Here is a 53,770-nt window from a genome sequence, read left to right as displayed (position 1 = left end):
AGCAATGGCCCAGCGCGTGCCCCGTCAGCGCGGACAGGCGCTCGGCCAGTTCCACAGCCGGGGCATGCGTGCAGCCCGCGAGCATCACGTGCGACAGCTTGTCGAGCTGGTCTTTCAGCGCGGCATTGAGCGCGGGGTGTGCGTGGCCGAAAAGGTTGACCCACCACGAGCTGGTGGCGTCGAGGTAGCGGCGGTCTTCATGGTCGAAAAGCCAGACCCCCTCGCCTCGCGCGATGGGCAACGGCGGCATCGCTTCGAGGCGAATGCTCTGCGTGCACGGATGCCAGACATGGCGCCGGCTGCGTTGCTGCAAAGCGGCATTGGGAGATGAGGAAGAAGCAGTCGTAGAAGGCACCCGCGCATTCCTTTCGTGAGGGCAAGGCGCGGGATCGTATCGATGGGTTCACCGTGCGGCAAACCGCTGGACGGCTTGCGAAATGACGGACGAATCAGCGACGTTTGCAGGCGTAGAAGCCGCGTTCGGAGCAACGTCGCAGAACAAGCCGGCTTCTCGCGCCCGGGCCGCCATGGCGGGAAAACGCAAGTTGTCCGGCTGCCGCCAGAAACATGTCACGAATGTCCGGTTTTAGCGACTTCACGGCCTGAGACCCGGATATCGGACAGCATATTGGCGGGTTTCAGCGGTCCGGACTCTTCTTCACCAGCGCGGAGATGTACTCACCCAATGAAATCGCGCCGCGCTCCGGCTTGTCGGGCGGTTCGTAGTGCTGGTCCAGCGTGACGCGCGTCATGGCCGCGTACGACCTGGCGGCAGCGTCGGAAAAGCCCAGCGACTTGAACGCCTGCTCCCACTGCTCGCGCGGCGTCTCGACCACCTCCACCGGTCGCCCCAGCGCTTGCGAGAAAGCCCTCGCCACGTCGCCCGCCGAATAGTGCTCCGGCCCCTCGACGTGATGCGGCCCCGAGGACTCGGGCGGGCCCAGCATCAGCCTGGCGGCGAACTGCCCGAGATCGTGCGGCGCCACCATCGGCAACCTGAAGTCGGCGGGGTACATGCTGTACACCTTGCCTTCCTCACGCGCGGTCTTCAGCGAAGCGTCCCAGTTGCTCATGTAGTACGCGGCGCGAATGGCGCTGAACGGCGTCGGGCCGGCGCGCAACGCCTGCTCCATGTCGTACAGCACGCCCAGGTCGCCCAGGCCCTCACCGGGCTGCGCGCCGTAGGTCGACTCGGCGACTATCTTCTCGAGCCTGCAGCCTTCGAGCGCCGAGAGAATGGCGCGCAGGCTCCTGTGCTCTTCGGCCACCGTGTCGGTCGAGGGCGCTGCCGGCGGGTTCAACACGAATAACCGATGGCCGCCCTTGAACACACGGTGCAGCGCATGCGTGTCGAACACGTCGACCACGGCCACGTGCGCGCCCTTGGTTCGCAGGGCTTCGGCCTTGTGCGCATCGCGCGTCACCACTGTCACCGGCTCGCTGCGCGCGAGCAGGTCTTGCGCCAGGGCCGAGCCGACGTGGCCCGTCGCTCCCAGAATGATGTGCATCGTCGGCTCCGTGTCAGCCGCGCTTTTCGGCGTTGCGCCTGCGCGTGGCGGCGGCCTTCATCGCGGAAGCCGAGCGTGCGGCCGCTGGGCGATGCGCGGCGGCAGCGCCACCCATGCGCCCACCCTTGCGTGCCGGCGCATGGTTCTCGGCCTTGCCGCGCCCGGAGCCCGACTTCTTGCCGCCGCCGGTCTCGGCATTCACCGTGGCCCAGGCGCGGCGCTCGGCTTCGGCCTTGCCCACGCCGCGGTGTTCGTAGCCTTCCTCGATGTGCTCGGCCTGTCGCTTCTGCTTGTCCGTGTAGGACGACTTGTCGCCTCTTGGCATGGCATTGCTCCTGCTCGATGAGAAGCCTCCATGCTGGGCGCGCGAGGCGCGCCGTGGGTCGGAAGACGCGCGGGCTGCGCGTCAGCCTTGTCTGTCGTGCGTGTCAGGAGCCCGGCTTCATGCGGCGCAGGTGCGCCAGCATCTCTTCTCGGACCACGCCGGTGATGTGGCTGCGCCGCCCGTTCTCCAGCATGCCCAGCCGCCGCGCGATCGGCCGGCCGGGCAGCTGCAACACGCATAGCGCGGGGTCGCTTTCCCAGTCGAAATTTTTCAGCAGCGGCGCCATGGTGAAGCCCACGTTCTTGCGCACGAGCTCCGCAATGGCCAGCAGCGAGTTGAGCTCCAGGAACTCTTTCGGCACCAGCTGCAGCCGCCGCAGGATGCGGTCGATGCGCGCGCCGGTCGGTGTGCGCCGGTCGAAGCGAATGAAAGGCTGGCTGGCGAACAGGCTCGCAATGCTCGTGTCGGGCGCGGCGATGCCCGAGTTGGCGATGACGGTGAGCGTCTCGTCGTAGCACGGCGTCCACAGCAGGCCCGGCACCTCGGGCCATTGCCGCTCGACGACCACGGCCGCGTCGAGCTCGCCGCTCACCACGTCCTGCATCAGCTGAGTCTGCTCGCGCACGCGCAGTTCGACTTCGAGGTTCGGATGCAGCGACTTGAGCTGCGCCAGCGTGCTCGACAGCAAGCCCATGGCCGAGATCAGCGAGCCGAGCTTGATGGTGCCGGCGATCTGCCGCTGGTCTTGCAGGTCGCGCCGCATCGATTCGTATTGCGCCAGCAGCTCTTCGGCGCGCGGCAGCAGCAGATGGCCTGCGGGGCTCAGCACCATGGTGCGGCCGGTCTTGTCGAACAGCGTCTTCTTCATTTCCGCTTCGAGCGCGCGCATCTGCTGGCCCACGGCGGCCTGCGTCAGCGCGACCTGGTCGGCAGCCGCGGCAAAGGAGCCGCCACGGGCGGCGGCCACGAAGGTGCGAAGAAAGCGGATGCTGCTCATGGCGTGTTGCGTGCCGCGGCGAAAGGAAAAGAATTTATTTACTAATTCTAAATAATTTTTAAATTTATTTTTTCCTGTACCTGCCAAAGAATGCGGGCCATGGTCATTGCCCTAGCGCCTTCAAGCGGCAGGCCGATGACAGGAACACCCCAGCCCCTTTCACCTCATGACCACCCCTGAATACTTTCCCCTCGTCGATGTTTCCGGCACGCCGCATGCGCGCGGCCTGCAGCACGGCCGCGCCGTGCCCGAGCGCGTGGCCGGCGGCGTGGCGCTCTACCGCGCCCAACTCGGCCGCCGCGGCCTGGACGACGCCACCATCCGCCACCTGGCGCATTCGATGCTGCCGCTGATCGAGGCCTACGACGCGAGCTATCTCGAGGAGATGCGCGGCATCGCCGAAGGCGCGGGCGTGCCGCTCGAAGACATCGTGATGCTCAACTGCCGCACCGAGATGCTCTTCGGCTATGCCGACATGAAGCGCCCCGCCGAAGCTTCTGTCGACGCGGCCCCCTCCGAAGACGGCGACTGCACCGGCCTCGTCGTGCTGCCCGCGCGCTCGGCCACCGGCCGCCTGATGCACGCCCACAACTGGGACTGGCGCCAGGAATGCGTGGACACCGGCATCGTGCTGCGCATCCGCAATGCAGGTGGCCCCGACATGCTCACCTTCACCGAAGCCGGCGCGCTGGCCCGGCACGGCTTCAACAGCAACGGCGTGTCGCTCACCGGTAATTCGCTGACCTGCCATGAAGACTTCCAGAAAGGCGCCGGCGTGCCGCTGGTGCTGCTGCGCCGACGTGTACTGGAGGCCACCAACCTCGCGCAGGCAATGAAGACCATCTGGGCCTCGAAGCGCTACTGCGCCAACAACATGATCCTGGCGCAGTCCACCGGCAACGATGGCTCGGGCATCAGCCTGGAGACCTCGCCCGGCGAAATCTTCTGGACGCTGCCCGAAAACGACCTGCTCGTGCATGCCAACCACTGGATGTCGCCCTCGGCCGTCATCAAGCTGCGCGACCCGGGCCTGCCGCAGCGCCCTGACAGCATCTACCGCCAGCACCGCGTGGAGAACGCCCTGTGCCGCGTGGAGGGCCGCATCGACTGGACCGACGTGAAGGCCGCGCTCGCCGACGAATTCGGCAAGCCCGACGGCGTGCTGCGCACCCCGAAGCCGGCCGACTTCAGCAGCATCTCGGCCACCGTCGCCACCACGCTCATGGACGCGGCCAACCGCGTGATGTGGGTCGCGCGCAAGCCTTACGAGGCCCGCAATTTCCAGGAATACACGCTTTGATCGCCCCGCTCCCATGACCCAGAACACTTCCACCGAAGCCCCCACGGCGCTGGCCGACCAGCGCGCCCGCTCCATCTACGACCTGGGCCCCAGCACCATCTACGCCTCGCGCAGCGACCCGCGCTTTTCTTACTGCACCTACGTGCCCGAGCACATCGGCAAGCCCGGCGCGCGGCCGATGCAGCTGGTGGTGGTGATGCACGGCACCGGCCGCGGCTTCGTCAACTACCGCGAGGCCTTCAGCGGCTTCGCCAAGTGGAACGACTGCATCGTGCTGTGCCCGCTGTTCCCGGCCGGCGTGCGCGGCGACGGCAATCGCGACGGCTTCAAGCACCTGATCGAGGCCGACATCCACTACGACCGCATCCTGCTCGACATGGTGGCCGAGGTGGGCGAGAAGTTCGGCTGCGACTTCAGCCAGTTCGCGCTCTTCGGCTACTCGGGCGGCGGCCAGTTCGCCAATCGCTTCGCAATGCTGCACCCCGAGCGGCTGTGGGCCGTGTCCATCGGCGCGCCCGGCTCGGTCACGCTGATCGACCCCGAGCAAGGCTGGTGGGTGGGCACGAAAGATTTTGCCGGCCGCTTCGGCAAGCCGATGAACCTCGAAGCCCTGCGCCGCGTGCCGGTCCACATGATCGCCGGCAAGGCCGACATCGAGACCTGGGAGATCACGCACCGCGAAGGGGGCAAGTACTACATGCCCGGCGCCAACGATGCCGGCCGCACCCGGCCCGAGCGGCTGGAAACGCTGCGCCGCTCCTTCGAGGCGGCGGGTGTGAAGGTCACTTTCGACCTGCTCGACAACGTGCCGCACAACGGCCTGGCCTGCGTGGGCCACGTGCAGGACTTCTTCGCCGACGCACTGCATGCGCTGCGCGAGCCGCGCGCCGCATAACAAGGAAGACGGCCCATGTTCCGTTTCGCAGCGTCCCGCATCGCCATGGCGATACCCACACTTCTCATCGTGGCGGTGTCGGTGTTCGTGCTGATACGGCTGATTCCCGGGGACCCCGCGCAGTTGCTGCTGGGCGACCTCGCCACGCCGGCCAGCCTGGCCGAGCTGCGTGCCCGCCTCGGGCTCGACCGCTCGCTGCCGGCGCAGTTCGGCATCTGGTTCGGCCACGTGCTGCAGGGCGACTTGGGCACCTCGATCAACAGCGGGCAGGACGTGCTCTCGCTGGTGACCGACCGCTTTCTCATCAGCGGCCGCATCGTGCTGGTGGCCGTGGCGCTGGCCGCAATGGTGGCGGTGCCCGCCGGCATGATCGCCGCGTGGAAACAGAACCGCGCGCCCGACCTGCTGCTGGTCGGCACGGCCACGCTGCTGGTCTCCATTCCGACCTTCTGGCTGGGCCTGCTGTTGCTGCTGCTGTTCGGCCTGAAGCTGGGCTGGCTGCCGGTGGTGGGCTACGTGGGCATCGCCGAAGACTGGAAGAACGGCCTGCTCTACCTGGTGCTGCCGGTGCTCACGCTGTTCCTGCACGAGATCGGCGTGCTGATGCGCATGGCGCGCGCCAGCACGCTCGAAGTGCTGCGGCTGGACTACATCACGCATGCGCGCGCCAAGGGCCTGTCGGAGCGCGCGGTGTTGATGCGTCATGCCTTCAAGAACGCCTTCGGGCCTACGTGGACGCTCATCGGCCTGGTGCTGGGCAACCTGCTCGGCGGCATCGCGGTGGTGGAAACAGTGTTCACCATTCCCGGGCTGGGCCGGCTGCTGGTCGATGCGATCTTCGCGCGCGACTACCCGGTGATACAGGGCTGCCTGCTGTTCGTGGCGGTTATCTACGTGGTGGTGAACCTCGTCATCGACCTTTGCTACCCCTTCTTCGACCCGAGAGTCGCCGTCGAATGAGCACGATGAAACGCAAGAAGCGCATTCCCCTCAACGCCTTGATCGGCATCGTCATCGTCGGTTTGATCGCGGCCGCGGCGCTCGTCAGCCTCGTGTGGACGCCGCACGATCCGCTGCGCATCAACTTCGGCTCGCGCCTGAAGCTGCCGGGCGGCGCCTTCCTGCTGGGCACCGACGAATTCGGCCGCGACGAGCTCTCCCGCCTCATGGCCGGCGCCGCCACCAGCGTGTGGATTGCAGTGCTGACTGTCGGCTTCTCGATCGTGGTGGGCAGCATCGTCGGCGTGCTGACGGGCTTCCTGCGTGGCTGGACCGACCGCATCGTGATGGCCTTCAACAACGCACTGCTGGCCTTCCCCGGCCTGCTGCTGGCGCTGGGCCTGCTCGCGGTGGTGGGCGCGAACCAGTACGGCATCATCCTGGCGCTCGGGCTGGCCTACACGCCATCGGTGACGCGCATCGTGCGCGGCACGGTGCTGTCGCTGCGCGAAAAGGAATTCATCGAATCCTCGCGCGTGCTGGGCAACTCCGAGCTCTACACCATGGTGCGCCACGTGCTGCCCAACTGCACCGCGCCGCTGACGGTGCTGGCCACTTCGATGTTCGGCTGGGTCATATTGGCCGAGAGCGCGCTATCGTTCCTTGGCCTCGGCGTGCCGCCGCCGGCGCCCACCTGGGGCAACATGCTCGCCTCGGCCCGCCCGTTCATGGCGCAGGCCAGCTACCTCTCGATTCTTCCGGGCCTGTGCATCGCACTGACGCTGCTGGGCATCAACCTGCTGGGCGACGCGGTGCGCGACTGGCTCGATCCGCGCATGAAGGGCGTGCAATGACGACCACAACAAACGGCCCGCTGGTCAGCGTGGAAGGGCTGACGCTCGCCGTCGGCATGGGCGGGCGCGAGATCGTGCGCAACGTGTCCTTCGACATCGCCCCGGGCGAGATGGTCGGCATCGTGGGCGAATCGGGCAGCGGCAAGACTCAGGCAGCGCGCGCCATCATGGGCCTCACGCCTCCGCCGCTGGTGCGCACGGCCGGGCGCATCCTGTTCGAGGGCGAAGACCTGGCGCTGGCCAAGCCGGCGCGGCTGCGCGAGCTGCGCGGCGCGCGCGTGGGCATGGTGTTCCAGGAGCCGATGACTTCGCTGAACCCGTCGATGACTATCGGCAAGCAGCTCGGAGAGGCGCTGGCGCTGCACCGACGCGAGCTGCCTGCGGCCGCGCGACAGGCGCGCATCCTCGACATGCTGGCGCGCGTCGGCATCCGCGACCCCAAGGGCGCCCTCGATGCATGGCCGCACGAGTTCTCGGGCGGCATGCGCCAGCGGATGATGCTGGCCTCGGTGATGCTGCTGGAGCCCGCGCTGCTGATCGCCGACGAGCCGACCACCGCGCTCGACGCCGTGGTGCAGCGCGACGTGCTGGAACTCATGGTGGGCCTCACGCGCGAACACAACACGGCCGTGCTGATGATCAGCCACGACCTGCCGATGGTGGCGCGCTTCACGCAACGCATGGTCGTGATGCGGCACGGCGAGGTGAAGGAAACCGGCCGCACCGACGACATGCTCGAACAGCCGAAGCACGAATACACGCGCGAGCTGCTGCAGGCCATGCCGCGCCGCCTGCCCGCGCGGCAGGTGGCCGACGAGGCTCCGGTCGTCGAGGTGCGCAACCTGGTGGTCGACTACGCAGGCCACCGCCGCCTGTTCACCAAGGCTGTACCCAAGCGCGCGCTGCACGGCATCGACCTGGTGGTGCGCCCGCGCGAGGTGGTCGCGGTGGTCGGCGGCTCGGGCTCGGGCAAGACCACGCTGGGCCGCACCATCGCCGGGCTGCTCAAGCCCAGCGGTGGCGACATCCTGTTCCGCGGCCGGCCCATCCTGCGTTCCGATGCGGGGTGGTCCGACTACCGGCTGCAGTGCCAGATGGTGTTCCAGGACCCGTATGCCTCGCTCGATCCGCGCATGACCATCGACCAGCTGGTGGGCGAAGGCCTGCGGCTCATCAAGGGCATGTCAGCGGCCGACAAGGCGCGCCGCGTGCAGGAGGTGCTAGACGAGGTCGGGCTCGGCGCGTCCTTCGCGTCGCGGTATGCGCACGAGCTGTCGGGCGGCCAGCGCCAGCGCGTGGCGATCGCGCGCGCCATCGTGCGCCGGCCGGCTTTCGTGATTGCCGACGAACCGGTGTCGGCACTCGACGTGACGGTGCGCGCGCACGTGCTGGAGCTGTTCGCCGAGCTGCAGAAGCGCCACGGCTTCTCGTGTCTTTTCATCAGCCACGACCTCGGCGTGGTCGAGCAGGTTGCCGACCGCGTGATCGTGATGCAGGACGGCCGCATCGTCGAACAAGGCCCGCGCGATGCAGTGTTCGACGCGCCGCAGCAGGACTACACGCGCAAGCTGCTGTCGGCCATTCCAGCGCTGGAGCCGACCGCCGGCGGCGGTGTGCGGCTGCGCTGGCGCTTCGGCGCCGAAACGCCGGCCTTCGCCTGATTTTTCTTTTTGCAATCGCACCGGAGGAGTCCTTCATGCACCGCTTCACTTTCCGCCATGCTGCCATCGCCGCTGCCTGCCTGGCCGCCTCGGGCGCCTTCGCCCAGACCACCGTCACCGTGGCCCAGCCCGCGGACATCCGCTCCACCAACCCCGGCGTGAACCGCGACAACACCACCGACGGCGTGGTGCTCAACATCGTCGAAGGACTGGTCGGCTACCGCATGGACGGCAGCGTGGGCCCGCTGCTGGCGCAGTCGGTCGACGTGTCGAAGGATGGCCTGACCTACACCTTCAAGCTGCGCAAGGGCGTGAAGTTCCACAACGACGCACTAATGACCTCGGCCGATGTGGCGTGGAACTGGAAGCGCTACATGGACCCGAAGACCGACTGGCGCTGCACCAGCGAGTACGACGGCCGCAACGGCCTGAAGGTGGTCGACACCGCCACGCCCGACGACAGCACCTTCGTGATGAAGATCAACAAGCCCTCGGCCGTGTTCCTCGACACGCTCGCGCGCACCGACTGCGGCATGACGGCCATCCTGCACAAGAGCTCGGTGAAGGCCGACGGCAGCTGGGACAAGCCCGTGGGCACCGGCCCCTTCAAGTTCGGCGAGTGGAAGCGCGGCGAATACGTCACGGTCACGGCCTTCAAGGGCTACACCTCGCCGGCCGGCGCCACCAAGTCAGACGGCTACACCGGCCTGAAGGCGCCGCTGGTGGACACGGTGAAGTTCCTCGTCGTGCCCGACGCGGCCACCGCGGCCGCTGGCCTGAAGTCGGGCGCCATCGATGCGGGCCAGATCACGTCGAGCGATGCGCAGGAGCTGAAGAACGATCGCAACCTTACGGTGCAGGCACCACCCGAGGCCATCAAGAACGTGCTGCTGATCCAGACGCGCGACCCGCAGTTGAAGAACCAGAAACTGCGCCAGGCCATCGCGGCCTCGCTCGACATCGAGCAGATCGTGGCGGCCGCCTCCGAAGGGCTTGGCTCGGTCAACAACTCCGCGATCCACAAGGGCTCGGCCTTCTACAGCGCCGCGCAGAAAAAGGGCTGGCACTACGACCCGGCGCAGGCCGCCAAGCTGCTGCGCGAAGCCGGCTACAAGGGCGAGAAGATCACCATCCAGACCAACAAGCGCGCCCATGTGCCCAGCTATACGGTGGCGGTGCTGGCGCAGGCCATGATGCAGGCGGTGGGCATCAACGCGCAGATCGAGGTGCTCGAATGGGCCACGCAGCTCGACCGCTACAACAGCGGCAACTACCAGATGAGCTCGTTCAGCTACTCCTCCCGCCTCGACCCGGCGCTGAGCTACGAGCAGTTCTCGGGCCCGAAGGACAAGCAGGCGCGCAAGGTGTGGGAAGACCCGCAGGCGCTGAAGCTGATCGACGACAGCTTCGCCGAGTCTGACCCGAAGAAGCGCCAGGCCCTGTTCGACCAGATCCACGCGCTGATGATCCAGCAGGTGCCGATGGTGATGCTGTTCAACGGCCTCGACGCCTGGGCGGTGCGCAAGCGCATCAGCGGCTTTGCGGTGTGGGAAGGCAAGCCGCGCATGTGGGGCGTTTCAGCTGCTGCTGCGCGCAGCTAGCCGAGCGCTAGGCCGTCAGGACCTTCGCGAGGTCCGCCTTCAAGGACGTGGCCCGTTCCGGCGCGCGCGCCAGCCCGGCATCGACCAGGGCCTGCGCTCGTGCCCGATCGCCCAGGTGCACTGCGATCCGCGCGAGATGCAAAGCCGTTCGCGCGTGGATCTGGTTCGGGTCGGTCTCGCGCAGCATCTGCTCGAAGCTTTGCGGGTAGCTGCCATGCCGTGCAAAGAAAGCCCGCCCCGGGCCCGCCCATTCGCTCACGATGAACTCGACGTTCTCTTCCGCCTGCTCTTTCGTCGCGCCATAGGCCCATCCGAAAGCGGCGCCGGGCGGCGGCTCCATCCGGTCGCGAAACACGCAATGCGATTCCTCCAGCGCATCGGGCGCCACCTGGGCACCGCCTTCGGTCGGAAGGAAGTCGAGATGCGCGCCGAGGTTCAGGTAGCACGCCTTCCCCCCGCTCGCGCCCTGCACGTTGAACACATGGATCAGCGGCCCGTCGATGCGCCGCAGCGTCTGGCCCGAACCCTCGAAGCCTTCGGTCTTCAGGACAGGAAAGAGTTTTTGCGTGAGCAGCTTGAGGAAGGTGGTGCGGTTCATGGGGCGCGAATTCTCCGTGTGCGCAAGGTGATGGAATAGCGCAAGGCCTCGGTCGGTGCAATGGCATGTTGCCATGCCCAGCGCGCCGGGCCGCGCAGCAGGTACACGGAGCGCGGCTCGATCAGGAATTCGAGCATGGCGGGGCCTGAGGCCGGTGTGCCGGGCACGTACGGCCTGAACTGCATCACCGCGTCGCTGCGCAGCGAGACGCCGATGATGTCCTCGAAGTCCGGCACGTCGCGGTGCCAGCCCAGCGGCGTGCCGGGCCGGTACTCGGCAATCAGCATGTGAGTTAGCTCTTCGGGCGCGAAGCCGGCCCATGCGGCCGCCTCCGCGCGCAGCGGATGCAGCGCTTCGGGCAGCGGCGCGCCGGGCTTGAGGCGGTTGTTCTCGAAGTCGTAGCTGCCGCCGAAGCTGGTGCCGCGCCGCCGTGCCGTGTATTCCTTGTAGCGCATCTCCTTGAGCGGCAGGCCCTGCACGATGTGCAGCAGGTCGGCTTCTTCCTCGGCGGACAGGAAGTCGCGCTCGTAGCGCAGGCCTTCGATGGCGGCCACGGGCGCTTCGCCGAACAGGTCGGGCTGGCCGGCGTGTTCGATGCGTCTAGCGGACCGCATCTTCGTTGCCCCCGGCCAGTTGCACATGCCACCAGCGCGGCAGCAGTTCGCGGATCTCGGCGCGCGCGAAGCGGTCGTCGAGCAGGTGCAGCACGCCGCGGTCTTCCTCGGTGCGGATCACGCGGCCGGCCGCCTGCACCACCTTCTGCAGGCCGGGGTAGAGATAGGTGTACTCGTAGCCCTTGCCGAAGCGCGTCTGCATGCGCTCGCGCGTGATCTCGTTGAGTTCGTTGTATTGCGGCAGGCCCAGGCTGGCGACGAAGGCGCCGATCAGCCGGCTGCCCGGCAGGTCGATGCCCTCGCCGAACGCGCCGCCGAGCACCGCGAAGCCGATGCCCTGCCCGCCCTCCTCGAATCGTGCGATGAAGCCGTGGCGGTCGGCCTCGCGCATGCCGCGCGTCTGCGTCCACACGGGTACGCCGGGGTGTCGCTGCGAGAACGCAGCGCAGGCTTTTTCGAGGTAGTCGAAGCTGCTGAAGAAGGCCAGGTAGTTGCCCGGCAGGCGCTCGAACTGCGCGCCGATGATGTCGGCCACGTTGCGCAGCGACCCCGCGCGGTCGCGAAAGCGCGTCGACACATGCATCGCCACTTCGACGCGCAATTGATGGCTGTCGAAGGGCGAGGCCACATCGAGCAGCGCGGTGTCTTCCGGCAGCCCCAGCGCATCGCGGTAGAAAGCGAAAGGCGACAGCGTGCCCGAGAAGCACGTGACCGACACCGCATCGCCGAAGCGCGCTTCGAGGAACGGCGCGGGCACGAGGTTGCGGATGGCCAGGCTGCGATCCTGCTGCGTGGCCCCCAGTGTTCGCTCGAACACCGAGTGGTCACCGAAGGCCTCGGCCAGCCGGGCGAAGTGCAGCGCGTCGAAGAAGAAGCGCTGCAGCGGCCCCTGCGAGGCATCGGGCGTGGCCGCGAAATACTCGGCCATGGCAGTGTTGGCTGCCTGCAGGGTTCGCAGGAAGCGTTCCGGAATTTCGTCGGCGGTTTCGTAGTCGGCCACCTGCGACTGCTGCACCGTGTCCCACTCGCGAAACAACCGGGCCAGCGGGCCGCGCAATGCAGCGGGCGCCACGCGGTGCGCCTCTTCGAGCGCCGCGCCTTCGAGTTGTGCGGTGTACATGCCTCGCGAGCGCTCCAGCAGGTTGTGGGCCTCGTCCACCAGCACAGCCACGCGCCAGTCGGCGTCGCGCATGGTGGCGTAGAGGAAGGCGCTGCTGTCGAAGTAGTAGTTGTAGTCGCCGACGATGGCATCGGCCCAGTGCGCCATTTCCTGCGCGAGGAAATAGGGACACACCTCGTGCGCAAGCGCGATGTTGCGCAGCGCTTCGCGGTCGAGCCACGCCACCTGCGCGGCCTGCTCGCGCGCGGCGGGCAGGCGGTCGTAGAAGCCCCTGGCGAGCGGGCAGGCGTCGCCGTGACAGGCGCGATCGGGGTATTCGCAGACCTTCTCGCGGGCCGCGAGTTCGAGCACGCGCAGGCGACCCTGTCCCCTGCCCTTGTCGAGCACGCGAAGCGCGTCGAGCGCCACCGGCCGGCCTGAGGTCTTGGCGGTGAGGAAGAAAAGCTTGTCGATCTTGCGCGCCGCGCGGGCCTTGAGCAGCGGGAAGATGGTGGCCAGCGTCTTGCCGATGCCCGTGGGCGCCTGCGTCATCAGGCAGCGTCCGCCCACGGCCGCGCGGTAGACGGCTTCGGCCAGTTCGCGCTGGCCGGTGCGAAAGGCGCGGTGCGGAAACTCGAGCTGGCCTAGCGTGGCGTCGAGCGCGGCGCGGTGGCCGGCTTCGCTGTGCGCCCAGGCGCTGTAGCGGCCACACAGCTGCTCGAAGTGCTCCCGCAGCGCTTCGCGGGTGTGGTGCTCTTCGAGCACGGTTTCGTCCCCGGTGGCCAGGTCGAGGTACACCAGCGCCACGGTCATCTCTTCGTGGCCGTTGAGTTCGCACAGCATCCAGCCGTAGGTGCGGGCCTGCGCCCAGTGCAGTGCGCGGTGGTTGCCGCGGATGGCGTCGAGATCGCCGCGGAAGGTCTTGATTTCTTCGACGCGGGATGCGCGTGCCTCGTAGCCGTCGGCCCGGCCGCGCACGCGGACCGCGCCGCAGGTGGCTTCGAGCCCGACCTCGCAGGCGTAGTGCTCGGGATCACGCCGGTGCTGCACCATCGCGTGCCCGGCCATGCCTTCGAGCGCGCTGGGCGCGGGCACGAAGCGCAGGTCGAGGTCGCCCGCCTTCGCGCCGAAGGCGCACAGGGCCTTGACGGAAACTACATGCGCGATCATGGAGGCCGCATCCTGCGGGTTGGAGGGTTCGGGGCCCATCTGGGAATGCTGTATGAATTTACAGTATAGCCACGCCAATACGCCGCTTGCGGTTTCCCTATCCGCATCAAGACCGTGACGGGGCCTTCTCCGACAGGGCGTCTTCGATTTATCGACAAAACTTGACAAGTTTTGCCTACAACTGCGACCGATGAACACTCCCACCGCGATCGACCCCGACGACTTCGAGCGCCTGCTCAGCCGGAACATCAAGCTGCCCCTGATCGGCGGCGTGTTCGGCGCCGTGGTGTTCGTGGGGTTGATCCTGTTCCTGCTCAACACCATCGGCTGGGTCGAGCACACCGACCGTGTCACCCGCGCCGCCAGCGAGTTGCAGCGCCGCACCATCGACATGGAAACCGGCGTGCGCGGCTTCCTGATCACCGGTGAGCGGAGCTTTCTGGAGCCCTATCAAAGCGCCCTGACCCGCCTCAAGGGCGATACGGTCGGGCTGCGCAACCTGGTGTCGGACAACCCCCAGCAGGTGGAGCGCATCGATCGCCTCGCCACGCTGCAGACAGCCTGGCTCGAATTTGCCAACGGCATGATTGCCGCGCGCGACGCCAGCAGCGGCACGCAGACCGCCGTGCGCCTCGGCGACGAAAAGCGGCTGATGGACGACATGCGCGCCGAGTTCACCGCCTTCATGGAGACCGAGCAGGCCCTGCGCTTCCAGCGCAACAACGCGGCCAACAGCACTGCCTGGTGGGTCGTCGGGCTGTTCCTGCTGTTCACCTTGAGCTTCACCGGGTTGATGGCCTACTTCGGGCGGCGCCAGCTGGTGCTGCTGTCCGACAGCTACGACGTGGTGCTGAAGGAACAAGCTGCGCACGCCGAACGGCTCGCTCACGAGGCCTGGTTGCGCAACGCGCAGACCGGGCTGGTGGGCGAGCTGGTCGGCGAACTCAGCGCGCCGGACATGGGCCGCAAGGTGCTCGCGTTCTTCTCACGCTACCTGGGCGCCTCGGTTGGCGCCATGTACGTGCGCGAGCGCCACGGCCCGCTGCGCCGGGCGGCGAGCTACGGCTTTTCGAGCGCGGCCGAGGCCACGCCGCAGGTTTTCTCCCCTACCGAAAGCCTGGTGGGCCAGGCGGCTGCCGAGCGCCGGCGCATGCTGGTCGACCCGGTCGATGCCGACTACCTGAAGGTCAACTCGGGCCTTGGCGAGATGGCGCCCAAGGCCGTGCTGCTGGTACCCGTTGCAAGCAGCGGCATGGTCAACGGCGTGGTCGAGCTCGGCCTGCCAGGCGCGCTGGACGACCGCGGCAGCCAGTTGATCGACCTGGTGGCCGACGACATCGGCACCTCGCTGGCGGCGGCTCGCTACCGCGAGCAGTTGCAGGAGGTGCTCGGCGAAACCCAGCAGCTCAACGAGGAACTGCAGGTGCAGCAGGAAGAGCTGCGCACCGCCAATGAAGAACTGGAAGAACAGTCGCGCGCCCTGCGCGCCTCGCAGGCCATGCTGGAGAACCAGCAGGCCGAACTGGAGCAGACCAACAGCCAGCTCTCCGAACGCACCGAGGCACTGGACCAGCGCAACACCGCGCTGCGCCGCGTGCAGCGCGACCTCGAAGACCGCGCCGACGAACTGCAGCGCGCAAGCCGCTACAAGTCGGAATTTCTCGCCAACATGTCGCACGAGCTGCGCACGCCGCTCAACAGCGCGCTCATCCTCGCCAAGCTGCTGGGCGACAACCCGCAGGGCAATCTCTCGCCGGAGCAGGTGAAGTTCGCGGAGTCGATCTACTCGTCGGGCAACGATCTGCTGGTGCTGATCAACGACATCCTCGACATCGCGAAGGTCGAGGCCGGCAAGCTCGAGGTGGTGCCCGAAGACGTCACGCTCGCCAAGCTGGGCCGCAGCCTGGAGAGCACGTTCAGTCCGCTTGCGATTCAGAAGAACCTGAGCTTCAAGCTCGAAGTGCGGCCCGATGCACCGGTCTCGCTGGTCACCGACCGGCAGCGCGTCGAGCAGATCCTGAAGAACCTGCTGTCGAACGCGATCAAGTTCACCGAGCGCGGCGAAGTGGCGCTGACCGTCTCGCCGACCGCGGACGGTGGCGCCGCTTTTGCGGTGTCCGACTCGGGTATCGGCATCGATCCGCAGCAGCACGAGCTGATCTTCGAAGCCTTCCGCCAGGCCGACGGCACCACCAGCCGGCGCTACGGCGGCACCGGGCTGGGCCTGTCGATCTCGCGCGACCTCACGCAGCTGCTGGGCGGCACGCTCACGGTGCAGAGCGAGCCGGGCCAGGGCAGCACCTTCGTCCTGCAACTTCCGGCAAAGGCACCACAGGCTTCGCCGGCAGCGCTTCAGCCATCGGCGGTCTACACGCCCCGGCCCGCGCAGGCGCCATCCGTTGCCTCGCTGGCGCCGAAGCCCCCTGCCCCGGTGCCCGCACCGCAGTTCGCCGACGACCGCTCCATCCCGCGCGACCAGGTGCGCCGCGTGCTCGTGATCGAGGACGAGCCGCAGTTCGCGCACATCCTCTACGACCTGGCGCACGAGCTGGGCTACCGCTGCCTGGTGGCGCACGGCGCGGCCGATGGCTTCGAACTGGCCACGCAGTTCCTGCCCGACGCGATCCTGCTCGACATGCGCCTGCCCGACAGCACCGGCCTCGACGTGCTGCAGCGGCTGAAGGATTCGCCGCACACGCGCCACATTCCGATCCACGTGGTGTCCGCCGCCGAAGGCGTACAGGGCGCGGCGCTGCAGATGGGCGCCATCGGCTATGCGCTGAAGCCGGCCACGCGCGACGAACTGATGAAGGTGTTCGGCCGGCTGGAAGAAAAGCTCACGCAGAAGGTCAAGGTCGTGCTGCTGGTGGAAGACGACGAGCTGCAGCGCGAGAGCGTCATCAGGCTGATCGGCGACGACGACATCGAGATTGTTGCCGTCGGCTCCGGCGAAGAAGCGCTGGAGCTGCTGCGCACCCGCGTGTTCGACTGCATGATCACCGACCTGAAGCTGCCCGACATGCAGGGCAGCGAGCTGCTCAAGGCCATGGCGGCGGAAGAAATCGTGTCGTTCCCGCCGGTCATCGTCTACACCGGGCGCAACCTCACGCGCGACGAAGAAGCCGAGCTGCAGCGCTACTCGCGCTCGATCATCATCAAGGGCGCGCGCTCCCCAGAGCGCCTGCTCGACGAAGTGACGCTGTTCCTGCACAAGGTGGAGGCCGAGCTTTCCAGCGAGCGCCGGGGCATGCTGAAGACGGCGCGCGGGCGCGACCGCATCTTCGAGGGCCGCACCATCCTGCTGGTGGACGACGACGTGCGCAACATCTTCGCGCTGACCAGCGCGCTGGAGCAGCGCGGCGCCATCGTGGAGATCGGCCGCAACGGCCGCGAGGCGCTGGAGCGGCTCGACCAGGTGAGCGAGATCGACCTCGTGCTGATGGACGTGATGATGCCGGAGATGGACGGCCTGGAAGCCACGCGCCGCCTGCGCGGCGACCCGCGCTTCGAGAAGATGCCGGTAATCGCCATCACCGCCAAGGCCACCAAGGACGACCGCGAGCAATGCCTTGCCGCCGGCGCCAACGACTACCTCGCCAAGCCGGTGGACCTGGAGCGCCTGTTCTCGCTGCTGCGCGTGTGGATGCCGAAGATGGAGCGCCTGTGACAACACGCCACGGCACCTCGAAGACCGTCACGCACACGCCGCCGCTGCATCCGCTGAGCGACACGGAGATCGAACTGCGCCTGCTGATGGAGGCGATCTACCTCAAGTACAGCTACGACTTCCGCAACTACACCGTGGCCTCGCAGAAGCGCCGCGTGCTGCACGCGCTCGACCAGCTCGGGCTGCCGAGCATCTCGGCGCTGCAGGAGCGGGTGCTGCGCGACCCGTCGCTGTTCGGCCGGCTGCTGCAGTTCCTGACGATCCCGGTGAGCGAGATGTTCCGCGACCCGGCCTACTTTCTGGCCTTGCGCCAGCACGTGGTGCCGATCCTGCACACCTACCCGTCCGTCAAGGTGTGGGTGGCGGGCTGCAGCACGGGCGAGGAAGTGTTCTCGCTGGCCATCCTGCTGCGCGAAGAGGGCCTGCTCGCGCGCACGCAGATCTACGCCACCGACATCAACCCCGCCTCGCTGGAGAAGGCGCGCCAGGGCATCTTTCCGCTGGAAGCGATCCGCGGCTACACCACCAACTACCAGCGTGCGGGCGGACGCGGCGAGTTCTCCGACTACTACACCGCCGCCTACGACGCCGCGCGCTTCGACCCCTCGCTGTGCGCCGGCGTGATCTTTGCCGACCACAGCCTGGCAACCGACAGCGTGTTCGCGGAAACGCAGCTGGTGTCGTGCCGCAACGTACTGATCTACTTCAACCGGGAGCTGCAGGACCGGGCGCTGGGCCTGTTCCACGAGTCGCTGTCGCACCGCGGTTTTCTCGGTCTGGGCTCGAAGGAGAGCATCGACTTCTCGGGCTACTCCGACCGCTTCGACACGCACGCGCGCGTCGAGCGCATCTACCGCAAGAAGGCCGCATGACGGGCCACATGCAGCGCCACCTTCGCTCCCCCGTTCGCAAGCGCGTCGACGCCGTGGTGCTGGGCGCCTCGGCCGGCGGCATCGATGCGCTCTCCACGCTGCTGCACGACCTGCCCGCAGGCTGGCACATTCCGATGGCCGTGGTGCTGCACCTGCCCGGGGATCACGAGAGCCATCTCGCCGAGATCTTCGCGCAGCGCCTGCCGATTCCGGTGCACGAGGCCAACGACAAGATGCCGTTGGCGGCCGGCAGCCTGTACTTCGCGCCGCCCGGCTACCACCTGTCGATCGAGCGCGAGCGCACCTTCTCGCTGAGCTGCGAGCCGCCGGTGCTGTTCTCGCGCCCGTCCATCGACGTGCTGATGGGCTCCGCCGCCGACGTCTACGGCCCCGCCCTTGCCGGCTTCTTGCTGACCGGCGCGAACGACGACGGCGCAGAAGGCCTGCACCGCATTCATCTGGCCGGCGGACTCACCGCCGTCCAGGAACCGAAAGAAGCTCTCATTCCAACCATGCCCCAAGCCGCCATTGCGCGCCACATTCCCGACTACGTGCTCCCCCTGCGCGAACTGCGCACGCTGCTGCTCCAGTTGGAGGCCGCCCATGAACATTGACATCGAAAGCAAGCTGCTGATCGTCGATGACCTGCCGGAGAACCTGCTGGCACTGGAGGCGCTGATCCGCGCCCCGGGGCGCCTCGTGTACCGGGCCGACTCGGCCGATGCGGCGCTGGCGCTGCTGCTGGAGCATGAATTCGCGCTCGCCATCGTCGACGTGCAGATGCCGGGCATGAACGGCTTCGAGCTGGCCGAGCTGATGCGCGGCACCGAGCGCACGCGGCACATTCCCATCATCTTCGTGAGCGCCGCCGGGCGCGAGCTGAACTACGCCTTCCAGGGCTACGAGAGCGGCGCGGTCGACTTCCTGCACAAGCCACTGGACCCGCACGCGGTGGTCAGCAAGGTGAACGTGTTCGTCGACCTGTACCAGCACCGCAAGGCGCTGCGCCACGAAATGGAATCGCTCGCGGCCGCGCACAAGAAACAGGAAGAGCTGGTGCAGCAGCTGCAGCAGACGCAGCACGAGCTGGAACGCGCCGTGCGCATGCGCGACGACTTCATGTCGATGGTGTCGCACGAGTTGCGCACGCCGCTCAATACGCTCTACCTCGAAGCGCAGCTGCGGCAGCTGCACCTGTCGAAAGGCAACCTCGCCAACTTCACGCCCGAGCGGCTGCCCACGATGATCGAGCGCGACCAGCGGCAGATCCGCAACATGGTGCGGCTGATCGACGACATGCTCGACGTCACCCGCATGCGGCGCGACGCGCTGTCGATCAAGACCACACCGGTGGACCTCGCGACGCTGGCGCAGGCGGTGGTCGAGAGCCTGCGGCACCAGGCCGAGGCCGCGGGCTCGGTCATCACGCTCGCGGCGCCGGCCGAACTGCGCGGCGAATGGGACGAGTTCCGCATCGAACAGGTGCTGACCAACCTGCTGACCAACGCGCTGCGCTACGGCGGCGGCAAGCCGGTCGAGATGGTCGTGCAGCAAGTGGGAAACACCGCGCAGGTGGCCGTACGCGACCAGGGCATAGGCATTGCGCCCGAAGACCAGGGCCGCATCTTCGAGCAGTTCGAGCGCACCGACGACAGCCGCAAGCACGCCGCGGGGCTGGGCCTCGGGCTCTACATCACGCGCAAGATCGTGACCTTGCACGGCGGGCAGATCGGCGTGGAAAGCGCACCGGGCGAAGGCTCGCGCTTCGTGGTCGACCTGCCGCTGCAACCACCGGCACCCCCGGCCGACCCCCAAAAGGAGACACCTCTGTGAACGTGCTGATCGTCGACGACAACAAGGCCGCGGCCGATCTGCTGCAGGAGCTGCTGAGCCTGCACGACCACACCGCCCGCTGCACCTACACCGCGCAGCAGGCGCTCGACGCGGCAGCGGCCGAAAGCTTCGACGCCGCGCTGATCGACCTCACGCTGCCCGACCTTCCGGGCACGGAAGTCGCGCGACGGCTGCGCGCGAGCACGGCGGAAGGCACGCCGAAGCTGCTGGTCGCGATCTCGGGTTTCTCGGCGCAGGATGCGGGCGGCAAGGCGGCCGAGGGGCTGTTCGACCACCATCTGCAGAAGCCGATCGACATCGACGAGCTGGGGCGAATCCTGGCGCAGACCTGAGCCTGGCGAGTCACTTCGCCGGAGCGAGCTCTCCGTACCAGTAGGCCGCGGTGACGCCGCCGTCCATGAGGAAGTCGCTGCCGGTGATGAAGCCGCCGTCTGGCCCCATCAGCAGCGCGCCGACGTTGCCGACCTCGTCCGGTGTGCCGCCGCGCTTGGCGGACGACGCTTCGATCATGCGCCGGTAGCCTTCGCCGCGAGGGCCTGTCAGTTCGTCTCTTGCGAGCGGCGTGAAGATGATGCCGGGGCTGATGGTGTTCACCCGGGCGCCACGCTTGCCCCATCGCACGGCCTCCGCCATGACCCGCAGGGAATTTCCACGCTTGGAAAGTTGGTACGCGTGCAGGGAGTCTTTCACCTGCTCGGGCTGAAGCATCGGCAGCACAAGCAAGTCTTCTGTCGGCGTCGTCGCGAGAGCCGCATTCTGTTCGGGGCTCAACGCTGGCAGGCGGTGTCCGGACTGCGACGCGATGACGACGCCAGCGCCGCCTTCCGCGACAACGTTGCCGAACTCTTCCAGGACGAGCGCGGTGCCGTACAGGTCGACCTTGAGGATCGCGGCCGGCGATGCCTGCGAAGGAGAAACGCCCGCAGCGTGGACCAGGCCGGTGACGCTGCCAAGCGCGGTGGCCGTCTCCACGAGCGCATGGACCGAGGCGCGCGAAGACACGTCCACGACTGCCGTGCTCACTTCGAAGCCGGCATCCGCGAGCACCTTGGCCGCTGCGTCGGCCCCCTCCTGCCGCAAGTCGGCGAGCAGAACGTGCTTGCCCGCGCTGACACGGCGGGCGATGGCCTGGCCGATGGACCCAGCTCCGATGACAACAACTACTTGGGTCATGATCAATTCCTTTTGCTCGGCGTCAGTCGTCATCGCTCAGCGGCCGACGAGCTTTTGTCGATCCGCCGAATAGCGGTCGCCCTGGACCTGGACACCCGAGACGGCCGCCTCGATTTCCTTCAGGTCTTCCGGCAACAACACGACAGAGGCGGCGCCGGCGTTTTCCTCGAGGCGGAGCAACTTCGTCGTGCCGGGAATCGGCACGATCCACGGCTTTTGGGCGAGCAGCCAGGCAAGTGCAAGCTGGGCAGGCGTGACCTGCTTGCGCGCGGCGATCTCCGCCAGAACATCGACCAGGGCGCGATTCGCCTGGCGCGCCTGCGGTGCAAAACGAGGCACTGTGCTGCGGAAATCTGTCGCGCCGAACGATGTCTGCGCGTCGATCGCTCCCGTCAGGAAACCCTTTCCGAGCGGACTGAATGGCACAAAGCCGATGCCCAGCTCCTCCAGCAGCGGAAGAATCTCTTTCTCCGGCTCGCGCCACCACAGGGAATATTCGCTCTGAAGGGCGGCGACCGGCTGAACCGCGTGCGCGCGGCGAATGCTGTCGACGCCGGCCTCGGAAAGACCGAAGTGCTTCACCTTGCCTTCGCGGATCAGGTCTTTCACGGCGCCCGCCACGTCTTCCATCGGAACCTGCGGATCGACACGGTGCTGATAGAACAGATCGATGCGGTCGGTGCGCAGGCGCTTCAGCGCCTCGTCGGCCACCTGCCGGATGCGTTCCGGCCGGCTGTCGAGGCCCTTGCCGGCGTCACCCTCGCGAAACCCGAACTTGGTCGCGATCACGACCTGGTCACGCACAGGTTCCAGCGCTTCCCCGACCACGCTTTCGTTGACGAAGGGCCCATAGACTTCCGCCGTGTCGAAAAACGTGATCCCGCGTTCGAAGCCCGCGCGGATGAGCTTGACCGCTTCGGCCGTGCCGGTCGCCGGCCCATAGCCGAAGCTCAGGCCCATGCAGCCGAGACCGAGGGCCGAAACGGTGAGGCCGCCGCGGCCCAGTTGACGTGTTTTCATGGTGTGTGTCCTTGTCGCTAACCGATCACAAGAACTTTAGGCAGCCTGCTTGCCAATGACTAGACTGCTGGATCGACATGTACCTAGAAGGCAGGCTAATCAATGGCACGCTTCGACGACCTGGCCAGTTTTGCGGCCGTGGTGCGCGCAGGCAGTTTCACGCGCGCGGCGGCCCAGCTTGGGGTGACGCAGTCCGCGCTCAGCCAGACCGTCCGCGCGCTGGAGCGCCGCCTCGACCTGAAGCTGCTCAACCGGACCACGCGCAGCGTCGCGCCCACGGAAGCGGGCGAACGCCTGTACCAAGCCGTCGGCCCGCGTTTCGAGGACATCGAAGCAGAACTCGCCGTTCTGGGCGAGATGCGCGGCAAGCCCGCCGGCATGGTCCGCATCACGGCGACCGAACACTCGATGCGAACCTTGATCTGGCCCAGGCTTCAACCATGGCTGCCCCTGTACCCCGACATCAAGGTGGAGATCAGCGGCGACAACCGCTTCACCGACATCGTTGCCGAGCGCTTCGACATCGGCGTGCGACTGGGCGGCGACGTGGCCAAGGACATGATCGCCGTACGCATCGCGCCCGACATGCGCATGGCCGTGGTGGGCAGCCCCGACTACTTCTCGCGCCACCCCCGGCCGTCTACCCCGCAGGATCTGACCCTGCACGACTGCATCGGATTGCGCCTGGCATCCCACGGCGGCCTTCTGAAATGGGAATTCACGCGGCGCCGGAAAGGCGTCAACGCGCACGTCACGGGCCGGCTCGTCTTCAACTCGAGCGAGCTGATCGTCGCCGCGGCGCTGTCCGGGCACGGGCTGGCATGGCTGCCCTCCGACCTCGTCGAGAAACACATCGAGGCAGGCCGGCTGGTGCCGGTACTCGATGATTGGGCGGCAACCTTTGACGGGTATCACGCCTACTATGCCGGCCGACGCGCTTCGCCAGCCTTGATGCTCGTCGTGGAGGCGTTGCGGCCTCCGGAAGCTCAGCGCCTCTTGCTACGCCCCTTGTAGCTGCGCATGGCCTCGTAGCGATACACGCGGAATCCGTCCTTCTGCAGGAAGCTGACCGGCTCCCAGCCGCGTGCGAGCGCGCAGTCAGTGATCTGCGCCATCTGCACGCCCAGGTAGTCCTGCAGGCTGTCGGCCACCGCGAGCTCGAACTTCTTGAGCTCGCGGTCCAGCGATTCCAGTGCCGCGATGGCGGCCTCGACGCTGGTGAAGGGGCGCACGTGCGTCACGGCCTTGCTGCGCGCCGGTGCGGGCGCCTCGGGAGGGTCCGCGCTGAAGTTCACGCTGGCCCCACCTTCCATGCCGTTGAGGCCGCCGATGGCGGTCATGCTGCTCATTGCGTTCATGTCATGAACCCCATATCGCGCGGATAGCTGATGCCACTCGGCGCAGTCACGTTGTTGAAATTCTTCAGGTTGGGCAGGATGCCGTTGAGGTCCGCGTCAGGCACGCCGAACCACTTGGCCAGCGTGGCCGCGTATTGGTCGACCGAGGTGGTCGGCAGCAGCCGGCCCTGGCCGACATGCCACTGGTCGTCGTCGGCAGCAGTGTTGCCGATGCTCACCGGCGGTGGCGTGCCGTAGAACGCCTTGCCCTTCACGGCATTGACACCGCCGACCACGAAGTGATGGCTGCCCCAGCCGTGGTCGGAACCATTGCCGTTGCTCGAAAGCGTGCGGCCGAAGTCGGAGGCGGTGAAGGCCGTCACCTTGTCGTCGATGTCCAGAGCTTTCATCTGCCGCTGGAAGGCAAACATGGCCTCGGACAGCCGCAGCATCAGGCCGCCCTGCTTCGTGTCGAGGTCGTCGTGCAGGTCGTAGCCGCCCATGGAAACGAAGAACACCTGGCGCTTCACGCCCAGCGAGACGCGCCCTCGAATGAGGCGGGCCACCATCTTGAGCTGGTCGGCCAGGTTGTTGCCGGTAGGAAAGTTGCCGTTCAGGTCGTCGGGCTGAATGGCGGCGGTGATCTTGCCTTCCGCCTCGACCGCGCGCAGCGTGACCTTGTTGTATTCGTTCTCCAGCGTGTGGCTGCGCGCCTGCTGCGCCAGCTGCTGCATGGCCGCCTTGACCGCCGACGAGCCGTAGACGTTGCCCGTGGCGCTGCTCACGCTGTTGATGCGCACCGCGCCGCGCGTGCCGACCTGGTACTGCAGCGCCTCGTCGCCCGACAGGAACACCGCGTTGCCCGCCACCGAGACGCAGGTGAAGAGCGACGCATTGCGCTGCCCGGCCAGCATCAGGTCGCCGAGGTTGCCGCCCCAGCCGATGGTGGAGCCTTCGGGCGAGGACGATTGCCAGATCGACTGCTGGTCGTTGTGCGAGAACAGCTTGGGCGGAATCGGGAAGTCCTTGCGGTTGGAGCTGTTGAACTGCGCGCGCGTGAGTGGCTTGACCAGCGGGCCGACGTTGAGCTGCACCGCCATCCTGCCTTCGTCGAACAGCGTCGCGAGCTTGGTCATCGCCGGGTTCAGCGCGTACTTGCGTCCGTTGGCCAGCGAGACGGCGGGCTTGAGCTCGGTGGCTGCGAGAGCCGCATCGGACGGCAGCGCGATGGCGCCGCGGATGGCGCTGTACTTCGCGTAGCTGTCGGCGTCGTAGTTGACGAGGGTGTTGGCGTAGTCGTTGCCGCCGAACAGGAAGACGCAGACCAGCGCCTTATAGTCGTCACCGGGCGCGGCCTGCGCAGCGGCTTCACCCATGGCGGCGAGGTTGAGCGCGAACGGCAGCGCGGTGCCGGCCATCGCGAGCTGGCCCGTGCGGCGCAGGAAGGCGCGGCGCGAATGCTGGGCAGGATTTATCAGGTGCATGGTCGGTTCGCTCCGGCTTCTTCTTTATTACTTCTGGACGAGGTATTCGGGCGAGCCCATCACCAGCAGCACGCCGGCGCAGATGAGGTCGAGCTTGCGGGCGTCGGTGGTGGGGTTCAGCAGCGGCGCCTTGGTCAGCGCGTCGGTGATCAACGCCACCGTGGCGGCTGACAGCTGGTTGCCCGTGAGCAGCAGGTTGAGCCGCCGCACCAGCGCGGCGGGATCGGTCACCAGCGTCTTCTCGGCCGCGTAGTTCGCCACCACGTCCTTGCTGTTGAAGCCGTTCTGCAGAATGCCCTGCATGAAATTGAGGTAGCCGCCCACGCTAGTCTCGTTGACCAGTTGGAACTCGGGCGCCACCAGCTTGTTGCTGGCGATGGCGGTAGAGGGCGGCACGTAGCCGGGCCGGAAGAAGTTGAACACCGAGGGCGAGCGCAGCGGACACTGGCCCAGGCTCTGGCTCGTGTCGGAGGTGTTGCCGATCGCCCAGGTGTCTTGCGCCGAGCCGATGCCGAAGGTGCGGCCCCATTGCACGAGCCGCAGCATAGGTTCGCGCAGGTGGCCGAAGTTCGGGTCGGAAAGACCGGTGGGGCCGCGTGCCTCGTCGTCGAGCAACACAGCCGCGAACACGCTCTTCATGTCGCCGCGCACGCCCGCGCCGTTGTTGGCGAAGATGTCGGCCACGCGCTTGACGTAGGCCGCGCTGGGGTTGCTGGTAACCAGCCGCTGGATGAGCTGGCGACCGATGAAGGGGCCGACGTTCGGGTGGTTGAAGAGCGTGTCGAGCGCGATCTTCAACGCCGCCGGGCCGGGTGTGCCGGCGGGCACGGTGGCGCCGAGGAAGCGCGCTTCGAGCATCGAGTGGTTGCCCGCCGTGTAGGCCATGGGGCGCGTGGTCCAGGCGTTGGTCTCGATGCGGCTGCTTGCAGCGGGCGGAAGAAAGGCGTTGCGCTCCGCGGAGCGGATGTCGAGGTCGTAGCCGGTGAAGACGCGCGCGAGGTTCGACACGTCGCTCTGCACGTAGGTTTCGAGCGGCTGGCCGTCGGCGCCGGTCTTCACCGTGCCGTCGGCTTCGAGCTGGTACAGGCCGATGGTCATGAGCTGCATGACTTCGCGCGCGTAGTTCTCGTCGGGCTGCCGGCCCGAGGCGTCTTCCTTGCGGTTGCCGCGGGTGTTGAGATAGAAGCCCATCGCGGGATTCAGCGAGACGTCTTCAAGCAGCTGGCGGAAGTTGCCGGTGACGCCGTTGGCCAGCGTGTCCCAGTACTGGGCCATCATGGCTGTGGGCCAGCTCGACCCGATCTCGGTGCCCGAGACCACGAAGATTTCGCTGAGGGCCAGTGCCATGCGCTTGCGCACCGGGTCGGCTGCGACCATGAGCTGGCGCCAGATCATCGCGTCGGTGTCGACGGTGCCGTAGGTCTTGCCGTTGACCCATTCCCAGGCCGTGGGCTCGCGCGCCGCGCTGAACTGCTCGCTGAGCCATGGCATGTAGCCCTTGGCGCGCACTGCGGCGATCTCTGCATCCGAGGCCGAGAACTGGGCGTGCAACAAGAAGCGCGCGGCCTCCGCGTCGTTCTGCGCCTGGGTGTAGTGATAGGGGCCGGTGTCGGGCTGCTCGCCCGGATTGGGGCTGCCGCCGATGGGGAAGCCGAAGCCACCGGAAGAGCCGCCTCCTCCTCCGCCACCACCGCATGCGGCCAGTGCCGCCGCGATGGAGAACGCAGCCGCGGCCTTCAGGGGCCGCGTTGTTTCATCGATTGCCGCCGTCGTTCTTGTTGCTGCATGCGCAGGCGGCGCAGTAACGCGCACCACCTCGTCGACCGGGCTTGCGCAGCCGGCCTCGAACTGTTCCACCATGTTCCTCGCTCCTGCGGCGCATCAACGCCGGTCGAGCAATCAAGGCAAGCGGCATGCCCTGCGGAAAACAGCTGGACGGGTGTCTAAAACTGGCGAAGTCACCACATAAATGTGTGCCAATGTGACTTTTTAGTCACCCCTTGAAACAAAATTGGCATGCCAGCGCACATGCCAATGTTTCAGCAAACATTCAGGTGACAGTGCCAGTCGTCAGTCGCGCTCGTCGTCCCAGCCGCTCGGCGGACGATAGGGATAGCCGGGGCCGTAGTAGATGCGGCCGGGCGGCGGGCTGTAGATGGGCGCCGGGCGGTAGTACACCGGTGGCGGCGGCCGGTAGTAGACCGGCGGAGGTGGCTCGTAATAGATGGGGGCCGGATACGGATAGACCGGCGGGGGTGCGTAGTACGGCGCCGGGTAGCCGCCGGCGACATAGCCGGGCGTGCCGATCTGTACTGACCAGCTTCCGCGCGCGTTGGCGGCACCCGCGGCCAGCAATGCACCGGCAACGACGGCACCGATTGCGGCCCACTTGAAAACAGAAGATTGATGTTTGAAGTTCACTGAGGCTCCAAGGCCAAGGGCGGACAGCGCCCAGGTTGATACGCAACGCCCGACGTGTACCCGTGGTGCACCCGTCACCGCGAAGGCTGGTTGCCAAACGTCACTGCCGCGCGGTACGTTGCAACCAACGCTCAACCCGCGATTTCGCGGCGCGACAACATCACGTCGCCGCTGTTCGTGTTGAAGGCGATGGTCGGCGCGCTGAAGTCGCTGAGCGGCGCGCCCAGGCCGATTTCACCGCGGCCGTGCAGCACGCACTCTTCGCGCCGCAGGGCAATCTCGGTGCTCGGCCCGCCGTTGCCGTGGAAGCGCACCCAGGTGCCATAGGTGCTGACGTCGATCAGCACGCAACTGCCCTGCCGCAACTCGATGCGCGCATGCAGCCGCGAGACGCGGGGGTCGTTGACCACGAACTGCGCGTCGTCGACGCGACCCAGATGAATCGGGAGCTCTTCGGTGCGGAACATCGACCGCACGTCGAGCCAGGCCAGCTCGATCTGGCCGAAAGAAGAATCCGGCATCCGCAGCGGGGCGAGCGCGGCGGGCACGGTGAGGAAGCTCGTCACCTCTTCCTGCCAGTCGATCCGGTGCACGACCGACATCTCGCTTCGACCCCGGATGTTGATGAGGCCCAGGTCGCGGTGCTGCACCGCGCCTTCGCGCAATTGGGAAATGACGGCGTCGGTCACCCAGATCTGGCCGGGGCCGGCCAGGTCGCTCAGGCGCGAGGCCAGGTTGACGGCGTCGCCGTAGCAATCGCCCTCGACCTCGACCACCTCGCCGCTGGCCACGCCGATCTGCAGCGCCATGCGTAGCGGCGCCGGCCATGCGAGCAGGCGCTTCTGGTGATAGCGCTGCAGCTCGACGACCGCGTGCGTGGCGGCGGCGCCGCTGGTGAAGATGGCGAACACACCGTCTCCGAGCGACTTCACCACCCGTCCGCCGTGCGCCTGGCACACGCCGCCGATCCATTGCGTCAGCCGCGTCACGGTCTCGGTGGCTCGAGCATTCCCCATGGCCTCGAAGACCCTGGTGCTCCCCGTCAAGTCCGCGAATACGACTGTGGAATTGACACCCATACTGTTGTGATTCTCGATTTCTATCGCAGGTTGTAAATGCTCAGGGCATACGTTCATTTACGCACGGGAGAAACGGTCTTCGCACCTATCGTGTTGACCATATAGGTATAAGCCGCGGGCAACGGAGCAGATGCAAGAGGGGCATTCTTCAATTTGTAGTACTTTGGATTACAAAATACAACGTCTGTTAAATACGCTAAGTAAAGCGTGTTGTTTACAGACAAGAAACACCGTTTCAGATCTTGTGAAATGGTTAACTGAGGCTTAAGGTAGCGGCCGTTCTGGCTTCCGGCAATACGCTTTTCGTCCCCATGCTCTTCCGCCGCATTCTTCGTCTGCTGAACGTACCCGGCTTCGGATCCCGCCAGGCGACGGAAAGTCAGCTGGGGCGCATTCGCACGGCGATGCTGTCGGTGCTCCAGGGCCATGGCGGCCACTCGGTGCAGCGCGTGAGCCAGCGCGTGCGCTTTGCGGCCGACGTCGAAGCCCTCTGGTACCTGCGGCAGGACGTGATGATGGCGTTGAGCGCCATCGACGGTGAAACCGCCGCACGCCGCCAGATGAAAACCATCAACAGCATGTTCAAGGGCGGATTGCCCGGCTCGATGGGGCCTCGCGCGCATCAGCGCTTTACCAACAACAACGGTTGAAGTTGCGACGGCCCTTCGGGGCCGTTTTCTTTTTCCCGCTTTCTTCCCCCATGGCCGGGTCAGTGGCCGTGATGATGATGGTCATGGCCGTGATGATCGTCATGCGCTGGCGTGTGACGATGACCCCAGACGAGAAAGACATCGCGCCCCTCCGCCGCCATCGACACCTTCGCACCCACGGGCAGTAGCACCTTCGTGGGCACATGGCCGAACGGCAGTCCCGCCAGCACAGGCACCTTGAGCGATGCGCGCAGCCGGTCGATCACCGTGTTCAGGCCAAAGCCCCGGTCGTAGCCCGGCGCCTTGCGAATGCCCGTGAATTGCCCGAACACGATGGCGCGCTGGCGCGCCAGCACACCGGCCATCTTCAACTGGTCGAGCATGCGTTCGATACGGTACGGGTGCTCGTTGATGTCCTCGATGAAGAGCACGCCCTTGTCCACCACGGGAAAGTACGGCGTGCCGATCAGGCTGGCCAGCACGCAAAGGTTGCCGCCCCACAGCACCGCGTCTTGCACGGGCTTGAACTTCAGGTCTGCATCGCGCGCCGGCATGCGCCAGCCGGTGCCTTCGCCCTGCCCCGTAACGAGGTCGTCGAAGCAGGCTTCCATGATGTCGTCAGCGCCGGCCTCGGCACCGAAGTCTTCGCCGACCGCAGGGCCCGACCAGGTCACGGCGCCGGTCTTGACCAGCAGTGCGTTCTGCAGTGCGGTGAAGTCGCTGCAGCCGACGAACTCGGTGCCCTTGTCGATCGCCTTGGCCACGGCCTTGTACGGAATGGCGTCGAGGATGCGCGTGAGGCCATAGCCACCGCGTGAAATGAGCGCCACGTCGGCGCCACTCGCGGCCGCGCGTGAAATCGCGGCGAGCCGCGTGGCGTCGTCACCCGCAAAGCGTTGATGCACCGAGAGTGCCGCATCGTCGACTTCGACTTCATGGCCCAGTGCCTTGAGCCGCTTCACGCCGCGCCGGAAGGCGGCCTTGTCGCGCACCGCGCTGGAGGGGGAATAGATGTAGATGTGTTTGGTCACGTGTTCGAGTATCCCATTGCGTTTCGCGCCTGCAGCACGAACGTTCGGGCTTGCACCAGCGTTGGTCCCGACGATGTGGCGATGGGGCCGAGCGCGCGCAGCGCGGCTTCGTAGCCACGGTCGGGGAAAGGTGCGCGCCATGCGTCTTCGATGTGCTCATCGCCCTCGGGTACGGCGAGCGCCGCCGCGAAGCGTTCAGGTGCCGCGGCCATCAGCAGCGCGGCCAGGTCGGCGGCGGCCGCGCTGTGCGCGAGCACCATGGTCGCCGGTGCGGGCTGCACGCGGGCCAGCCATTCGAGCAGCACGTCGCGGTGCCATTCGAGGCGATGCGGTGCTTCGCGCTTGGGCTTGTCGCTCTTGCCGAAGCCGATCAGGTCGGGCACGAGCGTGCGCAGCCCGGGCAGGCCCGCGAGATGCCGGAAGAAGTAGCCCCATTCGCCGGGGCCGTGCAAGCACAGGCAGCAGGCGGCGTCGCCACCTTCATCGACATAGTGCATGCGCCAGCCCTGCTGGCTCGGCAGGTCCTGCACGTACTGCGGTGCGAAGCTGTAGCCGGCCAATGCGTCGAAGCGTTCCGCTGGCGTGCGCAGCGCATCGTCGCGCAAGGGCTCGGCCTGTGCGCGCGCGGCGCTTCGGCGTTGCTGGAAGAAGGCCTGCAGCACTGCAGCGCATTCCTGCGCCAGCACGCCGCCCTGCACCTGCGTGTGATGGTTCAGCCGCGGCTCGGCGAAGAGATCGAGCACCGAGCCGGCCGCGCCGGTCTTCGGATCGGCCGCGCCATACACGACGCGCGCCAGGCGCGAATGCAGCATGGCACCCGAACACATCGCGCAAGGCTCGAGCGTGACGAACAGCTCGCAGCCGTCGAGCCTGTAGTTGCCAAGCGCAGCGGCGCCAGCGCGCAGCGCGTTGATCTCGGCATGCGCGCTCGGGTCGTGCTGCGCGACCGGCGTGTTGCGCCCCGTCGCGATCAGCTGGCCATCCTTGACCAGCACCGCGCCGACGGGCACCTCGCCCGCCTCGGCGGCAAGCCGCGCCTCGGCGAGCGCGAGCGCCATCCAGTGCTCGTCTTTCGCCGCCAGCGTTGGAAGGGCCTCAGTTGTCATCCGGCATCTGCCGCGCCTTCGCCGCCGCGTCGAGCGCTTCCTTGACTTGCTGCTGCACCTGCTGCGCCTGATCGCGCGCATTCGCAGGCGCTTCGCCGGCGGCCGGTGCGACAACGCCGGGCACGGCCGGCCGCGTGGAAGAAGCCATGCTCGTCATCTGCTTCTTCGCGACCAGCCCGACGATCACCAGCGCCAGCACAAGGCCGATCAGCCCGAACGCGCGCATCTCAGCGTCCTTCCGCCACGGTTGCCGCGGCGTTCATGCCGAGGCGATCCATCCACACGGCAAGCGCCTGCTCGTCCGGCGTGCCTGCGCTGTAGACCGCGTGCATCGCCGCATGCGACTCGCGGCGATGCTGGTTGAGCTTGATCTTGCATTGCAGCGCCGTCACGCGCAGCTCGAAGCCGACGATGCCGGCCAGCATCTTGAGCTGGAATTCCTCGCCCAGGTCGCGCCATTGCTGCGCGTAAGCGGGCTCGTGTTCGCCGATGAGCTTCTTGAGCAGTGCGTCCTTCTCGGACGGCTCCTCGATCAGCCGAGCCTCGACGGTGCAGTGCACGGCCAGGTAGTTCCACGTCGGAACGCGGGCCAGGTCGGGATAGACCGAGGGCGAAAGGTACGAATGCGGACCGAGAAAGGTCACCGCCGCCTTGGGCCGCGCCTGCAAGTAACGCCAGTGTGGATTGGGCTTGGCGCAATGGCCCCACAGCACAAGCTCATCGCCCTCTCGCTGCTCGGCCACCAGTGGCAGGTGCGTGACGTACGGCAGTCCGTCGTCGTCGTTCGAGATCAGGCTCGCGAACGGGTGCAAGCGCATCAGTTCCAGCGCGATGGCCGGGTCCTTGGCATTGAACTGCGGGGGCATGTACATGGGACGGTTTCCTCGTGGAGAAACGCCATTGTCCCCGAGCCGCCTATCTTGCGCGCGGAGCTTCCAGCAGTTTCACCATGGCGATGTAGCCACGCGCCTTCGCCAGCTGCAGCGGCGTGTTGCCCTGGCGGTCGGCCAGCTTGAGATTGGCGCCGGCATCGACCAGCGCGGCAAGCGTGCGCTGATGGCGCGGGCCGCCATCGCCGAGCACGATGGATTCGATCACTGCCGTCCAGTGCAGGTTGTTGACGTGGTCGAGCGGCGCGCCGGCGGCGATCAGCCTGCGCACCACTTCGTCGTGCCCGAGGTGCGCGGCGGCGATCAGCGCCGTGCCGTCGTAGCGGCTCGTCGTCTGCCCGGCCTTGGCGCCGAGCGACAGCAGCAGCGAGAGCGTCGCGGCATCGTCGGCCACGGAGGCGATGGTGACCGCGTCGTAGCGGTCGTCTTCGAGCAGGTCGAGGTTGGCGCCGGCCTTGGCCAGCAGCTTGATCGCCTCGCGCTGCCGCGCATGCGTGGCGACATGCAGCGGCGTGCGACCGCGCGTGTCGCGCGCATCGAGATTGGCGCCCGAGGCGATCAGCGCCTTCAGCTTTGGCAGGTCGCCATGCCACGCAGCCTGGTGCAGCCCTTCGTAGGCCAGCACCTCGGCCGCCAGCGGCGGCACCTGGGCGAGCGCGCCTACCGTCACGCCCAACCCGAGCGCAGCCGCCAGCACCCCCGACCAGATACCGCGTGCCGTCATCAGAGCAGGCCCTTGACCTTCTCGAGCGCCGCGTTGGCGCACTGCTCGTCGAGGTGGCCGCCGGGCGCGCCGCCCACGCCAACCGCGCCGATCACTTCATTGCCCGACTTGATCGGCACACCGCCACCCAGCACCAGGAAGCCCGGCAGGTACACCAGGTTGGCGGCGGCCGGGTTCTTCTGCGCGCCTTCCATCATGGCCTGCGTCGGGCTCTTGGCCGAAGCCGAAGTCCAGGCCTTGCGCTCGCTCGATGCCAGCGTGTGCGGGCCGGCGTTGTCGGCGCGCTGCACAGCACGCACGGTCCCGGCGCGGTCGACCACTGTGGCCGCCACGTTGTAGCCGTTGGCAGCGCAGGCCGCCACGGCCTCGGCCGCGATCTGGTTGGCCAGCACGAGCGACATGTTCTTTTCGGTGCGCACCGCAGGTGCGGGCGTCTGGGCCTGGGCGACGGAAGCGGCGAGCAGAACGGCGAGGCCGCCGAGGCGAAGGACGGATTGCATTGTTAGTTTTCTCCAGTGAAACGGGTGGTTGCGCCGGCTGTTGCCGACAGCTGCGCCACTGTAGAAAACATGCGCCGCCGTAGCCATTCGTACGGCTACGCCCGGCGCTCCGTAGAACTACGGAGCGCTGTCCACCAGCACGGCATAGCGCCGGATCAGCTGCGCGAGCGAATCGCAGTCGAGCTTGGCGAACAGGTTGGCGCGGTGCGTCTCGACCGTGCGCGGCGACAGCGTCAGCGTGCGCGCAATCTCCTTGTTGGTGAGCCCCTGCACGATGAAGGCCAGCACCTCGCGCTCGCGCTCCGACAACTGTGCCACCCGCTCGCGCGCCGCGTTGTCGGCCTGCGAGCGTTGGCGCGAGCGCACGTGCTGCCGCACCGCCTGCTGCAGCGCCTCGAGCAGCTGCTCGTCGTCCACAGGTTTTTCGAGGAACTCGGCTGCCCCTGCCTTGAAGGCGCGGCGGCACATCTCGACCGTGCCGTGGCCCGTCAGCATGATCACGGGCTGGTCGACACCCTGCGCCACCAGCCGGTCGAGCACCGTAAGACCGCTGATACCGGGCATGCGCACGTCGAGCACGATGGCGCCCACGCTCGCGCGATCAAAACCGTCGATGAAGACCTGCGGATCGGCCCAGGCCTGCACGCGCAGGCCGACCGTGCCGATCAGCAGCGACAGGCTGTCACGCACCGCCTGGTCGTCGTCGATCAGGTGGACCAGCGGGGATTGCGGCTGATGGGTGCTCGGTATGTTCATTGAGACGGCGCAACAAGCGGAAGCAGCAAGGTGAAGCGCGCGCCGCGCGGCGAGGCGTTGGCCGCGCTCAGGCTGCCGCCCATGCCGCTGGCCAGCGTTTCGCTGAGGCTCAGGCCGAGGCCCAGCCCGCCTTCGCGTGTGCTGAAGAAAGGTTCGAAGAGGCGCGGAAGGGCTTCGGGGGCGATGCCGCGTCCGTTGTCGGTCACGGTCAGCACGCCCTCCTGCCCATTGCGGCCGACGGATACGACGAGGCGCCGCTCGGCCGCCGGCACGAGATCGAGCGCCTGCAGCGCGTTCATCAGCAGGTTGTGCACGATCTGTTCGAGCGCCACCGCCTCGGCCTGTACGCGCACCGGCGCCTGCGCAGTGGCATCGAACTGCGCGTTGATCGCGTGTTTGGTGAACTCCGGCACCAGCAGGTGCATGGCGCTGCGCACTACCTCCTGCAGCACCAGCGGCTTCGCTTCTTCGCCACCCGCCTCGGGCCGCTCGATGACGCGGCGAAGGCGCCCCACCACACCGGCCGCGCGGCGAGCCTGCTCCACGGCCTGCCCCATCGCGTCGCGTGCCGTGGCCAGGTCGGGAGGGTCGTCGTCGAGCAGGCGGCGCGCAGCCTGCGCGTTGGCCAGCACAGCCGTGAGCGGCTGGTTGAGTTCGTGCGCCAGGCCGGCGGACAACTCGCCCAGCGCATTGAGCCGTGCGACCTGCCCGAGCCGCAGCAGTTCTTCGGCCCGCCGCCGCGCAACGCGCTGGCGCTGCGCGGCCCACAGGCCCGCCAGCAACACCGCAATCGCCACGGCCCAACCGGCGATGCCACGCCACGGCAGTTCTCCCCAGCCCACCTGCCGCTCGGCAACGAGGTCGAACGGCTGGCTCGGCGACGCCAGTGGCTTTGTCAGGTCGAAGCGCCAGCCGTTCGCGGCCGGCACGCCGGGTTGCAGCACCAGTTGCTGACCGTCGCGCTGCAGGCTCAGCCGCACGGGGCTGCGCTGCGGGTTCATAGGCCAGTCGCGCCACGGCACGGAGCCGGCCAGGTCGATGTCGAGTGCATAGCTGAACGGTGTGGCGCCGATCACCAGAACGTAGCGGCCGTGGGCCAGGTCGAGAACCGCCAACTCTGCGCGCTGCTGGCTGCGCGAGCGCGCCTCCGCTGCGGCCAGTGCAGCGGCCTGCGCGCCGTCTGACCAGGGCTCGTCGCGGTCGCGCCGCTGCACGCGCAGGATCGACGAGTACACCGAGGGCAGGCGCTGCTCCGGATGGTCCGCGCCGGTGCTTGGCTCCAGCAGCGCAAGCGTGGCCAGCACCGCGTCGTACTGCACCATCTGCTGGCTCAGGAGCCGGTGCGCGATGCGCACGTCGGTCTCGAAGTCCTGATGCATCTGCGCCAGCTCTGCGCGCGCGATCCACACCGCGCCCACGGCGGTGAGCGCCAGCCATGCCAGCCACCAACCACCCTGCGTACGCAACCACTGTTTCATGGCGCGGATTGTGCCCGGCGCGGCAGGCGCCTTCGATGTTGGCCCAGAATGCGGGCCCAGACATGGCTGAAGTACAGGACTCCCTTTTCCCCGAACTGCCGCGCCCTCAAGAGGCGGCTGCGGCCCCCGCCCCCGAGCCACCCGCGAAAAAGAAATCGCGCACCGGCACGGTCGAGCCCGCGCCCACCGACCCGGAGCTGGTCGAGCTCGCCGCAGCACTGCCGCCCAAGCTGCGGCTAGGCACCTCGTCGTGGAGCTATCCGGGTTGGGCCAACCTGGTGTGGGACGGCGAATACGCCGAGACCGTGCTGTCGAAAAACGGCCTCTCCGCACTGGCGAAGCACCCGCTGTTCCGCACAGTGAGCCTGGACCGCAACTTCTACCGCGCCCTCACAGCCAGCCAGTACGCACGCTACGCGGCCATGGTGCCCGACGACTTCCGCTTCGTCGTGAAAGCGCCGAGCCTTGTCACCGATGCCACCGTGCGCGATGAAAGCGGACGCGGCATGCAGGCCAACCCAATGTTCCTCAGCAGCGAGATCGCGCGGCAGGAATTCGTGCTGCCCGCGCTCGAAGGCCTGGGCCATCGCATCGGCGTGCTGGTGTTCCAGCTGAGCCCGATTCCCGGGCACATCCTCACCGACCAGCCCGCGCTGCTCGCGCGCATCGCGGCAATGCTCGAATCGCTGCCCGACCTCACATCGGTCGCGCCCGACGCAGTGATCGCCGTCGAGGTGCGCGACCCGCAACTGCTGAACCCCGCCTTCGCCGAAATGTTGCGCAGCGTGCGCGCCACCTTCTGCATGGGCCTGCACGCCAAGATGCCGCCCATCGAAGAGCAATTGCCGATGCTGCGCGCGCTGTGGCCCGGGCCGCTGGTGTGCCGCTGGAACCTGCACCGGCGCCACGGCCGCTTCGGCTATGAAGACGCGGAAAAGCTCTACGGCCCTTTCGACAAGATCGTCGACCCCGATCCCGAGACGCGCGAGGCACTGGCCAAAGTGATTGCGGGCACCACCCGTGCAGGCCAGAACGCCTTCGTCACCGTGAGCAACAACGCCGAAGGCTGCGCACCGCTGACCATCGCCCAACTGGCGCGCGACCTCACCGGCCTGACATCGCGTTAGCCGATGTTCTGCTTGGCAGCGACCGTCATCTCGACCTCGACGGTCGCATTCTTCGGCAGCGCATAGACACCGACCGCCGTGCGCACATGCACGCCGGCATCGCCAAACACGCGGTGCAGCAGGTCGGATGCGGCATCTGCCACCTCGCTCTGCTGGGTGAAGTCGGCTGTGCACTGCACGAATACGCCGACGCGCAAGGCCTTCTCGACGGCATCGAGAGAACCGAGCGCACGCCGCAGCAGCGCGAGGCTGCGCAGTGTGCTGATCTGCGCGCCTTCGCGGGCCTTGTCGAGCGACACCGCGTCGCCGACGCGACCGGTAACCACCACCGTGGTGCCCACGCGCGGCACCTGGCCGCTGAGGTAGATCGTGCGGCCGTCGCGCACCAGCGGCACGTAGTGGCCGCCGGCGATGATTTCGCCGTCGAAGCTGTGGCCGAGTTCGGCGGCAATCTGGTCGGCGATCTGGTCCCGGGTCTTTTCTGCTGTCATGGCTGTTCCGTGAAGGGGAGCGTCATTGTCGCCAGCCCTTTCGCGGCAGAACAGATACAGACGGTGCAGACAAGAGGCAGAACAGATCAGCCCTCGAACGCGAGAAACACCCGCCCGCCTTCGATCTTCACCGGATAGCTGCGCAGGTCTTCCGTGAGCGGTGCGCACATCGCCTTGCCCGTGCGCACGTCGAAGCGCCCCTGGTGCAGTGGGCATTCGATCTCGTGGCCTTCGAGAAAGCCGTCGCACAGCCGCGCGTGGCCGTGCGTGCAGATGTTATCGGTGGCGTGAATGCCGTCCTCGGTGCCGTAGAGGGCGATGTCCCTCCCCTGCACCTCGATACCCACCACGTCGTCGGAGGGAACGTCGTCGACTGCCGCGGCGTCGACCCAGGTCATCGTGCTCATGGTTGCTTTCAGACGGGGTAGATGATGGAGTTCGGGATCATTTCGCTGTCGAACACACACAGGCGCGTGGCGAACTTCAGGCCCTCGGGCGTGGGCACCACGGTGTCGAGGTAGCGCCCCACGTTGAACACGGTCGAGGCCTGGTCAAGCTTGGTGCGGAACACCGCATAGTTGGCCTCGCTATGAATCGTGCCGTTGTCATCGACCTTGTGCACCAGCGGCAGTCCGACGACGTGGCGCTGGTAGTACGGGTCGTGGAACAGCGTCTCCTTGATGCCGTAGACCCGGTCTTCCAGCATGCCGCGGCTCTCGAAGGAGAGCGTGGCCAGCGGCAGGTTGCGCTCGTGGTTCTCGCGCGGCTGCAGGCGGTAGCTGCATTGCTCGATGAAGAACGCAGGCCACAGGTCCCAGTTGCCAGAATCGACGGCATGCGCGTAGGCCGCGTAGAGCCGCGACAGATCGAGATAAGTGTTGGCGTCGAGGTTCGTCATGCTTCCATCACCTCGCGCCAGTAGCGATACATGCCGCGGATCAGCGTCTCGGTCACCATGTGATCGGTGTTCTCGACCTCGCGTCCGCCGAGCTCGGCCAGCGTGCGGTGGAAGGGCTTCTGCTCGAAGCCTTCCTGCGAGAACTCGATGACCTCGCCGTCGTCGGCCGAGACGAAGCCGGCCGGCCCGAACAGATTGGCCTGGCGCAGGCGTCGCTGCGTCATCTCCTCGGTGTCGTCCTCGAAGCCGAAGTGCGTCCAGACGAAATCGAAGGCATCATGCCCCACCGGCTGGATGTGCCGCGTCGACACGCTGTTGACCTGCTGTTGCAGGATCAGGCTCGGAAACAGCGTCATCATCACCGCGGTCGGCCCGCCCCACCAGGGCTCGGGCACGATGTCGAGAAAGCGCGGATCTTTCAGCTGCATGCTCTCCTTGAAGCTCGACACCTGCGTGACCTGCGCAGCCTTGCCGGCGTTGCCGCGCGTGGAAATCATGGCGGCGTGGCGGCCGCGAGCGTCCATCTTCAGCTCCGACTTGTTGTCTGCGCGCCAAAGCCCGAAAGTGACGAACCAGGTGTGCAGCAGGCCCGGGTGATACGGGTCCTTGATGTTCTCCTGCATGAGCTTCCAGTTGCCCGGAATGCGCTGGCGGTTGTAGCCGAGGATGGTGAGCTTGCGGCCGTCGAACAGGCGGTCGAAGTAATGAAGGATGTCGGGGCCGAGGAAGTCTTCGAACGACTCGATTTCATGGTCGAACGACGCGAACACCACGCCGCCGCGCGAGGCCACCTTGAGCTTGGTGAGGCCGTGCTCCTCGGTCTTGAAGTCGGCCGGCATGCCGCCGTTGACCTTGCCGTCCTGCTTCACGCCGCGGCGAAACGGCACGCCCTGAAGGTCGCCCTTGAGCGTGTAGTTCCACTGGTGGTAGGGGCAGACGAACTCCTTGCGGTTGCCCTGGCGCTCGCGGCAGAACTGCATGCCGCGGTGGGCGCAGACGTTCTCGAAGACGTGGATGGCACCCTCTTCGTCGCGCGACATCACGACCGAGCGCTCGCCGATGGTGGTGCGCTTGAAGTCGCCCGGGTTCGGGATCTCGGCTTCCAGCCCGACGTAGCACCAGTGCTTTTCATAGAAGAAGCGCTGCAGCTCTTTCTTGTGCAACGCCTCGTCGGTATAGGCCATGAAGGGAATGCGGCTGCTCTTTTCGCTTTCCCATTTCAGCTCGATGGGGAACACGGCTTGCGTGGTCATCGCGGGTCTCCTTTTCTTTTCTCGTGGATCTTCGCTTCAGGTGCCTTGCAGGTAGAAGGCATCGGCATGGGTTTGCTCGGGGGCAAGGCCGCGACCGCGCACCAGTTGCGTCACGGCCTCGACCATCGGCGGCGAGCCGCAGAGGTAGGCGCGCCAGCCATCGAGGCTGCCGGGCCAGTCGGCGCGAATGGCGTCGGTGATAAGGCCGATGCGCTGGCCGTCGAGCGCTGGGCCGGTGACGACGACCACATGCACGTTCAGGCCAGGGTGCTGCGCCTGCAGCTCGCGCAGTTCCTGCAGGCCGTAGACGTCGGCATCGGAGCGCACGCCCAGGTAGAGGTGAATGGCCTGCGTTAGCCCGGCCGCGATGGCGCCTCGCACGATCGACAGGATGGGCGCCAGCCCCGTGCCACCCGCCGCGCAGAGCATCGGACCCCGGTGTTTGGTGCGCAGGTAGGCCGTGCCCAGCGGCCCGCTCACGCGCACCGAATCGCCAACGCGCAGTTGTTCGAAGATGTGCGCCGTGACTCGCCCGCCGGGCACCCTGCGCACGTGGAATTCAAGCTCCGAGTCGTGGCTCAGCCCCGCCATCGAATACGGCCGCGCCAGGTCGGGCGCGAATTGCAGCTGCGCATACTGGCCTGGAGAAAACTCCAACGGCTTGTTCGGCTTCAGGCGCAGGCGGCGGATGTCATGCGTGAGCACGTCGATGCCCGTGACCGTGGCCTTGAGGATGCGCGCCGGGTGCACCACTACTTCGTCGGGCTCCGGGATCTCGATGGCGCAGCTTTCGGTCAGCGTGCTCTGGCAGGCCAGCACGTAGCGCTCGCCTTGCCCGTCGGGCCGGATCGCGTCCTGGCCAGCGTCGAGCACCTGGCCCGACACCACCTTGCAGCGGCAGGTGCCGCAGCGCCCCGACATGCAGCTGTACGACACCGGCACATGGTGCTCGCGCAGCACTTCGAGCAGGTTCGCGCCGGGGCGAACTTCGAGGGTGCGGGCAAGGGGGTGAATATGCAGGTCCATCGTGGGGTTCTCTTGCGCCGGCGTCATGGCCGGCTTGTCTCTGGGGCCGGATGATGCGCGGCCGCTGCCGATTGACCAATAGAATTTGGTGAATCCTCTGCATCACCACGATGAATAAAGGTGCGCCATGCAACTCAAGGACATCGACCTCAACCTGCTGCTCGTGTTCGACCGCATGCTGGCCGAGAAACGCGTATCGGCCGTGGCCGAGTCACTCGGACTCTCGCAGCCGGCCATCAGCAATGCGCTGGCGCGGCTGCGCAAGCTGCTGGGCGACGAACTGTTCCTGCGCACCGCGCGCGGCATGGAGCCCACGCCCTTCGCGCTGCAGCTGGCCGAACCGGTGGCCTACGCGATGGGCGCGCTGCACACGGCGCTCAACCAGCAGGTGGTGTTCGACCCCGCCACGAGCACGCGCGGCTTTACGCTCGCGATGACCGACATCGGCGAGATCTACTTCACGCCGCGGCTGATGGAGGCGCTGTCGGTGGCGGCGCCCGGCGTGACCATCAGTACGGTGCGCAACAACACCGCGGCCAGCCTGCGCGACGAGCTGGAAGCCGGCCACGTCGACATCGCCATCGGCCTGCTGCCGCAGCTGAAAGCCGGCGTGTTCCAGCGCCGGTTGTTCCTGCAGCGCTATGTGTGCATCTTTTCAAAGGAGCATCCGCTCGCACGCAAGCGCAGCGTGTCGCTCAAGGATTTCAGCGCGGCCGACCACGTGCAGGTGCAGGCGGCCGGCACGGGCCATGGCAAGGCCGACGACGTGATGGCGGCTCAGGGCATTCACCGGCGTATCAAGCTCAAGGTGCCGCACTTCGTGGCCATCGGCCACATCCTGCGCTCCAGCGACATGATCGCGACCGTGCCCGAGCGGCTCGCGCAGAGCATCGCCGAGCCTTTCGGGCTGGTGTGGCGCCCTCACCCGGTGGCACTGCCGCAGATTGCGATCAATCTGTTCTGGCACGCGAAGGCGCACCGCGACCCGGGCAACCAATGGCTGCGCGGGCTGCTGTTCGACAACTTCGCGGACGGCGATTGATCGCGACTGGCAGGGAGACGCTGCACGCTCGCCTCAGGCGACCGCAGTGTTGTCAGGCCACCGACCCAGCACCTCGTGCGCGCCTTCGCCGACGTGACTGTCGATCAGAACGAGCGACCCGGCAGTCCACCGGACTGGCGCTTCGAGCGCGTGCTTCTCGAGCTTGCGCCGCGCGTAGGCGACGGTCATGTGCGGCGTGAATGAGCGCGAGGGTTTCAGGCCGGCATCGGCCAGTGCCTCGCCCAGACGCTGCCTGAAAGCCCGCAGGGCTGAGACGCTCTCCTCATCGTCGGCGCACAGCACCAGCGCGCCTTTCGCGTAGCTCATGGATTTCTCGAAAACGACATCGAATGCCGGCACAGGCACCGAGGCAGCAGCGTTCGAAGCCTGCGCCACCTTGTCGGCCGGCACCTGCGCGTAGTCGCCGAGATCGAACAGCGTGACATGCAGGCGATGCGCCTCGACCAGCGTTCCCTTCAGGGCGTGTTGCGAATTCATGCGCTCGCCGAGCGCGGCGATCATCGCGGCGTCTTGCATGTCGGGGAGCAGTGCGAAAAAGAGTGCGTGCGGCAGTGGTTCCTTGCGAAGCACCTTGCTTCGTGGACGCGGCAGGGGCCGCGGCGGGGGATCGATTCCGGGAAGAAAAAGCTGTTCTGGCATTGCTCCGATCATCGCGCATCGAGAGTGCGCTTCATGAGCCCTTCAGCAAGCACAAAGCTCTTCTTCAGATTGGAATTTGAGAATCGTCGCACGCCGGTGACCGGGTCAAACAGCCGGTCACGCGTCGCACAAATCTCAACAGCTCCAACCAGGAATTTCATCTTGAAGCATTCGCTTGCCTGCTCTGCCCTCGCCGCACTTTTGCTCGGCACCACTGCCATCGGCGCGCACGCCGCCGCTCCGAACGCAGATACCGGACTCTATGTAGGCGGCGCCATCGGCCGCTCGAGCTACAGCCTGCCGTCGTCCAACCGCGTGCCCGTGCCATGGGGCGGCGAGAAGAGCAGCAAGGCCGGCACGGCCTACAAGCTCTACGGCGGCTACAGGCTGACGGAAAACTTCGGTGTGGAAGCCGGCTATGCGCGCCTCGGCCGCGTAAGCCAGTGGAGCTCGGGCGGCGCCTACTCCCGCCTGCAAAGCGGCACGGGCCAGGTCTTCTACGCAGCCGCCACCGCGCGCCTGCCGCTGGGCGATTCCTTCGCCATCAACGGCCGCCTCGGTGTTTCGCGTGGACGCATTTCCGGCGACAACAACTGGGTGCCGGTCAACCAGCGCATCTCGGGCAGTTCGACCGGCGTAATGGCAGGCTTCGGCGCGGAGTACCGCGTGACGCAGAACCTTGCCATCACCGCGGACTACGACTACTTCGGCAAGCTGTCGAAGCAGGCCAAGGGCGGGATGCTGACGGTGGGTCTGAAGGCGAGCTTCTGAGCAAGAAGAGTGGCGCGCCGCCAACCCGAGAAGTCATCCTGCGGGAGGACTCGCTCCGTTACTCGGAAGGGAAATCGGGCAGTGGCCCCTCGAAAGCAATATCCGTCCACGCGCTTACAGCCTTCCAGCGCTCGGCAGCGGCATTTCTCGCCGCGTCAGCTCCAAGTGCTCCTTGGAATGCGTCCGAGCCGAGGAGGATGTGAGGCGGCAGACGATCGGCTCCAGCGACACCGACTACAACCTGCGCGACCTTTTCGGGATCGCTTGGTTCATTGCCCCAATATGCTTCCAGTTGTCGGACGGTTTCCCCAACCGAGGCTTCATAGTCCGGCAACATGGCAGGCACGCTTCCAAACGCTCGCTTACCCCAATTCGTGCGCATGCCGCCTGGTTCGAGTGCGCTCACTTTGACTCCAAACGATGCGGACTCAAGAGCGACGGTTTCGGCAAAGCCGCCTACCGCCCACTTGGAAGCAACGTAAGCAGCATTGCCGGCCAAGGCCGACCGCCCACCGATGGACGAGATCTGGATGATGTGACCACTCCGCTGTTGGCGCATCACAGGAAGGGCAGCCCGCGTGAGGTTCACGACACCAAAGAAATTGGTTTCCACAACACGGCGAAAGTCGCCCGATGAAACCTCTTCAAATGGCCGCGTTTCACCAAATCCCGCATTGTTTACGAGAACATCAAGGCGCCCAAAAGCAGAGACGGCAGCGTCTACCGCTGCGACGCCCTCTCGCTCATCGGTAACGTCGAGACGGACCGGCATTACGCGGGAACCATAAGACTTGACCAAGTCATCCAACTGGCTCACATCACGCGCAGTCGCGACGACGCGGTGGCCCGCCTCCAGCGCTTTAGCTGTGATTGCCCGGCCCAAGCCGGAGCCGCTACCCGTAACAAGCCATACCTTAGACATATTCGATCTCGTATCCATCAGTTTGTGATGGGGTCCAACTCTATGCATGGCTGCAGGTGGTCGGTAGCCTGATCCTTCCCGATCATTGCCTGATCGTCTTGCCGGGCGCGGATTTCTTGTCCGAGCAGCAGCCCGCTGGGCACAATGACTCCATGGTTCTGATGAATGACGCCCAGCTTCAGCTGGCTCGGCCCGATGAAGATTCGGAGGGCGTGTGGCTGCGCGCGCGCCTTCGCTCACATCTATTGGCGCGCTTGCCTAAAGCTGGCGACCACGTATCCGCGTTGCCCGGCCTGACTCTGTATCGCCGCGATGGCCCCACCGAACCCGCCTCGATGCTTTACGAGTCCAGCGTCGGCTTCGTCGTTCAGGGCCGCAAGCGTGTCGTCCTGGGCTCGGATGCCTATGAATATGACGCGGCCAAATTTGTCCTGACGGCGGTGGATCTACCCACGATCTCGCATGTGCTGGAGGCCAACCCCAGCCGCCCCTGCCTGTCCATGATGTTGAAGCTGGACTTTGCCTTGGTGCAGGCGATCGGAGGGGAGATCGACCTGCAAGGCATCGCCGCGACGAGCAACGCCGAATCCGGCATGACTTTCGGGCATATGACCACGGAACTGCTTGACGCTTTCGTGCGACTTTCCGCGCTTGCTGACAAACCGCAGGACATCGCGATCATGGCGCCGCTGGTGCTGCGCGAAATTACATATCGCCTGCTCATGGGGCCGTCGGGCGGTCATCTTCGTCGCATTGCCAGACAAGATCCCCGGCGCGACAAGATCCTGACTGCAATCGCTTGGCTACGCGAGCATTACGCTGAAGCGATCCGCATCGAGGATCTGGCGGAAATAGCGGCAATGGGTGTTTCGACTCTGCACCATCACTTCAGCGCCATCACGCACATGAGTCCGCTGCAATATCAAAAGCACATTCGGCTCCATGAAGCACGACGTCTGCTGTTGACCGAGGGGCTGGACGCGACCTCCGCCGCGTATCGTGTCGGCTATGAAAGCGTGACCCAGTTCAGTCGCGAGTACAGGCGGCTGTTCGGCAATCCGCCCATTCGCGACATCGCACTGCTACGCGGCGACTTGGATGAACAGCCCGGCAATCCCTGAACGATTTCGGAGTCAGTGGCGGCGATTGCCGGCGTCCCGGAGAGCCCGCTGCCACTGCTCGATTTCGTCACTCCCACTCGATCGTCGCCGGCGGCTTGCTCGAAACGTCGTACGTCACGCGATTGATGCCCCGCACTTCATTGATGATGCGGCCCGACACCTTCTTGAGCAGCGCATAAGGCAGCTCGGCCCAGTCGGCAGTCATGAAGTCGCTGGTCTGCACGGCGCGCAGTGCCACCACGTAGTCGTAGGTGCGGCCGTCGCCCATCACGCCCACGCTCTTCACGGGCAGGAACACAGTGAAGGCCTGGCTCGTGAGGTCGTACCAGGTCTTGCCCGTTTCGGCGTCGGTGAAGTTGCGCAGCTCCTCGATGAAGATCGCGTCGGCGCGGCGCAGCAGGTCGGCGTATTCCTTCTTCACTTCACCGAGGATGCGCACGCCCAGGCCCGGGCCGGGGAACGGATGGCGATACACCATCTCGGGCGGCAGGCCGAGTGCCACGCCCAGTTCGCGCACTTCGTCCTTGAACAGGTCGCGCAGCGGTTCGAGCAGCTTCAGGCCAAGCTGCTCGGGCAGGCCGCCCACGTTGTGGTGGCTCTTGATGGTGACGGCCTTCTTGCTCTTGGCGCCGCCAGACTCGATGACGTCGGGATAGATAGTGCCCTGCGCCAGGAAGGTCGCACCCTTGTGGCCACCGTCGCCCGCCTTGAGCTTGGCGGCCTCCTGCTTGAACACGGTGACGAACTCGCCGCCGATGATCTTGCGCTTGGCTTCAGGGTCGCTCACGCCGGCGAGCTTGCCGAGGAACAGGTCGCTGGCGTCGACGCGGATCACCTTTGCGTGCAGCTTGCCTTCGAACATCTCCATGACCATGTCGCCCTCGTTCAGGCGCAGCAGGCCGTGGTCGACGAACACGCAGGTCAGCTGGTCGCCGATGGCGCGGTGGATGAGCGCGGCTGCCACGCTCGAATCCACACCGCCCGAGAGGCCCAGGATGACTTCTTCGTCGCCCACCTGCTCGCGAATTTTCTCGACGGCTTCGGCGATGTGGTCGCGCATGACCCAGTCGGGCTTGGCTTCGCAGATGCCGAGCACGAAGCGCTCGATGATCGCCTTGCCCTGCACGGTGTGCGTCACTTCGGGGTGGAACTGCAGCGCGTAGTAGCGGCGCGCCTCGTCGGCCATGCCGGCGATGGGGCAACTGTCGGTGCTGGCCATGAGCTTGAAGCCCGGTGGCAGTTCGGTGACCTTGTCGCCGTGGCTCATCCACACGTTGAGCATGCCGTGGCCTTCAGGCGTGGTGAAGTCGGCAATGTCCTTCAGCAGCGCGGTGTGGCCATGGGCGCGTACGGCCGCGAAGCCGAACTCGCGCTTGTGGCCGCCCTCGACCTTGCCGCCGAGCTGGTGCGCCATGGTCTGCATGCCGTAGCAGATGCCGAGCACGGGCACGCCGAGGTCGAACACGGCCTGCGGTGCCTTGTCGGTGGTCTCTTCGTACACGCTGGCGTGGCTGCCGGAAAGGATCACGCCCTTGAGGTGGCCGTCGGCGGCGTATTCGCGTACCCATTCGTCGGTAACGTCGCAGGGGTGCACTTCGCTCAGCACGTGCGCCTCGCGCACGCGGCGTGCGATGAGCTGCGTGACTTGCGAGCCGAAGTCGAGGATGAGGATCTTGTCGTGTTGCATGGCGAAAGGACTCAGAGCGTTGAAATGTCGAACAGCTTGACGCCCGCTTGCGGCGCCGCCTGGATGAGGTGCTCGTCGAAGGTGGCGAGCGGGAGATTGAGCGACTTGGCGAGCCAGAGGTAGCCCGCGTCGTAGAGCGAGACGCCGGCATCGATGGCGACCGCGAGCACAGCCTTGTGCTGGGCCGGCGCGAGTTCATGCAGCTCGACGCGATGGCGGATGGCGTCGAGCACGCTCCACAGCCCTTCGACCGCGGACGCCGGAATGCGGCCGCTGCGTACGCCATTGGCAAGAATGTTGGCGCACTCCCACTGCCAGGCGTTGGGCGCCTGCGGCTCGACCTCGTCGCGGCGGATGGCGGCGTAGAGCTTGCGGGTGTGTTCGCTGGCCATGTCGGGCAACAGCCAGGCGGCGGTGACGGAGGCGTCCATGACGAAGGCTGTCACGATTGGCGCCCTTCGTCGAGCAAGGCGCGCAATGGCAGGCCGGGTTGGATGGTGGCGTGCAGCGCGTCGATCTGGCCGAGTTCGCGCTCGATCTGCTCGTCGGTGATAACCGGCTTGCGGCGCACCGGCAGCATGCGCACGACTTCCTTGCCGTGGCGGGTGATGCGAACCTCCTCGCCCTTTTCGACCGAGTCGATCAGGGCCGAGAAGTTGTTCTTGGCTTCAGCGATACCGATGGATTGCATTTGGGCCAGAAAATTTGAATCTGGCCCAAATTCTAAACCCATTCTGGCCTGACTTTCAAGGTCTGGCCAGAATGGGCTTCGGGCCGGCGCCGGGCCGTCCCAAGGCGGCCTGCGGCCCCCTCGGGGGACAGCGACCCACACGCAGGGGGGAGCGTGGGGGCCAGACTACTCAGCGCGGTAGTTCGGCGCTTCCTTCGTGATCTGCACGTCGTGGACGTGGCTCTCACGGATGCCGGCCGTGGTGATCTCGACGAACTCGGCCTTGTTCTGCATGTCCTCGATGGTCGCGCAGCCGCAGTAGCCCATGCTGGCGCGCACGCCGCCGGCCATCTGGTAGACGATGGAGACGATCGAGCCCTTGTAGGGCACGCGGCCTTCGATGCCTTCGGGCACCAGCTTGTCGGTGTTGGGGTTGCCGGTGGTCGATTCCTGGAAGTACCGGTCGGCACTGCCCTGCTGCATCGCGCCGATGGAGCCCATGCCGCGGTAGCTCTTGTAGCTGCGGCCCTGGTACAGCACGATTTCGCCCGGTGCCTCTTCGGTGCCGGCGAACATGCTGCCCATCATGACGGTGCTCGCGCCGGCCGCGATGGCCTTGGCGATGTCGCCCGAGTAGCGCACACCGCCGTCGGAGATCAGCGGAATGCCCGTGCCCTGCAGCGCGGTGGCGACGCTGTCGACCGCCATGATCTGCGGCACGCCCACGCCGGCCACGATGCGGGTGGTGCAGATGGAGCCCGGGCCGATGCCGACCTTGACCGCGTCGGCGCCGGCGTCGGCCAGCGCGCGCGCGGCGTCGCCGGTGGCGATGTTGCCGCCGATGACTTCGACCTGCGGGTAGTTTTTCTTGACCCAGCGCACGCGCTCGATCACGCCAAAACTGTGGCCGTGGGCGGTGTCGACCACGATGGCGTCGACGCCGGCCTTCACCAGGGCTTCGACGCGCTCTTCGGTGCCATCGCCCACGCCGACCGCAGCGCCCACGCGCAGGCGGCCGTTGGCGTCGCGTGCTGCATTGGGGAAGCTGGTCTGCTTGGTGATGTCCTTGACGGTGATGAGGCCCTTGAGCTCCCAGTCGCCGTTGATGACGAGCAGCCGCTCGAGCTTGTACTTGTTGAGCAATGCCTTGGCTTCGGCCAGCGTGGTGCCGTCGGGCACGGTGATGAGCTTCTCGCGCTGGGTCATGATTTCGCTGACCGGCACGTCATAGCGGTTCTCGAAGCGCAGGTCGCGCCCCGTCACGATGCCAACGACCTTGCCGCCGTCAACCACCGGGAAGCCCGAGATGCCGAGCTGGTCTGACAGCGCCATCACCTGGCGCACCGAGTGCGTCGGGGTGATCACCACCGGGTCGCGCAGAACGCCCGACTCGTAGCGCTTCACGCGGGCCACTTCGGCGGCCTGCTGTTGCGCGGTGAGGTTCTTGTGAACGATCCCGATGCCGCCCTCTTGCGCGATGGCGATCGCCAGGCGGGCTTCGGTCACGGTGTCCATGGCCGCCGAGACGAGCGGCAGGTTCAGCGTGATGTTGCGGGAGAGTTTGGTGGCGAGGGAGGTGTCCTTGGGCAGGACCTGGGAGAACGCTGGCACCAACAACACGTCGTCGAAGGTGAGCGCTTTGCCGAGAAGGCGCATGGGTGAAGCTCCAAAAGACGGATTGTAACGAGGCGCCCGGCCTGTTCGCCGGCCCGGGCTTTTCATGGGCGTTGCAAAACTACCTAAGCGGGATGTTGCAAAAAGTAAGGCCCGGCTAAACTTCGGGGATGAAATTCGTGCACTGGCTGGTACTGGGATGTGTCGTTGCGCTGCCGCTTTCGGCAAGCGCGCAATGGCAATGGCTCGACAAGAACGGCAAGAAGGTCTTCAGCGATCAGGCGCCACCGCCCGATGTGCCCGAGAAGAACATCCTGCGCCGCGTGGGCCCGCCGCCAGCGGCGCGCTCCACTGCGAACCCCAACGTCGATGCGCCGCCCGCTGAAGGTACGCCGGCCGAGGCAACTGCACCGGCCAAGACGGCGGGCACGCCGAAGCCGACTGGTGTCGACAAGGAGCTCGAGGAAAAGACCAAGAAGGCCGAGGCCGAAGCAAAGGCCAAGGAAGCCGCAGAAGCCGCCAAGGTCGCAAAGGCCAAGGCCGACAACTGCGCTCTCGCACGCCAGGGCAAAGCCACCGTCGACAGCGGCATGCGCATTGCCAAGGTCAATTCGCAGGGCGAGCGCGAGATCATGGACGACGCCGCGCGCGCCGCCGAGCAGAAGCGCCTTCAGACGGTCATCAACAGCGACTGCAAGTAGCCCGGCAGCTCGAGCTCAGTAGCCGGCCTTGCCGCCCTTGCGGCGATTCGCGAACAGGCCGGTTCCCTTCGAGCCCTGGCGCTGGAAGCGCTCCCGGCGCGCCACCTTGGGGTCCACTGCGAGAGGGCGGCACAGCTCGATGCGGTCGCCGTCCTTCAGGGCCTGGTCCCACTCGACCACCCTGCCCCAGATGCCCGGCGTCATCGCATGACGCCAATCCAGGTCCGGAAAACGCAGCGAAAGATCGCTGGCCCGCACGGCGTCGGCCAGTGTTGTCTCGGGCAAGAGCTGCAGCACCTGCTCGAACACCTCGCGTGCCGCGGGCGAGCAGCTCAGCGTGACCTCGATGGTCATCAGGTTGCGCCGTAGACGTGCTCGGCGCGCTTGACGAAGGCTTCGACAAGACTGGAGGCGATGGTGTCGAACACCGGTCCGACCAGCGCCTGCAGCGCGAAATTGCTGAAGCCGTAGCTCATGTGCAGCTCGACGCGGCAGGCGCGCTCGCCCTGCTCGCCCACGGGCACGAACTTCCACTTTCCGTCGAGGTTGGAGAACGGCCCGTCGACCAGCTTCAGCTGCACCTCGCGCCCCGGAACATGGGTGTTGCGGGTGGTAAAGCTCTGGTGCAAACCGGCAAAGGCCAAGCCGACTTCGGCCGTCATGCCGGCCTCGTCCTGCTCGATGATGCGGGCCTTGTCGCACCAGGGAAGAAACTGCGGATACCTCGCCACATCGGTGACGAGCGCATACATCTCTTCGGCGCTGTACCAGATGAGGACGGACTTGTTGACTGTTTTCATAGAATCGACACAGCGTGCGCGACGGATTGTATTGAAGCCATGCAGCCCCCACATTCCCGAGTCATGGCCACAAAGAAACAAGATACCTCCTCCCGCATCGCCGACAACAAGAAGGCCGCGTACAACTATTTCTTCGAAGAACGCTTCGAGGCCGGCATGGTCCTCGAAGGCTGGGAAGTCAAATCGCTGCGCGAAGGCAAGGTGCAGCTCACCGACGGCTACGTGGTGATCCGCAATGGCGAACTGTTCGTCGTGGGTTGCCAGATCAACCCGCTCAAGAGCGCATCCACCCACGTCAACCCCGATTCGGTCCGTACCAAGAAGCTGCTGCTGAAGAAGGACGAAATCCGTCGCCTGATCGGCAAAGTCGAGCAAAAGGGCTACACGCTGGTGCCGCTCAACCTGCACTGGAAGGCCGGCAAGGTGAAGTGCGAGATCGCGCTGGCAAAGGGCAAGGCCGAGCACGACAAGCGCGACACCATCAAGGACCGCGAAGGCAAGCGCGAAGTCGAGCGCGCAATGAAGAACCGCAGCCGCTGAATCTTTTTTTTGCGGGCAATGGAATAAAAGACGGGCTGCGGGCGTTTGTGCGGTTGTCACTGGACCACCGGTGTCGCCACACACAACCCAGGAGTCTTTCCATGTCGCCTTTTCGCGCATCTTCCGCCGTATTGCTGAGCGCCGTTCTCGCACTCCCCGCCTTCGCCCAGCCCAAGCCCGCCGACGGCGCGCTGGTCGGTGCGAACGGCATGACGCTCTACACCTTCGACAAGGACACGGCCGGCAACGGCAAGTCGGTCTGCAATGGCGGCTGTGCCACCAACTGGCCGCCCTTCATGGCCGCCGACAGCGACAAGCCGAGCGGCGACTTCACCATCGTCACCCGCGACGACGGCAAGAAGCAATGGGCCGCCAAGGGCTGGCCGCTGTACTACTGGGCCAAGGACACCAAGCCGGGCGACAAGACCGGTGACGGCGTCAACGGCACCTGGAAAACCGCCAAGCCCTGATCGACCGATCCACGCCCCATGGACGCCCGCCTGCTGGTCGAGCACATCCCGAGCCTGCGCCGCTATGCGCGGGCACTCACGGGTAATGCGTGGGCGGCCGACGACCTGGTGCAGGACACGCTGGAGCGCGCCTGCAGCAAATGGCGTCTGTGGGTGGTGGGCAGCGACCTGCGCGCGTGGCTCTTCACCGTCATGCACAACATCTTCGCGAGCCAGGTCCGCCGCACGCCACCACCCCATGCCGTGGTGCCGCTCGACGACCTGCCGCACGAACTGCAGGGCGGCGTCGATCCTGGTCGCGACCAGGGCACCAGCCTCGACCTGCAGCGCTGCCTGATGCAGTTGCCGGACGAACAGCGCGCCGTGCTGCTGCTGGTGACGCTCGAAGACCTGTCGTATGCCGAAGTGGCCAAGGTGCTCGACATCCCGGCCGGCACGGTGATGTCGCGCCTGTCGCGCGCCCGCGTCCGGCTGCAGGAACTGATGGACGGCGCATCGGCGCCCATTCGCCCCGGCCTGCGCCGCCTCAAATGAAACCCGCCGCACCATGAGCCGCCCCGCCCCGCCCCCTACCGACGACGAGCTGCACGCCTGGGTCGATGGCCAGTTGGCCGCCGATCGTCATGGCGCGGTCGAGGAAGCCATTGCCAGCGATCCCGCCGTGGCCGCCAAGGTCGCTGCCTGGCACACGCAGCGCGATGCCTTGCGCCGGCTGCATGGCGAACTGCTCGACGAACCGGTTCCCGCTGCCCTGATGGGCGCACTCGATCGGCATCTGCCGCGAACGGCACGGCACGTCTCCTGGCTTCGCTGGGGCGGCATGGCGGCAGGTCTGCTGATCGCCTTCGCTGCCGGCTGGCTCGGGAATGCCCAATGGTCCGCGCCGCGCGGCGGCACGCAACTGGCCAAGGTGCCGGCGGTGCGCGAATTCGTGCACGACGCCTCTGTCGCGCACGCCGTCTACGCACCCGAGAAAAGACACCCCGTCGAAGTGGCCGCCTCCGAGCAGCAGCACCTGGTCCAGTGGCTCTCCAGGCGCCTCGACAGGCCGCTGAAGGTGCCCGACCTCTCCACCCAGGGCTACACCCTGGTCGGCGGCCGCCTGCTGCCCGGGGAAACCGGCGCGCGGGCCCAGTTCATGTTCGAAGATGCGGCCGGCGAGCGCGTGACGCTCTACATCGGCACGCTGGACGCCAATGCCGCCGGGGCCACCGCCGCACGCGAAACCGCCTTCCGCTTCGCCTCCGAAGGCCCCGTGCCCAGTTTCTACTGGGTCGACCAGGGCTTCGGCTATGCCCTCGCCGGCAAGCTGCCGCGAGAAGTTCTGCTCAAACTTGCGACGCTGGCCTACCGCGATTTGTCGTAACGACCGCATAAACTGCCGGTCGCGCAATCACATTGCCTGGCTTTCCGTCACCTGGCTTGTTTTCGCGATTTTTCAACTGAAGGAGAAACTGCATGAAATTGCTCAGCGCCTCGATCCTCGCGGCGGCCCTGCTCGCCGGCTGCGGCGGCATGTCCAACAAGACCGCCAGCGCCCCCGACACGCCCACCCGCACCGCCGACGGCGTGCTGGTCGGACCAAACGGGATGACGCTGTACACCTTCACCAAGGACACCGCCGGCTCCGGCACCTCCGCCTGCAACGCCCAGTGCGCCGCCAACTGGCCCGCGCTCAGCGTGGCCGACACCGCCAAGCCCATCGGCGGCTACACCATCATCATTCGCGAAGACGGCAAGCGCCAGTGGGCCTACAAGGGCTGGCCGCTGTACTACTGGGCGAAAGATGCCAAGCCCGGTGACAAGACCGGCGACGGCGTGGCAAACGGCGCCTGGAAAGTCGCTCGTCCCTGATCCATCAAGGATCTGACGCAAGAACGCCGGCGCCTGCCGGCGTTTTCTTTTATCGGCTTTTCCCGGCGTTTCCCGGTGTAGAGGCCGCACCACCCACGGCAGAATCCCCGCATGAGCCCTGACGCCAATCCGGATGCGTTCCTCGCCCTGCTGACCCAGGGCCTGATCAGCGACGCACAGCACGACGCCGCGCGCGCCCACCCCGAAACCGCCGCCCTTCCCCCGCTCCCCAGCCCGGCCCATGCGCTAGCCTGGATGCGCGTACGCGGCCTGGTCACCGAGGAAGAACAGAACGCGGCGCTCGACAAGATCGGCGACGACGCCCCACACGTCGACGACGCGGCGGATACCGCCATCGATGCCGACGACCTCATCGAGCTGGCCGGGCAAGGCATCACGCACGAGGCAATCGAGGTGCTCTTCAGGGACAGCCTCATCGACGCCGAGACGCGCGACATGGCGCTGACGGAAACGCCGGTCGTGGGCACCGTGGCTGCGTCACCCGTGGCCACGCTGGCCT

60 protein-coding genes (2 of these 60 running past the window's edge) are annotated in these 53,770 nt (G+C 66.6%); 24 read left to right on the top strand and 36 right to left on the bottom strand.

What is annotated here, in order from left to right; all coding sequences use genetic code 11:
- The 4 genes from bioA to ACN9MV_RS15770 all read right to left on the bottom strand — a co-directional run.
- Positions 1–355, bottom strand: partial view of an adenosylmethionine--8-amino-7-oxononanoate transaminase gene (gene bioA / locus ACN9MV_RS15785; RefSeq protein ID WP_426393049.1) — the 5' end (the start) only. Its footprint begins 1,028 nt before the window's first position; 355 of the gene's 1,383 nt are visible here — the first part of the coding sequence; it begins with the start codon at positions 353–355; its stop codon lies beyond the left edge, outside the window.
- Positions 356–638: 283 nt separating this feature from the next.
- Positions 639–1,508, bottom strand: a complete 870-nt coding sequence (locus ACN9MV_RS15780; RefSeq protein WP_426393048.1) for an NmrA family NAD(P)-binding protein — start codon at positions 1,506–1,508, stop codon at positions 639–641.
- A 13-nt stretch (positions 1,509–1,521) separates the two neighbouring features.
- Entirely contained in the window at positions 1,522–1,833 is a 312-nt protein-coding gene (locus tag ACN9MV_RS15775) for a plasmid stabilization protein (protein ID WP_093074500.1), read from the bottom strand.
- A 103-nt stretch (positions 1,834–1,936) separates the two neighbouring features.
- Positions 1,937–2,830 (bottom strand): LysR substrate-binding domain-containing protein, encoded by an 894-nt coding sequence (locus tag ACN9MV_RS15770; protein ID WP_093054870.1) that lies wholly within the window; start codon positions 2,828–2,830, stop codon positions 1,937–1,939.
- 166 nt (positions 2,831–2,996) lie between these two features.
- Between ACN9MV_RS15770 and ACN9MV_RS15765 the strand changes: the two genes are divergently transcribed.
- Genes ACN9MV_RS15765 through ACN9MV_RS15740 form a run of 6 tightly spaced genes read left to right on the top strand, consistent with a single transcriptional unit; the run spans position 2,997 to position 10,080 of the window.
- A complete protein-coding gene (locus ACN9MV_RS15765) occupies positions 2,997–4,130 on the top strand; it encodes a C45 family autoproteolytic acyltransferase/hydolase (RefSeq protein WP_426393045.1) in 1,134 nt (377 codons plus the stop codon).
- 13 nt (positions 4,131–4,143) lie between these two features.
- The gene (locus ACN9MV_RS15760) at positions 4,144–5,025 is read left to right on the top strand and encodes a hydrolase (RefSeq protein WP_093054866.1); all 882 of its coding nucleotides are present in this window, start codon (positions 4,144–4,146) and stop codon (positions 5,023–5,025) included.
- 15 nt (positions 5,026–5,040) lie between these two features.
- Positions 5,041–5,985 (top strand): ABC transporter permease, encoded by a 945-nt coding sequence (locus tag ACN9MV_RS15755; RefSeq protein ID WP_093054864.1) that lies wholly within the window; start codon positions 5,041–5,043, stop codon positions 5,983–5,985.
- Between the two features lie 5 nt (positions 5,986–5,990).
- Positions 5,991–6,818 carry an ABC transporter permease gene (locus ACN9MV_RS15750; protein ID WP_093054950.1) on the top strand — a complete coding sequence of 276 codons (828 nt, stop codon included), beginning with the start codon at positions 5,991–5,993 and terminating at the stop codon, positions 6,816–6,818.
- On the top strand, positions 6,815–8,479 hold the full coding sequence (locus tag ACN9MV_RS15745) for an ABC transporter ATP-binding protein (protein WP_426393043.1): 1,665 nt from the start codon (positions 6,815–6,817) through the stop codon (positions 8,477–8,479). The genes ACN9MV_RS15750 and ACN9MV_RS15745 overlap by 4 nt, the downstream gene beginning before the upstream one ends.
- 35 nt (positions 8,480–8,514) lie before the next feature.
- On the top strand, positions 8,515–10,080 hold the full coding sequence (locus ACN9MV_RS15740) for an ABC transporter substrate-binding protein (RefSeq protein ID WP_426393041.1): 1,566 nt from the start codon (positions 8,515–8,517) through the stop codon (positions 10,078–10,080).
- A gap of 7 nt (positions 10,081–10,087) precedes the next feature.
- Here the strand turns inward: ACN9MV_RS15740 and ACN9MV_RS15735 are convergent, their stop codons facing one another.
- Genes ACN9MV_RS15735 through ACN9MV_RS15725 form a run of 3 tightly spaced genes read right to left on the bottom strand, consistent with a single transcriptional unit; the run spans position 10,088 to position 13,561 of the window.
- Complete coding sequence (locus tag ACN9MV_RS15735; RefSeq protein ID WP_426393040.1) at positions 10,088–10,678, bottom strand: DUF4304 domain-containing protein; 591 nt, start codon at positions 10,676–10,678, stop codon at positions 10,088–10,090.
- Positions 10,675–11,292, bottom strand: coding sequence for an alpha-ketoglutarate-dependent dioxygenase AlkB (locus ACN9MV_RS15730; RefSeq protein ID WP_426393038.1), 618 nt, complete (start codon positions 11,290–11,292; stop codon positions 10,675–10,677). The genes ACN9MV_RS15735 and ACN9MV_RS15730 overlap by 4 nt, the downstream gene beginning before the upstream one ends.
- Positions 11,279–13,561, bottom strand: coding sequence for an ATP-dependent DNA helicase (locus ACN9MV_RS15725; RefSeq protein ID WP_426393037.1), 2,283 nt, complete (start codon positions 13,559–13,561; stop codon positions 11,279–11,281). Before ACN9MV_RS15725 ends, ACN9MV_RS15730 begins: the two co-directional genes overlap by 14 nt.
- 190 nt (positions 13,562–13,751) lie before the next feature.
- Between ACN9MV_RS15725 and ACN9MV_RS15720 the strand changes: the two genes are divergently transcribed.
- From ACN9MV_RS15720 to ACN9MV_RS15700, 5 genes are all read left to right on the top strand, one after another.
- Complete coding sequence (locus ACN9MV_RS15720; protein ID WP_426393036.1) at positions 13,752–17,228, top strand: response regulator; 3,477 nt, start codon at positions 13,752–13,754, stop codon at positions 17,226–17,228.
- A gap of 86 nt (positions 17,229–17,314) precedes the next feature.
- Positions 17,315–18,100, top strand: a complete 786-nt coding sequence (locus ACN9MV_RS15715) for a CheR family methyltransferase (RefSeq protein ID WP_426393173.1) — start codon at positions 17,315–17,317, stop codon at positions 18,098–18,100.
- The gene (locus ACN9MV_RS15710) at positions 18,097–18,714 is read left to right on the top strand and encodes a chemotaxis protein CheB (protein ID WP_257014769.1); all 618 of its coding nucleotides are present in this window, start codon (positions 18,097–18,099) and stop codon (positions 18,712–18,714) included. The genes ACN9MV_RS15715 and ACN9MV_RS15710 overlap by 4 nt, the downstream gene beginning before the upstream one ends.
- Positions 18,704–19,933, top strand: coding sequence for a hybrid sensor histidine kinase/response regulator (locus ACN9MV_RS15705; protein WP_426393034.1), 1,230 nt, complete (start codon positions 18,704–18,706; stop codon positions 19,931–19,933). Before ACN9MV_RS15710 ends, ACN9MV_RS15705 begins: the two co-directional genes overlap by 11 nt.
- Positions 19,930–20,286 (top strand): response regulator, encoded by a 357-nt coding sequence (locus ACN9MV_RS15700; protein ID WP_093074520.1) that lies wholly within the window; start codon positions 19,930–19,932, stop codon positions 20,284–20,286. The genes ACN9MV_RS15705 and ACN9MV_RS15700 overlap by 4 nt, the downstream gene beginning before the upstream one ends.
- A gap of 10 nt (positions 20,287–20,296) precedes the next feature.
- On the opposite strand, the gene ACN9MV_RS15695 is transcribed toward ACN9MV_RS15700, so the two are convergent.
- The gene (locus ACN9MV_RS15695; RefSeq protein WP_426393172.1) at positions 20,297–21,127 is read right to left on the bottom strand and encodes an SDR family oxidoreductase; all 831 of its coding nucleotides are present in this window, start codon (positions 21,125–21,127) and stop codon (positions 20,297–20,299) included.
- A gap of 36 nt (positions 21,128–21,163) precedes the next feature.
- Positions 21,164–22,147: an aldo/keto reductase gene (locus tag ACN9MV_RS15690; RefSeq protein ID WP_093173820.1), complete on the bottom strand. Its 984-nt coding sequence runs from the start codon at positions 22,145–22,147 to the stop codon at positions 21,164–21,166.
- A gap of 102 nt (positions 22,148–22,249) precedes the next feature.
- Between ACN9MV_RS15690 and ACN9MV_RS15685 the strand changes: the two genes are divergently transcribed.
- Positions 22,250–23,161 carry a LysR family transcriptional regulator gene (locus ACN9MV_RS15685; RefSeq protein ID WP_426393031.1) on the top strand — a complete coding sequence of 304 codons (912 nt, stop codon included), beginning with the start codon at positions 22,250–22,252 and terminating at the stop codon, positions 23,159–23,161.
- Here the strand turns inward: ACN9MV_RS15685 and ACN9MV_RS15680 are convergent.
- From ACN9MV_RS15680 to ACN9MV_RS15660, 5 genes are all read right to left on the bottom strand, one after another.
- Positions 23,134–23,496: a hypothetical protein gene (locus ACN9MV_RS15680; RefSeq protein ID WP_426393029.1), complete on the bottom strand. Its 363-nt coding sequence runs from the start codon at positions 23,494–23,496 to the stop codon at positions 23,134–23,136. The genes ACN9MV_RS15685 and ACN9MV_RS15680 overlap by 28 nt on opposite strands.
- A 5-nt stretch (positions 23,497–23,501) precedes the next feature.
- Positions 23,502–24,968 carry a DUF1501 domain-containing protein gene (locus tag ACN9MV_RS15675; RefSeq protein WP_093054837.1) on the bottom strand — a complete coding sequence of 489 codons (1,467 nt, stop codon included), beginning with the start codon at positions 24,966–24,968 and terminating at the stop codon, positions 23,502–23,504.
- Positions 24,969–24,995: 27 nt separating this feature from the next.
- Positions 24,996–26,828, bottom strand: coding sequence for a DUF1800 domain-containing protein (locus tag ACN9MV_RS15670; protein ID WP_426393027.1), 1,833 nt, complete (start codon positions 26,826–26,828; stop codon positions 24,996–24,998).
- Between the two features lie 210 nt (positions 26,829–27,038).
- Entirely contained in the window at positions 27,039–27,389 is a 351-nt protein-coding gene (locus ACN9MV_RS15665; protein ID WP_426393025.1) for a hypothetical protein, read from the bottom strand.
- Between the two features lie 131 nt (positions 27,390–27,520).
- The gene (locus ACN9MV_RS15660; protein ID WP_093054831.1) at positions 27,521–28,468 is read right to left on the bottom strand and encodes an adenylate/guanylate cyclase domain-containing protein; all 948 of its coding nucleotides are present in this window, start codon (positions 28,466–28,468) and stop codon (positions 27,521–27,523) included.
- Positions 28,469–28,779: 311 nt separating this feature from the next.
- Between ACN9MV_RS15660 and ACN9MV_RS15655 the strand changes: the two genes are divergently transcribed.
- Positions 28,780–29,118 (top strand): hypothetical protein, encoded by a 339-nt coding sequence (locus ACN9MV_RS15655; protein ID WP_093054829.1) that lies wholly within the window; start codon positions 28,780–28,782, stop codon positions 29,116–29,118.
- 59 nt (positions 29,119–29,177) lie between these two features.
- On the opposite strand, the gene ACN9MV_RS15650 is transcribed toward ACN9MV_RS15655, so the two are convergent.
- The 8 genes from ACN9MV_RS15650 to ACN9MV_RS15615 form a co-directional block, all read right to left on the bottom strand.
- On the bottom strand, positions 29,178–30,149 hold the full coding sequence (locus ACN9MV_RS15650) for an LD-carboxypeptidase (protein WP_093074533.1): 972 nt from the start codon (positions 30,147–30,149) through the stop codon (positions 29,178–29,180).
- A complete protein-coding gene (gene tadA, locus ACN9MV_RS15645) occupies positions 30,146–31,255 on the bottom strand; it encodes a tRNA adenosine(34) deaminase TadA (protein WP_426393022.1) in 1,110 nt (369 codons plus the stop codon). The genes ACN9MV_RS15650 and tadA overlap by 4 nt, the downstream gene beginning before the upstream one ends.
- On the bottom strand, positions 31,245–31,481 hold the full coding sequence (locus tag ACN9MV_RS15640) for a hypothetical protein (RefSeq protein WP_093074537.1): 237 nt from the start codon (positions 31,479–31,481) through the stop codon (positions 31,245–31,247). Before ACN9MV_RS15640 ends, tadA begins: the two co-directional genes overlap by 11 nt.
- Position 31,482: 1 nt before the next feature.
- Positions 31,483–32,127, bottom strand: a complete 645-nt coding sequence (locus ACN9MV_RS15635; RefSeq protein ID WP_426393020.1) for an FMN-binding negative transcriptional regulator — start codon at positions 32,125–32,127, stop codon at positions 31,483–31,485.
- 43 nt (positions 32,128–32,170) lie between these two features.
- Entirely contained in the window at positions 32,171–32,869 is a 699-nt protein-coding gene (locus ACN9MV_RS15630; protein ID WP_426393019.1) for an ankyrin repeat domain-containing protein, read from the bottom strand.
- Positions 32,869–33,369: a GlcG/HbpS family heme-binding protein gene (locus ACN9MV_RS15625; protein WP_426393018.1), complete on the bottom strand. Its 501-nt coding sequence runs from the start codon at positions 33,367–33,369 to the stop codon at positions 32,869–32,871. The genes ACN9MV_RS15630 and ACN9MV_RS15625 overlap by 1 nt, the downstream gene beginning before the upstream one ends.
- 117 nt (positions 33,370–33,486) lie before the next feature.
- The gene (locus tag ACN9MV_RS15620; RefSeq protein ID WP_426393016.1) at positions 33,487–34,125 is read right to left on the bottom strand and encodes a response regulator transcription factor; all 639 of its coding nucleotides are present in this window, start codon (positions 34,123–34,125) and stop codon (positions 33,487–33,489) included.
- Positions 34,122–35,603: a sensor histidine kinase gene (locus ACN9MV_RS15615; RefSeq protein ID WP_426393014.1), complete on the bottom strand. Its 1,482-nt coding sequence runs from the start codon at positions 35,601–35,603 to the stop codon at positions 34,122–34,124. Before ACN9MV_RS15615 ends, ACN9MV_RS15620 begins: the two co-directional genes overlap by 4 nt.
- Before the next feature lie 62 nt (positions 35,604–35,665).
- Here ACN9MV_RS15615 and ACN9MV_RS15610 point away from each other — a divergent pair, with 62 nt between their 5' ends.
- Positions 35,666–36,730, top strand: a complete 1,065-nt coding sequence (locus ACN9MV_RS15610; RefSeq protein WP_426393013.1) for a DUF72 domain-containing protein — start codon at positions 35,666–35,668, stop codon at positions 36,728–36,730.
- Here ACN9MV_RS15610 and ACN9MV_RS15605 read toward each other — a convergent pair.
- The 5 genes from ACN9MV_RS15605 to ACN9MV_RS15585 all read right to left on the bottom strand — a co-directional run bounded on the left by ACN9MV_RS15605 (position 36,727) and on the right by ACN9MV_RS15585 (position 40,398).
- Complete coding sequence (locus ACN9MV_RS15605) at positions 36,727–37,221, bottom strand: RidA family protein (RefSeq protein WP_426393011.1); 495 nt, start codon at positions 37,219–37,221, stop codon at positions 36,727–36,729. The genes ACN9MV_RS15610 and ACN9MV_RS15605 overlap by 4 nt on opposite strands.
- An 86-nt stretch (positions 37,222–37,307) precedes the next feature.
- Positions 37,308–37,628 (bottom strand): non-heme iron oxygenase ferredoxin subunit, encoded by a 321-nt coding sequence (locus ACN9MV_RS15600; RefSeq protein ID WP_093074550.1) that lies wholly within the window; start codon positions 37,626–37,628, stop codon positions 37,308–37,310.
- Between the two features lie 8 nt (positions 37,629–37,636).
- A complete protein-coding gene (locus tag ACN9MV_RS15595; protein ID WP_426393010.1) occupies positions 37,637–38,119 on the bottom strand; it encodes an aromatic-ring-hydroxylating dioxygenase subunit beta in 483 nt (160 codons plus the stop codon).
- On the bottom strand, positions 38,116–39,372 hold the full coding sequence (locus ACN9MV_RS15590; RefSeq protein ID WP_093173844.1) for an aromatic ring-hydroxylating dioxygenase subunit alpha: 1,257 nt from the start codon (positions 39,370–39,372) through the stop codon (positions 38,116–38,118). The genes ACN9MV_RS15595 and ACN9MV_RS15590 overlap by 4 nt, the downstream gene beginning before the upstream one ends.
- A 36-nt stretch (positions 39,373–39,408) precedes the next feature.
- Complete coding sequence (locus ACN9MV_RS15585) at positions 39,409–40,398, bottom strand: 2Fe-2S iron-sulfur cluster-binding protein (RefSeq protein ID WP_426393171.1); 990 nt, start codon at positions 40,396–40,398, stop codon at positions 39,409–39,411.
- Between the two features lie 127 nt (positions 40,399–40,525).
- On the opposite strand from ACN9MV_RS15585, the gene ACN9MV_RS15580 reads away from it, so the two are divergent.
- Complete coding sequence (locus ACN9MV_RS15580; RefSeq protein WP_093054799.1) at positions 40,526–41,440, top strand: LysR family transcriptional regulator; 915 nt, start codon at positions 40,526–40,528, stop codon at positions 41,438–41,440.
- A gap of 33 nt (positions 41,441–41,473) precedes the next feature.
- Here ACN9MV_RS15580 and ACN9MV_RS15575 read toward each other — a convergent pair whose 3' ends face one another.
- Both ACN9MV_RS15575 and ACN9MV_RS15570 read right to left on the bottom strand, forming a co-directional pair.
- A complete protein-coding gene (locus tag ACN9MV_RS15575) occupies positions 41,474–41,977 on the bottom strand; it encodes a 2'-5' RNA ligase family protein (RefSeq protein ID WP_426393008.1) in 504 nt (167 codons plus the stop codon).
- 131 nt (positions 41,978–42,108) lie between these two features.
- Positions 42,109–42,261: a hypothetical protein gene (locus ACN9MV_RS15570; protein ID WP_307614119.1), complete on the bottom strand. Its 153-nt coding sequence runs from the start codon at positions 42,259–42,261 to the stop codon at positions 42,109–42,111.
- 1 nt (position 42,262) lies between these two features.
- Here ACN9MV_RS15570 and ACN9MV_RS15565 point away from each other — a divergent pair, with 1 nt between their 5' ends.
- Positions 42,263–42,871 carry a porin family protein gene (locus tag ACN9MV_RS15565; protein ID WP_176928782.1) on the top strand — a complete coding sequence of 203 codons (609 nt, stop codon included), beginning with the start codon at positions 42,263–42,265 and terminating at the stop codon, positions 42,869–42,871.
- Positions 42,872–42,929: 58 nt separating this feature from the next.
- Here the strand turns inward: ACN9MV_RS15565 and ACN9MV_RS15560 are convergent, their stop codons facing one another.
- The gene (locus ACN9MV_RS15560) at positions 42,930–43,793 is read right to left on the bottom strand and encodes an SDR family NAD(P)-dependent oxidoreductase (protein ID WP_426393006.1); all 864 of its coding nucleotides are present in this window, start codon (positions 43,791–43,793) and stop codon (positions 42,930–42,932) included.
- Between the two features lie 56 nt (positions 43,794–43,849).
- Here ACN9MV_RS15560 and ACN9MV_RS15555 point away from each other — a divergent pair, with 56 nt between their 5' ends.
- On the top strand, positions 43,850–44,914 hold the full coding sequence (locus ACN9MV_RS15555) for an AraC family transcriptional regulator N-terminal domain-containing protein (RefSeq protein WP_426393005.1): 1,065 nt from the start codon (positions 43,850–43,852) through the stop codon (positions 44,912–44,914).
- 67 nt (positions 44,915–44,981) lie between these two features.
- Here ACN9MV_RS15555 and guaA read toward each other — a convergent pair whose 3' ends face one another.
- The 4 genes from guaA to guaB form a co-directional block, all read right to left on the bottom strand.
- A complete protein-coding gene (gene guaA, locus ACN9MV_RS15550) occupies positions 44,982–46,601 on the bottom strand; it encodes a glutamine-hydrolyzing GMP synthase (protein WP_307614115.1) in 1,620 nt (539 codons plus the stop codon).
- An 11-nt stretch (positions 46,602–46,612) separates the two neighbouring features.
- Positions 46,613–47,032, bottom strand: a complete 420-nt coding sequence (locus tag ACN9MV_RS15545) for a type II toxin-antitoxin system VapC family toxin (protein WP_093054789.1) — start codon at positions 47,030–47,032, stop codon at positions 46,613–46,615.
- A gap of 11 nt (positions 47,033–47,043) precedes the next feature.
- Positions 47,044–47,292: a type II toxin-antitoxin system Phd/YefM family antitoxin gene (locus tag ACN9MV_RS15540; protein ID WP_093054788.1), complete on the bottom strand. Its 249-nt coding sequence runs from the start codon at positions 47,290–47,292 to the stop codon at positions 47,044–47,046.
- A gap of 165 nt (positions 47,293–47,457) precedes the next feature.
- On the bottom strand, positions 47,458–48,927 hold the full coding sequence (gene guaB, locus ACN9MV_RS15535; protein ID WP_093054786.1) for an IMP dehydrogenase: 1,470 nt from the start codon (positions 48,925–48,927) through the stop codon (positions 47,458–47,460).
- A 128-nt stretch (positions 48,928–49,055) separates the two neighbouring features.
- On the opposite strand from guaB, the gene ACN9MV_RS15530 reads away from it, so the two are divergent.
- Positions 49,056–49,586 (top strand): DUF4124 domain-containing protein, encoded by a 531-nt coding sequence (locus tag ACN9MV_RS15530; RefSeq protein WP_093074568.1) that lies wholly within the window; start codon positions 49,056–49,058, stop codon positions 49,584–49,586.
- Between the two features lie 15 nt (positions 49,587–49,601).
- Here ACN9MV_RS15530 and ACN9MV_RS15525 read toward each other — a convergent pair whose 3' ends face one another.
- On the bottom strand, positions 49,602–49,940 hold the full coding sequence (locus ACN9MV_RS15525) for an RnfH family protein (RefSeq protein ID WP_426393002.1): 339 nt from the start codon (positions 49,938–49,940) through the stop codon (positions 49,602–49,604).
- Entirely contained in the window at positions 49,940–50,386 is a 447-nt protein-coding gene (locus ACN9MV_RS15520; protein ID WP_258355058.1) for a type II toxin-antitoxin system RatA family toxin, read from the bottom strand. Before ACN9MV_RS15520 ends, ACN9MV_RS15525 begins: the two co-directional genes overlap by 1 nt.
- A 63-nt stretch (positions 50,387–50,449) precedes the next feature.
- On the opposite strand from ACN9MV_RS15520, the gene smpB reads away from it, so the two are divergent.
- The 6 genes from smpB to ACN9MV_RS15490 form a co-directional block, all read left to right on the top strand.
- Positions 50,450–50,926 (top strand): SsrA-binding protein SmpB, encoded by a 477-nt coding sequence (gene smpB, locus ACN9MV_RS15515; protein ID WP_007832247.1) that lies wholly within the window; start codon positions 50,450–50,452, stop codon positions 50,924–50,926.
- Positions 50,927–51,027: 101 nt separating this feature from the next.
- Positions 51,028–51,396: a COG4315 family predicted lipoprotein gene (locus tag ACN9MV_RS15510; protein ID WP_093054778.1), complete on the top strand. Its 369-nt coding sequence runs from the start codon at positions 51,028–51,030 to the stop codon at positions 51,394–51,396.
- Positions 51,397–51,414: 18 nt separating this feature from the next.
- Positions 51,415–51,930 (top strand): RNA polymerase sigma factor, encoded by a 516-nt coding sequence (locus ACN9MV_RS15505; RefSeq protein WP_426393000.1) that lies wholly within the window; start codon positions 51,415–51,417, stop codon positions 51,928–51,930.
- Positions 51,931–51,943: 13 nt separating this feature from the next.
- Positions 51,944–52,762 (top strand): anti-sigma factor family protein, encoded by an 819-nt coding sequence (locus tag ACN9MV_RS15500; protein ID WP_307614112.1) that lies wholly within the window; start codon positions 51,944–51,946, stop codon positions 52,760–52,762.
- Between the two features lie 92 nt (positions 52,763–52,854).
- Positions 52,855–53,250 (top strand): COG4315 family predicted lipoprotein, encoded by a 396-nt coding sequence (locus ACN9MV_RS15495; protein ID WP_258355062.1) that lies wholly within the window; start codon positions 52,855–52,857, stop codon positions 53,248–53,250.
- Positions 53,251–53,361: 111 nt separating this feature from the next.
- Positions 53,362–53,770, top strand: the 5' portion of a protein-coding gene (locus ACN9MV_RS15490; protein ID WP_426392998.1) for a hypothetical protein. 1,013 nt of this gene lie beyond the right edge of the window; only the first 409 of its 1,422 coding nucleotides appear in the window; it begins with the start codon at positions 53,362–53,364; its stop codon lies off the right edge, out of view.

Origin of the sequence: Variovorax sp. R-27 (genome assembly GCF_049913215.1) — a bacterium.
Classification (GTDB): Bacteria; Pseudomonadota; Gammaproteobacteria; order Burkholderiales; family Burkholderiaceae_C; genus Variovorax.
The sequence above is the reverse complement of the archived record's forward strand: the minus strand, read 5'-3'. Positions and strand labels throughout refer to the sequence as shown.

Bases quoted from the DNA above. Each gene is read 5' to 3' on its own strand.
- ACN9MV_RS15690 (WP_093173820.1), bottom strand. From the start codon at position 22,147: ATGAAAACACGTCAACTGGGCCGCGGCGGCCTCACCGTTTCGGCCCTC.
- ACN9MV_RS15705 (WP_426393034.1), top strand. From the start codon at position 18,704: ATGAACATTGACATCGAAAGCAAGCTGCTGATCGTCGATGACCTGCCG.
- ACN9MV_RS15680 (WP_426393029.1), bottom strand. From the start codon at position 23,496: ATGAGCAGCATGACCGCCATCGGCGGCCTCAACGGCATGGAAGGTGGG.
- ACN9MV_RS15750 (WP_093054950.1), top strand. From the start codon at position 5,991: ATGAAACGCAAGAAGCGCATTCCCCTCAACGCCTTGATCGGCATCGTC.
- ACN9MV_RS15530 (WP_093074568.1), top strand. From the start codon at position 49,056: ATGAAATTCGTGCACTGGCTGGTACTGGGATGTGTCGTTGCGCTGCCG.
- ACN9MV_RS15625 (WP_426393018.1), bottom strand. From the start codon at position 33,369: ATGCAATCCGTCCTTCGCCTCGGCGGCCTCGCCGTTCTGCTCGCCGCT.
- ACN9MV_RS15585 (WP_426393171.1), bottom strand. From the start codon at position 40,398: ATGGACCTGCATATTCACCCCCTTGCCCGCACCCTCGAAGTTCGCCCC.
- ACN9MV_RS15640 (WP_093074537.1), bottom strand. From the start codon at position 31,481: ATGCGCGCGTTCGGGCTGATCGGCCTTGTGCTGGCGCTGGTGATCGTC.
- ACN9MV_RS15780 (WP_426393048.1), bottom strand. From the start codon at position 1,508: ATGCACATCATTCTGGGAGCGACGGGCCACGTCGGCTCGGCCCTGGCG.
- ACN9MV_RS15540 (WP_093054788.1), bottom strand. From the start codon at position 47,292: ATGCAATCCATCGGTATCGCTGAAGCCAAGAACAACTTCTCGGCCCTG.
- ACN9MV_RS15655 (WP_093054829.1), top strand. From the start codon at position 28,780: ATGCTCTTCCGCCGCATTCTTCGTCTGCTGAACGTACCCGGCTTCGGA.
- ACN9MV_RS15720 (WP_426393036.1), top strand. From the start codon at position 13,752: ATGAACACTCCCACCGCGATCGACCCCGACGACTTCGAGCGCCTGCTC.
- ACN9MV_RS15695 (WP_426393172.1), bottom strand. From the start codon at position 21,127: ATGACCCAAGTAGTTGTTGTCATCGGAGCTGGGTCCATCGGCCAGGCC.
- smpB (WP_007832247.1), top strand. From the start codon at position 50,450: ATGGCCACAAAGAAACAAGATACCTCCTCCCGCATCGCCGACAACAAG.
- ACN9MV_RS15575 (WP_426393008.1), bottom strand. From the start codon at position 41,977: ATGCAAGACGCCGCGATGATCGCCGCGCTCGGCGAGCGCATGAATTCG.
- ACN9MV_RS15740 (WP_426393041.1), top strand. From the start codon at position 8,515: ATGCACCGCTTCACTTTCCGCCATGCTGCCATCGCCGCTGCCTGCCTG.
- ACN9MV_RS15605 (WP_426393011.1), bottom strand. From the start codon at position 37,221: ATGACAGCAGAAAAGACCCGGGACCAGATCGCCGACCAGATTGCCGCC.
- ACN9MV_RS15525 (WP_426393002.1), bottom strand. From the start codon at position 49,940: ATGACCATCGAGGTCACGCTGAGCTGCTCGCCCGCGGCACGCGAGGTG.
- ACN9MV_RS15775 (WP_093074500.1), bottom strand. From the start codon at position 1,833: ATGCCAAGAGGCGACAAGTCGTCCTACACGGACAAGCAGAAGCGACAG.
- ACN9MV_RS15735 (WP_426393040.1), bottom strand. From the start codon at position 10,678: ATGAACCGCACCACCTTCCTCAAGCTGCTCACGCAAAAACTCTTTCCT.
- ACN9MV_RS15730 (WP_426393038.1), bottom strand. From the start codon at position 11,292: ATGCGGTCCGCTAGACGCATCGAACACGCCGGCCAGCCCGACCTGTTC.
- ACN9MV_RS15755 (WP_093054864.1), top strand. From the start codon at position 5,041: ATGTTCCGTTTCGCAGCGTCCCGCATCGCCATGGCGATACCCACACTT.
- ACN9MV_RS15660 (WP_093054831.1), bottom strand. From the start codon at position 28,468: ATGGGTGTCAATTCCACAGTCGTATTCGCGGACTTGACGGGGAGCACC.
- guaB (WP_093054786.1), bottom strand. From the start codon at position 48,927: ATGCGCCTTCTCGGCAAAGCGCTCACCTTCGACGACGTGTTGTTGGTG.
- ACN9MV_RS15570 (WP_307614119.1), bottom strand. From the start codon at position 42,261: ATGAAATTCCTGGTTGGAGCTGTTGAGATTTGTGCGACGCGTGACCGG.
- ACN9MV_RS15590 (WP_093173844.1), bottom strand. From the start codon at position 39,372: ATGACCACGCAAGCCGTGTTCCCCATCGAGCTGAAATGGGAAAGCGAA.
- ACN9MV_RS15520 (WP_258355058.1), bottom strand. From the start codon at position 50,386: ATGAAAACAGTCAACAAGTCCGTCCTCATCTGGTACAGCGCCGAAGAG.
- ACN9MV_RS15685 (WP_426393031.1), top strand. From the start codon at position 22,250: ATGGCACGCTTCGACGACCTGGCCAGTTTTGCGGCCGTGGTGCGCGCA.
- ACN9MV_RS15620 (WP_426393016.1), bottom strand. From the start codon at position 34,125: ATGAACATACCGAGCACCCATCAGCCGCAATCCCCGCTGGTCCACCTG.
- ACN9MV_RS15600 (WP_093074550.1), bottom strand. From the start codon at position 37,628: ATGAGCACGATGACCTGGGTCGACGCCGCGGCAGTCGACGACGTTCCC.
- ACN9MV_RS15635 (WP_426393020.1), bottom strand. From the start codon at position 32,127: ATGTACATGCCCCCGCAGTTCAATGCCAAGGACCCGGCCATCGCGCTG.
- ACN9MV_RS15765 (WP_426393045.1), top strand. From the start codon at position 2,997: ATGACCACCCCTGAATACTTTCCCCTCGTCGATGTTTCCGGCACGCCG.
- ACN9MV_RS15770 (WP_093054870.1), bottom strand. From the start codon at position 2,830: ATGAGCAGCATCCGCTTTCTTCGCACCTTCGTGGCCGCCGCCCGTGGC.
- ACN9MV_RS15615 (WP_426393014.1), bottom strand. From the start codon at position 35,603: ATGAAACAGTGGTTGCGTACGCAGGGTGGTTGGTGGCTGGCATGGCTG.
- ACN9MV_RS15710 (WP_257014769.1), top strand. From the start codon at position 18,097: ATGACGGGCCACATGCAGCGCCACCTTCGCTCCCCCGTTCGCAAGCGC.
- tadA (WP_426393022.1), bottom strand. From the start codon at position 31,255: ATGACAACTGAGGCCCTTCCAACGCTGGCGGCGAAAGACGAGCACTGG.
- ACN9MV_RS15510 (WP_093054778.1), top strand. From the start codon at position 51,028: ATGTCGCCTTTTCGCGCATCTTCCGCCGTATTGCTGAGCGCCGTTCTC.
- ACN9MV_RS15760 (WP_093054866.1), top strand. From the start codon at position 4,144: ATGACCCAGAACACTTCCACCGAAGCCCCCACGGCGCTGGCCGACCAG.
- guaA (WP_307614115.1), bottom strand. From the start codon at position 46,601: ATGCAACACGACAAGATCCTCATCCTCGACTTCGGCTCGCAAGTCACG.
- ACN9MV_RS15745 (WP_426393043.1), top strand. From the start codon at position 6,815: ATGACGACCACAACAAACGGCCCGCTGGTCAGCGTGGAAGGGCTGACG.
- ACN9MV_RS15725 (WP_426393037.1), bottom strand. From the start codon at position 13,561: ATGATCGCGCATGTAGTTTCCGTCAAGGCCCTGTGCGCCTTCGGCGCG.
- ACN9MV_RS15560 (WP_426393006.1), bottom strand. From the start codon at position 43,793: ATGTCTAAGGTATGGCTTGTTACGGGTAGCGGCTCCGGCTTGGGCCGG.
- ACN9MV_RS15500 (WP_307614112.1), top strand. From the start codon at position 51,944: ATGAGCCGCCCCGCCCCGCCCCCTACCGACGACGAGCTGCACGCCTGG.
- ACN9MV_RS15545 (WP_093054789.1), bottom strand. From the start codon at position 47,032: ATGGACGCCTCCGTCACCGCCGCCTGGCTGTTGCCCGACATGGCCAGC.
- ACN9MV_RS15580 (WP_093054799.1), top strand. From the start codon at position 40,526: ATGCAACTCAAGGACATCGACCTCAACCTGCTGCTCGTGTTCGACCGC.
- ACN9MV_RS15675 (WP_093054837.1), bottom strand. From the start codon at position 24,968: ATGCACCTGATAAATCCTGCCCAGCATTCGCGCCGCGCCTTCCTGCGC.
- ACN9MV_RS15595 (WP_426393010.1), bottom strand. From the start codon at position 38,119: ATGACGAACCTCGACGCCAACACTTATCTCGATCTGTCGCGGCTCTAC.
- ACN9MV_RS15630 (WP_426393019.1), bottom strand. From the start codon at position 32,869: ATGACGGCACGCGGTATCTGGTCGGGGGTGCTGGCGGCTGCGCTCGGG.
- ACN9MV_RS15505 (WP_426393000.1), top strand. From the start codon at position 51,415: ATGGACGCCCGCCTGCTGGTCGAGCACATCCCGAGCCTGCGCCGCTAT.
- ACN9MV_RS15715 (WP_426393173.1), top strand. From the start codon at position 17,315: ATGGAGGCGATCTACCTCAAGTACAGCTACGACTTCCGCAACTACACC.
- ACN9MV_RS15670 (WP_426393027.1), bottom strand. From the start codon at position 26,828: ATGGTGGAACAGTTCGAGGCCGGCTGCGCAAGCCCGGTCGACGAGGTG.
- ACN9MV_RS15495 (WP_258355062.1), top strand. From the start codon at position 52,855: ATGAAATTGCTCAGCGCCTCGATCCTCGCGGCGGCCCTGCTCGCCGGC.
- ACN9MV_RS15610 (WP_426393013.1), top strand. From the start codon at position 35,666: ATGGCTGAAGTACAGGACTCCCTTTTCCCCGAACTGCCGCGCCCTCAA.